Below are 56,524 nucleotides of genomic sequence, written 5' to 3'. Positions count from 1 at the left end.
GTCCGTGCGGGGCGTCAGGAAGTAGGTGTTGACGATGCCGACCTGATGCCACTTCGGATAACGCACGCCCGTCGCCGTAGCGAAACGGCCAAGCGTAAACGTATAGCCTGCCGAAATGTCCCACCGCGGATTCACCGCGTAGCGCACGTTGATTTCGACGTTGTCGAAGCGCACGTCTTCGCCGGGTAGTTTGATGGCGGTATCGGCCACGTTGTTGATCGACGTAGCCTTGTCGAGGCGCGTCTCACTGAATATGAGTCCGACGGCGGTCTGATTGACGTGATAAAGGCCGCCTGCGGCCCAGGTGCTCTGCCGCTGCGCATTGAACGGCGCGCCGGCCGGCTCGGCGCCATTCGTGTTGGCCGTCGCGAGATTCGATGCGTTATTGAACTGGAGGTAGCCAGCCCCGAGGTCCAGGTTGTTGGACTGATAGCCCGCGCCGAAACTGTATGCGCGGTTATCCGCAAAGCCGCCTGCCTCATTCGAAAAACCATATAGCGCGCCGAGCTTCACGCCGCCCAGCAGCACAGGGCTTGTGTATTTCACGGAGTTATTCGTGCGCGTGTAGTTGTCGAGGTTGTCGTTGTCGAAAACGTGGGCGAAGGCTGTTCCGCCGTATCGTGTTCCTCCTAGCGCAAACGGTTCGACAAACTGAACGACCTCGTCGAACTGACGACCGAAGGTGAGCGTGCCTGTCGACTGCGAAGCAAGTCCCATCCACGACTGAAAACCAAACAGTCGGCCCTGCTGCGCGGCCGAGCCGTTCATGACGCTGAACCCGTTAGTCAGCGTAAAGATCGCGCTGAGATCGTTGCTGATCTGTTCATTGCCGGAGAGCGCCCAGCGGCTGATGTTGATGTCCCCGTTCTTTGCCTGCCACGCGCTTTGATGACCATTGGCATTGCCTGCGTCGCTGACGTAGGCAATGCCCGCGTCCACCGATCCCGACAGATGCACCGAGCTTTGCGCATGCAACACCGGGCTGACAAAAGCAAGCAGAACGCTGGTCGCCCGGATGTCCATCCTGATCTTTCTTCTATTCATAGAATCATATTTGTATTTGCGAGTTGTCTCTGTGTATTCCGATATAACTTTCGGGAATTTATTAATATGATTATCCATTTTATGGATCTGCCTTCCTCTTTTAAAAGGCTCTTGCGGGCTGGCGTTTGAACTGGCTGCGGGTGTGGCTGCCGTCGTGGACTGGTATGAGAATTGAACCCGTCTCGGCTCGCGGCGCGACGGGTGATCGATATAATCGATGCAGGAACCGAAGCCGATAAAGTCGGCTTTCAGGAACAGACTGTTATGAATTGCTCAACATTGAGTTGAGTGCCGAACGCAGGACAGCGCCCGAGTCATTGGATGAATCGGCATGTCCAAATGCGTTTTTATTGGTTGATTTTTCTGTTCGGCGAGGTGCATGCGCGCGAATGAATCGACCCGAGGCGGAACTTCGCGAGATAAGGCGGGATCTCGATGACGTTTCCATCACGCAATCTGAATCCAGCTCTATGCGAGCGCGTCAATCTCCGTGAGGCATCCCGGCAGATCGTAAATGGGTTCGACCAGACCGGCGGCACCGGTAATCTCGCTCCGTTACGCGCCGAGCGTCGTCAGTCGGCGTAGTTTGGGAATCGGGATGCGATAGTCGAGCGCAACGGCGGTCCACGGGCCATTCGAGTGTCGCCAGCGAAACACGCCCTGTTCTGCCGTCCCTTCCGCGATCTCCGGCTCGCCCGCGACCGGCGTCGGCCCGATGGCCTTGAGGGAGACCCCGAACGCCTCCGTCCAGAAGTACTGCTGGAAGGCCAGTTCCGGCGCATCCGGTCTGAGCAGCGCGGCGGCGGCCACCTTTGCCTGATCGATGGCGCTCGTCCACAGCGGCACACGCGCGACGCGCCCCGCGTGCGGAAACGCGGCGACATCGCCCGCGGCCGCGATATTCGGACGAACGAGGCCGCGCGTGTCCACTACGAGCGCGCCGCCGGTGAGCAGTCCGCTCGTGGTCAGCCATTCGACATTCGGAACGTCGCCGATGGCCGAAACAATCACCTCCGCCTCGATGACTGTGCCGTCGCCGAGAGTTACGACGGACGACCCGTCACGTGTCACGACTTCCGCGCAGCCCGTCGTCATGATGGTGAGGCCCTGCGCGAGCGCCGCATGATGGAGCCGCGCGGCGAGCCACGCGCCGAGCTGGGAAGCGAGCGGCATGCCTTGCGAAACGAGTGTGGTCGCGCATCCCGCCGCCACCGCGCCGGATGCGATCTCCATGCCGAGCGGACCACCGCCCACGACCACGACCGAAGGTCTCGACGCGAGCCGCGCACGCAGCGCCAGCGCGTCGGCGAGCGTGCGAACGGTGTATCCCTCGCCGGGATCGCTAGGATTGCCGCGAACGAGGCGTCTGGCGCGCGTGCCGGTGGCGATCACCAGCGCGTCATACGGCACCGCGTCGCCATCCGCAAGCCGCACGCATTGCCTGGCCACATCGACACCGACGGCAGCCATGCCGCGCCGCTCGGTCGCGCCGTGGGTCGCCTCCGGCAGCAGGTGCGAGGTGAGGTCATCGCCGTCGCGCAACAAGGCCTTGGACAAGGCAGGGCGGCTGTAAGGCGCGACCGGTTCGTCCCCGATGATCGTGATGGAGCCGTCGAATCCTTCGGCGCGCAGCGTGTCGCACGCGGTCAAGCCCGCGATGCCGTTGCCCACCACCACGATGCGTCGCGGGGTATCCGAAAGCGTGTTCATCAGGGCGCCTCGTCCTCGATGAGCCTGAGCGCGGCCACCGGGCAGACACGCGCCGCGGCTTGCGCCGCCGCGAGGTTCGCCGCGCTGATCTCGTTCACGTCGATGGCGGCATAGCCCTCATCGTCGATATGAAGCAGTTGCGCGGCCACTTCTTCGCACAGGCCATGACCTTCGCAACGCGGGCGATCCAGTATCAGTTTGATCATGCGACCTCCAGCCCGATGACAGGAACGGTGTCGAAGGACACGGTGACATTGCTCGGCGCGCGGGCCACCTCGCCGATGCGGAACGACTTGATCTGCGTGGCCAGCGCCTCGATGATCGCCGCGCCCTCCATGCGCGCAAGACCCTGACCGGCGCAACCGTGCGGGCCATAGCCGAAGGAGAGATGGTCGATCGGGTTGCGCGTCACGTCGAAGATGTCCGGGTTCGCGTAATGACGCGGATCGCGGTTGCCGGCGCCCAGCATGACCGCAATGCGCGAGCCGCCCGGGATCGTCGCGCCGCCGACTTCCACGTCCTGCGCCGTCACGCGGCTCCAGACATGGACGGGCGAGTAGTAGCGCAGCACTTCGTTGAACGCCGACGGAACGAGCGAGAGATCGGCTCGCACCTTGGCGAACGCTTCGGGAAAACGCCCGAACAGCGCGACGGTGTTGCCGATCGCGGCAAGCGTCGTGTCGAGCCCGGCGCCGAGATACTGGTGGATGATGTGACGCGCGGCGCCGGCGGGAATCATCCCGTTGTTCTCCGCCTCGAAGACGCCCCAGCCGACCGAGCCAGGGGTGAGGGTGTCCTGGGTGATCTGCGAGCAGTAGCCGTAAAGCTCGCCCGCGATGGGGAAGTTCTCCACCGTGCGCTGGTTCATCGGCCCGATGACTTCCATCGCGGCCTGTCCCCAGCGCAGCATGTTCGCCCTGGCCTCGCCCTGAAAGCCGACGAGGTCGGCGACAACGCCGATCGGAAAGCGCCGGGCGATTTCGTCGATCGCGTCGAAGGACGGCTGCTTGACGAGGCGGGCCACCAGCGCCTGCGCATTCGCCTTGATCTGCTCGCCCAGTCCGCGCAGAGCCCGCGGCGTGAGGTTTTCGGAAAGCGCGGCGCGCAATTGGGTATGGGTCGGCGGGTCGGAGGCCAGCGACGTGCCCTGCAAGGCCTGGTTCACACCGTCGTTAAAGCCGACGCCCTGAGCGGACGAGAATCGCGCCGGGTCCGCAAGCGCGTCCTTGATGACATCGTAGCCAGTCAAGGCGTAGAGATTCGAGTGCGTGAGATAGACGACGTCGCCGAGTTCGCGCAATGCGCGGTATGTCGGGTAAGGATCGACGAGCACATCGGCGGCCCAAAGGTCGATACCGGATGAACGGGGTGTCACAGGCCAGCTCCTCGTGGTGGATGGATGGCCTGTATTCTTAGTTTCGCTTTACATCATGTAAACCCAATGGATACCATGACAGGGTAATCCCGAATCAGGTCGCGCCCAGCATCTTCCACCACAGTTCGGCCAGGACATCGAGCGCCGGTTCGGACGTCAGATCCAGCTCGCCGCGCATCCATGAGAGCGCGGTCTGCTCCAGCGCGACATAGGCCAGTTCACCGCGAAAATGTCGCGTGCCCGGCTCGTAGCGGTTGGCGGCATCAAGGCCTTCCCGGATGTCTGCCACCACTTCCTCGATCCAGCCGCGCATCAGTGCGCGCATTTCGGCATCGACCGCCGCGGCCTCGGTGACGGCCAGAAGATAAGGCTTGATCAACGGCCAGCGCGCGGCCTGCGCGCGCAGCCAGTCGTCCAGCATTTCGTGCGAGCCTTCGCGCACGGCCGCGACCAGCGAACTGGCGGTGGAACTGCGGCCTGGTTCGTCGCGCCGCTCAAGGATGGTGTCGAGCTCGTGAATCACCGCGCGCATCAATTCGCGGCGCGACTCGAAGTGAGAGTAGAACGTGACACGCGTGGTGTTCGCGGCGGCGGCAATGTCGTCGACGGTGGTCGCCACGTAGCCGCGCGAAACAAACAATTCGAGCGCGCTTGAAAGGATGCGCTGTCGAGTCGCTTCCTTCTGAATTTGCCGCTGGTTTTTGGGTTGTGTGGTCATGGCGGCCACGATAACACTATCATCGGCGCCGTCGGGCTTCTTCCGGAATTGTGCGCTTCAGCAGCGCGGCGTCCCGAGGGCGGTTAGCGCTGCGGCCTGCTACGGCGGCGACCATAGGGTCGTTCTCGGCTGCAACCCTGGCGAATGGCGCCCCCGCCGGGCAGTTGCAGGGGCGCCCTGCGATTCGCGCGATGTCGGCGAGATTGACCCTGCCCCCTGCGTGCTGCTGAGCACGGCTTCGAGCGCTCGCGCCTCCATCGACGAACGCTGGACTCGCGCGTGCTGCGTGTGTTGCGCGATTCCGGAGCCTCCGACGATCGTATCGCCCCGACGGCAACAGCACGCCGGTCATCCCTTGCGTAATGCTCAGGGAACCTGAATATTGTGGGCGGAAGATAAAGGCGAAGAACCCGATTGAAGCGAATCAGTTTGTCGCGCGGGACTGGTCATGTGCTGCGCTCAGCCAGAGCAGCGTCACCCTCATGGATCGTCGTCGGGCACGAGCTTGTAGGCAATCGCATAACGGATAAGATCGATATCGTTGCGAAGTTCCATCTTCCTGATGATGTTTGCGCGATGAGTGCTGACGGTTTTCTGACTGATATCCATGGTGTTCGCTATTTCGACTCCGGATTGCCCGCACGCAATGCGCTGAAAAATGCGCATTTCAGTCGCTGTTAGCCTCTCGTGGGGAAGTCCACGCGATGTTGCGGCATCGACTTGCGTTTCAATACGACCTGAAAGGTTGATATATACCCCACCGCCAGCAATTTTCCGCAGCGCCGCGATCAGTTCATGTGCCGGACTGTTCTTCGTCACGAAACCTGAAGCCCCCGCTGCGAGGCATTCGCGGGCAACACCAGGGTCTGAGTATTTCGTCACCACCAGGACTTTCGGAGATTGGACTGAGCGCCGAATTTCGCGGATCAGATGTTCGCCGCGCAAGCCGCTCATTGCTAGACCAAGAGTCAGTATGTCTGGAGAGGAGTGTGTGACCAGACGAAGCGTCCCGTCGCCGTCCGATGCCTCGCCGACAATGTCGAAACCGCCTGCCAATTCCAGCGCGCTTCGGATTCCTACGCGGATGATCGCGTGTTCGTCAGCTATGCCAACCCTGATCATGACGCGCTCCATGGTTCCGCGACTATGCGGGTAGATTCAGACTGTATCGCCAGAAGATGGGCGAGGCAACCAGGTCCGATACAGAGCGGATTCTGTATACTTTTTGGCTGGCGTGCATTTCGTGAAACAGTTGTTGCGCTATGCAATTGAAAGGCACAGACTCGGGCAAACCCTTCCAGTCGAAGGTGAATAGTATGGGGGGGATATGGGACTCGGAATGGATGTGGCCTGCGTCGGCTTTGAGAAAACGCGGGAAATCGAATCTGCGGCAGCGCAGGCCCTTTTAAAACTGCTCCACTTCGCTAATGAAGTCACGCATTGCAGTCTCACGATAACGCGCTCGGAGTCAATCTATCTCACGACGCTCGAGGTCTTCGCGAGCAAAAGGCAGCGGGTTTTTACCCAGAAGTACAGTGGCGATACTCTGCTGCCTTTGATCGAGCAGGTTTTCACTGAAACCGAAGCTCGGCTGTCCGCTTTTATTTTTCGCCAGGCAACAACCTGTTCATCGGCAGCGGACCTCGCCGGGGCACCTGAATACGCAAAACAAGGCAAGCAGCGCGACCACAAACAGGATTGACCGTGTCGCCACGGCGCATCTCTCAGCGGACAGGCCTCTCGTTTTTTATTCTGATTTTCCGCCGCGGCGCCACGCGTGACGCATGTCAAACTGCCGCGGCAATAGCGAGGATCGATTAAAGGCACTAAATGAAAAACGGCTCGTTCCTTTTGCAGGAAACGAGCCATTGGCAAACTGTTGACGCGATGACCGGATGGCGATTACCCGGTTATCCGTTGCAGCACCTTATCCTTCAGCACGAAACGGTGGAACAGTGCTGCGCCGACATGCACGCCGATCAGCACCAGCAGCGCCCAGGCGAGCGTGCCATGGATGTCTCCCATCGCATGTCCGGCGGTTGATCCGGTGGGCACGAGCGCTGGCAACGGTAGTGCGCCGAAGACCGTCTCTTTCCACCCTCGTGACGATGCGTTGGCCCAGCCAAGCAGCGGAACCGCAATCAGCGCGGCATAAAGCAGGAAGTGCGTGGAGCGAGAAACGGTGGCCAGCAGCGGCGGCAGTGTGCCCGGAGGTGGCCTGTGCGTGACGCGCCAGACGACCCGTACAGCCATGGCCGCAATGAGTGCCGTACCAATCGCAAGGTGCCACGCAATGAGTCCGACCGGTTGCGTATCGCGGTGCACGTCGGGCATCGTCCAGGCCACGACGAATTGAGCAGCAACCAGGACGACAATCGACCAGTGAAGAAGTCGGGCAACGAGTCCGTAGGTCTCGTCGCCGTTTTGCTTGATGGCAGACATCGTCACTCCTTGAAGAGTTTGGAACGTGTGTAGCGTGTATCTTGCACGAGAAGCCTTATCCAACGCTTAAGAGACCGCTCGCTGCGCGAACCTCGCAGGGTTTCGTCGCAAGGACGCCTGTTTGCAAACGAGTCTGGATTCAGATCGGAGCCGTCGGCGTCCGGCCTGGTTTGACGCCAGTCAAGGGGTGCTAAGAACCGGTTAATACACTGTGTCAGGCACACCTTACAGTCGTCCGGAAATTCGTACCGCAATCTGCCTCGAGAGAACCTGGTGGTTTCGCCATGCGACGTCTATTGCGTTCCATCGACTTCGTCCTTCTGCTCATCACGGCCCTGGGTCTGATAGGCGGCCTCATGCTCACGGCATTCGGCCGAGGCGTGATCGCCCACGCGGTATGGACCGTCGGGGCAGCGCCGGTCCTGCTGGCGTTGTCGATTTCCATTTTCCAGGCGTTGCGGCGCCGCGAAGCAGGCATCGATATCCTCGCGCTGCTCGCCATAGGCTTTGCACTGGCACTCGGCGAATTCCTTACCGCCTCGGTGATCGCGCTCATGCTGGCGAGTGGACGCGCGCTCGAACACTATGCACACGAGCGGGCGCGACGAGAAATGACGGCGCTGCTCGCGCACGCGCCGCACTACGCCAATCGCTTCGAAGGCGGCGAGTGGCTTCGCGTGGAGTTGGACGCCGTTGTTCCGGGCGATCGGTTACTGGTGCGAAGCGGCGAGTTTGTACCGGTCGATGGCACGCTCGCTGGCCACGCGCAGCTGGACGAATCCGCACTCACGGGCGAGTCCGTGCTCCAGTCGCGCCCGCCCGGGGAGTCCGTGCCCAGCGGCGTAGTCAACGCGGGAGCGCCGTTCGAAATGGTGGCCGCAGCGGCCGCCAGCGATAGCACGTTTGCCGGGATCGTCCGCATGGTGCAGTCAGCGCAGCAAGGCCGCAGTCCCGCGGCGCGCCTCGCCGACCGCTATGCATTGCTTTTTATCCCCGTCGCCCTGTTGCTTGCCGGAGCGAGCTGGCTTGTCACCGGCAACGTCGAGCGTGCGCTGGCGGTTCTCGTCGTTGCAACCCCATGCCCGCTGATCCTCGCGGTGCCCGTGGCAGTCGTCTCAGGCATGTCGCGTTGCGCAAAGCGCGGCGTACTCGTCAAAAGCGGCGGCGCGCTGGAGCGTCTCGCTCAGGCAGGCATCCTGTTTTTCGACAAGACCGGCACGCTGACGGGCGGCCATGCTCGTCTGGTCGCGGTCGTCACGGATCCCGGGACAACGGCGGACAGCGTGTTGCGGTTTGCCGCTTCGCTTGCTCAAGCGTCGGGGCATGTGATTTCCCAGGGGGTAACCACGGCCGCACGCGAGCGCAAGCTCTCGCTTGCCGTGCCCGCCCGTGTTGTCGAACAGCCCGGCGCGGGACTGACGGGGGAGATCGACGGTCAGGTGGTGGCGATCGGCTCGTTTGCCTATGTATCGACGGTCGCGACGCCGGCGCCCTGGAGCAAGGCCTTCCTTCAGCGCGTTGCCAGCGAAGGCGCCTCGGCCGTGTTCGTGGGCGTCGACGGTGTCATGGCGGGCGCCATTCAGATGGCGGACCAGATCCGCCTGGAGACGCCACGAGCGCTGAGGTTGCTGCGTCAGGAAGGTATCCGGCGGCTCATCATGCTCACCGGCGACAGACGCGACGTGGCCGAAACCATCGGTGCAATGCTCGGCGTCACCGAAGTGTGCGCAGAGCAAACGCCCGCGGACAAGCTCGCCGCTATCCACGCCGCTCGAGCGCAAGGCACGGTCATCATGGTCGGCGACGGCATCAACGACGCCCCTGCGCTCGCGGCCGCCGACGTCGGGATCGCGATGGGCGCGCGCGGGGCCGCTGCGTCATCGGAGGCCGCAGACATCGTGCTGCTCGTAGACCGCCTGGATCGCCTCGTGGAGGCATTGAGAGTGGCTCGCCGTACCCGACGGATCGCGATGCAGAGCGTGGTGACCGGCATGGCGCTTTCGATTGCGGCCATGGTGGTGGCGGCCCTCGGCTATTTGCAGCCCCTGGCGGGCGCGATGGTTCAGGAGCTTATCGACGTGGGTGTCATCGCGAATGCACTGCGGGCGCTGCGGATACGCGCCACGGCGACGACCGGTAGTCTCGCGCGGGACGATGCGGACCGTCTGAAAGCCGGTCACGTCGAACTCGGGCCGGTGATCGAACAGATCCGGAAGCTGGCGGACGAGTTACCGCGACTGCCGCGAACGACGATTGCAAGCGCGCTCGAGAGCGTGAACGCGTCGCTGTCCCGAGAGCTGGTTCCGCACGAACAGCGCGACGATGCGCAGGTGTATCCGGATCTCGCGCGCCTGCTCGGTGGAGAAGATCCGATGGCGGCAATGAGCGGCACGCATCGGGAAATATTTCGCCTTGCCCGTCTGCTTGGACAGATGACGGCGGAGATACCGAGCGAGGGCCCCGACGCGGACAGCATTCAGGAATTCCAGCGACTACTGTACGGACTGGACGCGATTGTACGCTTGCACTGCACGCAGGAGGATGAACTGTTCCACGCGCTCGATGAGGGCGCCTAGAAACGCAACGGGTGTCCATACAAACAACCGGTCGGTTCTTCAAGCGTGCCGATGGATCACGCCCCGGCCACGTTCGGCCACGGAGCGACGGGGCGAGCGGAGGAGGCGCGCTGTTCGAGTTTGTGACAGGAACGGCAGCGCCAATTGATGCATATCAATTGCCGTTCGAGCGACATTTCTATTCTTGCTTCATCGATGCCACGTCGAGCACCGGGTCGTGGCGCAGTTCAAGCGAATGGAGCCCGTTCATGTTCACGCTTTTCCGCTTTTACGCCTTCCTCCTCTTTGCCGGACTGGTCGTTTTTTCCGGAAGCGTGGACGCAATGCCGGCGTCTGCACCCGTCCGGCACAACGGCATCAGCTACATCACAGGGGGCATTGGCCAAACCGAAGTCGAAGCGTTCAGAGCGCAGGCTCAACAGTACAACCTGCGCATGACCTTCACGACGAAGTCGGGTGCGTTCCTGTCCGATGTCGACGTGAGCATCTGGAATATGTCGCGTCATCGTGTTCTGCGAGTGCGCACGGAAGGGCCGTTCCTGTTTGTCCGCCTGCCGGCGGGCCGCTACCAGATCGAAATTCATCTTGGCCCGCAGAGTGCGACGAAGGCGGTGCAGGTTCCTGCGCGCGGAGGATCAGAGGCGATTTTTCGTCTTGACGATCCCGACACCTGCGGTGTGATTCTCCTGTGCAAACAGGCGCGATAGTCCGCGTAAAACCGCATGAGTCCGTCGGGCGGACATCTCAAGGACTTGACGCATGTCGCTGAGAATATGCATCGCCATCGATTCGTCAGAAGCTTCCCGCGAGGCGCTGAGATTCGTTCGCGACATCGCGCCGATTGGGAGCATCGTCCGCCTCGTTAGCGTGGTGCTGGGCGAAGCGTCGATTCTGCCGCCCGGAGACGCCACGATTCCGGTTCTGGATTCCTTGCAGGAAGAACGGGTTCGCGAGGCGAAGCGCGTGCTCGCGAACGCGACGGACTATCTCGCGCGCGCCGGCATTCGAGCGGAGACTCAGACGGTCGAACTGCCCGGACGCGACACCGATACCGGCCGCGCAATCGTGACGTCGGCGGCTTCGTGGCAGGCCGATCTGCTTGTCGTCGGCGCGCGGCAGCATCGGCAATGGTTGCGATGGCTTGAAGGAAGCGTCTCCGGGGCATTGACGCGTTTGCACCGGTGTCCGCTATTGATCGTCCCCCTTTCCGGGGCACAAGCCGAACACGATCGGCCGACACGCATCCTCTTTGCGGTTGATTCCGCTGAGGACGCACGACATTGCATGGCCTATGGACTGCGCCTCGCGACGCGAGCCTCGCATCTGCGCGCAGTGAACGTTGCTGCACCGGCTCCCGTTTGGCCAGTGGCGCACGATGCCCCGGACGTCGGGCGCGCAACGAAAGCGCTGGTCGCGGCAAAACAGTGTCTCCAGCGGGCTTCGGACAACGTGACGACGGCCACCATCGGCGCGGCGGAAACGAGCGACGACATCGCGCGCGTGCTGGTGCGGGAGGCGGTGGAATGGGCCGCTGATCTGCTGGTGATGGGGATGCACAGCAGCGGGGGGCTGACTCATCTGGTGGTCGGCAGTGTCGCCAAAGAGGTCGCGCGTCTCACGCGGACGCCACTGCTGCTGGTTGACGCTCCGGCTCCTTGAATCCCCGTGTTTGATTGATCCACTTTGGTCGTACCGCAAACGATGCGGCCGTGAAGGCCGGCGTTCATGGATTCGCGATGTCGCGTTTAGCGCGCATTGCGGGCAGGGTTTCGACGTTGTCGTCCGCCGCTTGCGCAGGTGTGTCGACGGCGGTTATGTCGAAGCGCCTTGCATTCGATAGAAGCGGCCCGTTTGCGTGGCACGTCTTCAGTACGTCGCGCAGCGGGGCGCGTTCCAATGAGGCGCTGCTGAAACTGCCGCAAGCATTTTCTGGACACCGCAGGCAAACGCCTGCACAAGGGAAGGGGGGCGCAGGTGATCGAGATCGTGACACTGACACTGAATCCTGCCGTCGATCTCTCGACGGCAGTGGAGCGGGTCGTCGACACGCACAAGCTGCGCTGCGACGCCGCGTGCCGCTACCCGGGCGGCGGCGGCATCAATGTCGCCCGCGTGATCCAGCGGCTCGACGGAAGGGAGGCGAACTGCCTCGCTCTCTATCTGGCGGGCGGCTCATCCGGGAGCCAGCTCGAACAGATGCTGACGGCGGAGCGCGTCAGCAGCCGGCGGCTGCGCATTGCGGGTGAAACGCGCGAGAACTTCTCCGTGAGCGAGCGCGCCACGGGCCGCGAGTTTCGCTTCGTTCTGCCCGGCCCGCAGATCAACGCCGATGAGTGGGCGGCCCTGTTCGCGGTGCTCGATGCGTTAATGCCCGCGCCGCGCTATCTCGTGCTGAGCGGGAGTCTGCCGCCCGGATTGCCGGCCAGGGCCTATGCCGATCTGACCCGCTATGCCCATCTGCGTGGCACGCGCGTGGTGCTCGATACATCGGGGCCGGCGCTCGCGCTCGCACTCGAAGCGGGTGTCTACCTCGTGAAGCCCAGCCTCGGCGAACTGGCCGCACTGGCAGGAAAGCCCCTTGCCGACGAAACCGATTGGCTGTCGGCCGCCCGTCGTCTGGTCGAGGAGCAGCGCGCGCAGATCGTTGCGTTGACCTTGGGGGAACGCGGCGCGCTGCTTGTCTCGTCCGAAGAAACCCTTCGCGTGCAAGCGCTGCCTTTGGCCGTATTGAGTGCAACCGGCGCCGGTGACAGTTTTCTGGCCGGCCTGCTGGTGGCGCTGCGTCGCGGCGACAGCTTGCGGGATGCCGCGCGTCTCGCTCAGGCTGCGGCCTCTGCCACGCTGCTCAAGAGCGGCACGGCGCTGTGCGACGCGGATGAAGTGAAGCGGCTGCACGCCGCCATCCGGGATGCGGCCTGACGCCTTGCCGCGCCTGTTCAGACGGCGCCTGACCGGCGAAGCCACAGCGGCACGACCACGGTCGCCGATTTGAGCAGCGCGCAACGCCGTGGAGCCTTTGTCCTTCCACGCCGGACGACGACAGGCGTCCGTCACGGCGAAATCGCGGGAGCTCGACGCCACCCCCGAGAGCAGGCTGTCGCCGGCGGCTCCGTCCGTATCGCTGATTGCTTCCACAAAACTGATGTTGACCCGATGGCGGGCCGGCAAGATGCCGGCTCGCCTGCCTACGGTGCGGACTCTCGCCAGGTTCATCAAACGCCCGTCCAGATGCGCACGGCCACGCGCCCCGTTCGGCCCCGTTTGTCTCTTGACGCAAGTCAATGCCGCGGCGCGGCCCAACCCGATGATGAAAAGCACGCAAGACCACACGGGCGTGACATCCCGGTTCAGGAGCCGACATGTATGACAGGATTCTGGTGGCGTTCGACGGCAGCGAGACGTCGAGACACGCGCTCGCCGAGGCGCTGCGCGTCGCTCGCCTGACAGGCGCTCAACTCTACGTCGCGCATGTGATCGACATTCTGGCGCCCTTCGGCATGGGGCTGACCTACGTGCCGGCGGACCTGATCGCCGCCTACCGCGAAGGCGCGCGCAGGGTGCTTGAAGTGGCGCGCGCCGAAGCAAAGGGCGCGGGCGTGAGATGCGAGACGGAGCTGCTGGAACTGCAAAGCGTCACCGACAGCGTGGCGGACTGCCTGAACCGCTGCGCCACGCGCGTGGGCGCGCAACTCGTCGTGCTCGGCACGCATGGCCGTCGCGGCGTGCGACGCGCCGTTCTCGGCAGTATCGCCGAGGAATGTGTGCGCGTGACCGACTGCCCGGTGCTGCTCGTGCGCGGTGCCTTGTGAGCGCCGGCGCCTCTTCCGCCGTGGTCTGGCTCGCGGAAGTCACGCGCGCCGATCTCGGGTGCGTCGGCGGCAAGAACGCGTCGCTCGGCGAACTGATTGCGCGGCTCACGCCACAGGGCATTAAGGTGCCGCCCGGTTTCGCGACCACGGCGCAGGCGTATCGTGACTTTGTCGCGGCAAACCGGCTCGATGAAGTGATCGCCGCCGCGCTCGACGATCTGGAGACGGGGCGCCGCACGCTCGCGGAAACGGGTACACGCATCCGCGCGGCGGTCTTGCGAGGAGAATGGCCGGCGGCGATCGCGGACGCTATCGCCGCTGCCTATGCGGAGTTGAGCCGCCAGAGCGGCCAGGACGTGCTGAGCGTTGCCGTGCGCTCCAGCGCAACCGCCGAGGATCTGCCCGAGGCGAGCTTCGCGGGGCAGTTCGAGACCTTCCTGAACGTGTCTGGCGCCGCCGCCGTGCTCGACGCATGCCGGCGCTGCTACGCCTCGCTCTACACCGACCGGGCGATCAGCTACCGTCAGGCCAGGGGTTTCAACACGCTCAAGGTCGCGGTGTCGGTGGGCGTGCAGCAGATGGTGCGCGCCGACCTCGGCGGCGCGGGCGTCATGTTCTCGATCGATACCGAGACCGGCTTCGATCGCGTCGTCCTGATCGATGCGGCCTGGGGCCTCGGTGAGAACGTGGTGCAGGGCGCGGTGGATCCGGACGAATACGAGGTATTCAAGCCGCTGCTGAAAGACCCTGCGTTGGCGCCCATCGTCGGCAAGAAGTGCGGTGCCAAGGCGATCAAGATGATCTGCACACGCAGCCGCATGCAGCCGACCAAGAGCGTGCGGACCTCGCTGGCCGAGCGCCGCGCCTGGGTGCTCAACGACGATGAAATCCTGAAGCTGGCGCGCTGGGCCTGTCTGATCGAGACGCACTATGGCTGTGCGATGGACATGGAGTGGGCGCGGGACGGCGCGACGGGCGAGCTCTTCATTGTGCAGGCGCGTCCGGAAACCGTGCAGTCGCGCCGCGATGCCGCAAGCATCAGGACCTGGCATCTCGACAGGAGCGGGCCGAAGCTGCTTTCGGGCGTCAGCGTCGGCGAGGCGATAGGCGCGGGCGAAGTCTGCGTGATCGAGCAGCCTCGCGACATGGCGCGCTTCGTGGACGGCGCGGTGCTGGTCGCGCAGACCACCGACCCCGACTGGGTGCCGATCATGCGGCGCGCGTCGGCGATTGTCACCGACCATGGCGGACGCACCTCGCACGCGGCGATCGTGAGCCGCGAACTGGGCTTGCCGGCGATCGTCGGGAGCGGCAATGCCACGCGCGTGCTGCGCAACCGCCAGAAGGTCACCGTGAGTTGCGCACAGGGCGAGGAAGGTGAGGTCTATGAGGGCATCGCCGACTTTCACGCGGACGAGATCGACTTCTCGAGCTTGCCGCCCACGCGTACCGGCATCATGCTCAACTTCGCGAATCCGATGGCGGCGTTTCGCTGGTGGCGCCTGCCCGCCGATGGGGTGGGACTCGCGCGCATGGAGTTCGTGATCGGCAACCAGATTCGCGTTCATCCCATGGCGCTGGTTCACTATGACCAGTTGAAGGACGAACAGGCAAAGCGCACGATTCGCAACCTCAGCGCGGGCTACGCGGACAAGACGGCCTATTTCGTGGACCACCTTTCGCGGGCGCTTGGGCGCATCGCGGCCGCGCAGTTTCCGCGTCCCGTGATCGTGCGCATGAGCGACTTCAAGACCAACGAGTACGCGAACCATCGGCAACCAGATTCGCGTTCATCCCATGGCGCTGGTTCACTATGACCAGTTGAAGGACGAACAGGCAAAGCGCACGATTCGCAACCTCAGCGCGGGCTACGCGGACAAGACGGCCTATTTCGTGGACCACCTTTCGCGGGCGCTTGGGCGCATCGCGGCCGCGCAGTTTCCGCGTCCCGTGATCGTGCGCATGAGCGACTTCAAGACCAACGAGTACGCGAACCTCGTGGGCGGCGCCCAGTTCGAGCCGCGCGAAGCCAATCCGATGCTTGGTTTTCGCGGCGCCTCGCGCTATTACTCGCCGCTGTACCGTGAAGGATTCGCACTCGAATGTCGTGCGATCCGGCGCCTGCGCGAAACCATGGGCTTCACCAACGTCATCGTGATGATCCCGTTCTGCCGCACGCCCGAGGAGGCCGACCGTGTGCTGGAGGTCATGAAGGGGAACGGGCTGGAGCGCGGGCGCGATGGCCTGGAGATTTATGTGATGTGCGAGATTCCGTCCAACGTGGTGCTCGCCCGGGAGTTCGCGAAGCGCTTCGACGGCTTCTCGATCGGCAGCAACGATCTCACGCAGCTCACGCTCGGCGTGGACCGCGACTCGGCGCAACTGGCGGGCCTTTTCGACGAGCAGAACGACGCGCTCAAGTGGATGGTGCGCACCGTGATCGAAGAAGCCCATCGATGCGGGGCGAAGGTCGGGTTGTGCGGCGAGGCGCCCGCGCATCATCCCGAGTTTGCCGCGTTCCTGGTCGAATGCGGGATCGATTCGATTTCGGTGAGCCCCGACAGCTTCGTGGCGATCAAGCGTGCCGTCGCGGCCCGCGAGGCGGCGCACGATGCGGACCTTGCCGTGCCGGCAGCCGAGGTGTCGCGCCGCGCCCACGGGGTCGAAATCACGCCTTAGCCGTCTTTTCAATTGGGGCGGCTCATGCACGGCCCGGTTGCCCCCGATACTCGCTGAAAAGAGCGGCGGCGCAGGGGTGGCAATCGCCTCACGCCGCTTTCATGCACCCCGGACAGGGCCGACCCTTCAGCGCGGCACCCACCAGGTATCCGATGTACCCGTCCGGACATAGAGGCGCTTGACGGCGGCCCAGGCGATCCGGCGCGCCGCTTCTTCCTGGCGCGGGTCCGATGCGTGGGCGGCCCACGCATGGTTGAAGGCGGCACGAAAAATATCCTGTGCGTGCGACGGCAAATGATTGCGGACGCTCGCGGGCAAATCGTCGTTCGTTGCGTAAGGCATGGCGAAGGTGCGCATCGCGCGGGAAGTCAATCGGGGCAATCAGAAGACTGGCGCGCGCCGCGAGGGCGGCCTCTGATGCAGATCAAGCAAGGCAGCGCACGCGGGATCGCCATCGTGGCTATTTCGGATGCTGATCTCGGCTGATGCAGGTCAATTTTGCGGAGGACCCGTTCGCTAGATTGAACAAGGATGGGATTCGACGAACGGATCAGGGCTTGGTGCGTCGTGAATCCGGCACGCTTTGATTGATCAGGAGAATGACATGAGCCCTATTGCTCCAGACACGCCGCTTCAACCCGTTTTCCTGTCGGACATGGGCGCGCGCATGGTGCAGATCGGTTTCGATCAACTCGCGTCCGCGCTGGCGTTCCAGGCGAAGTGCCTCGATCGCGACCGCACTGCCGCGCAGCACCTGTGCGAGGTATGGATGCAGGCGCGCACCCACGATACGGGGGCCGTCGCGCAGGCGTGGCAAACGATGACGCGCGAGTATCTTGCGGCGTGCGTGGCCTTGTGGGGGCAAGGGATGGTGGCCGCCGCGGAAACCCAGGCGTCTTATGGCGCGATGCTTCGCGACACGGTCCTCGGCGCCCGGAAGGTGTGGTTGACGGGTGCGCCGGGCCTGGCGACAACGCCGGCCGGAACCGGCGCGCAGTCGGCGGACTGGATGGCATATCTCGCGTCGTTGACAGCCACGTACCCGGACGGCGAGGCGCGCCCCGCCACGTCGCTGCACCACGCGAGATCGGCAGGGGCGTGATCGCCGAACGCCTGCCCCTGCGCAACGAGGGGAGAGCTCAGTATGGAGAAGAAGTTCGATTACGGCAGCATCGCTTTCTTTGTCGGGCTGCTGTTGATGGTGGCGCTGCAATTGTTCTGGTCCACGCCTTCCGTGCCCCAGATGGCGTACAGCGACTTCGTGCGCCTGCTCGGCGCGCATCAGGTCGACAATCTCGTGATCAGCCCGACGCGCATCACGGGCGAACTGCGCTCGGAACACGCCAGGGCGACCCTGCCTGCGTCGGAGGCCGCGAGCTTTGGAGACGGGCCGGCGCCTTATCCTTTTGCGACGGTCCGTGTCGCCGACGACGCGCTGTCGGGCCGCCTCGGCGCCGCCGGCGTGCGCTATAGCGGCGCAGTCGACAGCAACTGGGGCGGCGCGCTGCTCGGCTGGCTCGCGCCGCTCGTGCTCTTCGTGATCGTGTGGCAGGTCATGTCGCGGCGGGGCGGCGGTGCGCGCGATTTCATGGGCATCGGCAGAAGCGGCGCGCAGGTCTATGTCCAGCGCGACACGGGCGCGACCTTCAACGACATCGCGGGCATCGACGAAGCGAAAAAAGAGCTGCAACAGATCGTGTCGTTCCTGTGCCATCCGGAGCGCTATCGCCGGCTCGGCGGCAAGATACCGAAAGGCATCCTGATCGTCGGCGCGCCCGGCACCGGCAAGACGCTGCTCGCCAAGGCGCTCGCGGGCGAGGCGGGCGTGCCGTTCTTTTCCATCAGCGGTTCGTCGTTCGTGGAAATGTTCGTCGGCGTCGGGGCGGCGCGGGTACGCGACCTGTTCGAACAGGCGCAGCGGCAGGCGCCGTGCATCGTGTTCATCGACGAACTCGATGCGCTCGGCAAGGTGCGCGGGGCAAACCTCATGTCGGGCAACGACGAACGCGAACAGACGCTCAACCAGTTGCTCGTCGAAATGGACGGCTTCGAGGCCAATGCCGGTGTCATCCTGCTGGCGGCGACCAACCGGCCCGAAACACTCGACCCCGCGCTGCTGCGCCCGGGGCGTTTCGATCGCCATATCGCCATTGACCGTCCGGACCTGACCGGACGCCGACAGATCCTGGCTGTGCATACGCGCAAGGTGCCGCTGGCACCGGATGTCGATCTGGATGAGCTGGCGGCGCGCACGCCCGGCTGCGTGGGCGCCGACCTCGCCAACATCGTGAACGAGGCCGCGCTGCACGCCGCCGAAGCCGACCGCGCGACGGTCGCCATGGCGGACTTCGACGAGGCCATCGATCGCGCGCTCGCGGGTTCCGAACGCAAGAGCCGCGTCATGAACGCGCAGGAAAAGCAGACGATCGCATGGCACGAGGCGGGACACGCGCTCGTGGCGCAAAGCCGCGCCCATTGCGATCCGGTCAAGAAGGTGTCGATCATTCCGCGCGGGGTGGCCGCGCTCGGCTATACGCAGCAGGTGCCGACCGAGGACCGCTACGTGCTCAGGCGCAGCGAACTGCTCGACCGGCTCGACGCCCTGCTGGGCGGGCGGGTTGCGGAGGAGCTGGTGTTCGGCGACGTGTCCACCGGCGCGCAAAACGATCTGGAGCGCGCGACCGCCATGGCGTGGCACATGGTGGCGCGCTACGGCATGAGCGAGCGCATCGGCCTCGCGAATTGCGCCGACCAGCCCGGTACGGCACATGCGCTCGGCGCCACGGACGGCCCGCGCTGCGGCGAGCATACGGCGCAGCGCGTCGACGACGAAGTACGCAGGCTTCTGAACGAGGCGCACGAACGGGTGGTGCAGACGCTCGCCGAACGGCGCGAGGCGCTCGACCGGATTGCGTTGCGTCTGCTCGAACGGGAAATGCTGGATCACGACGAACTGCTCGCGCTGATCGCCAACGAGCCCGAGCCGGCCGGCAGCGCGCGGCAGGGCGCGCCCGAAAGTGCGCCGGAAAGTGCGAGGTCCAAAGAAGTGGGCAACGTCGAACGCGCGGCATGAGGTGGCGCGCGAGTGCCGTTCAGGCGTTGCGTTTACGGCTCCGGATCGAGATAGTCGTGCGCGGCGCGCACGCGTTCCGATGTCCGCAACGCCTCCAGTGCCCGCTGTTCGGTGCGGCGAACCTGCTCACGCGAGATACCAGTGCGGCACGCGATTTCATCGTAGGTTTGGGGCTCGACGCCAATCCCGAAGCGCCGGCGCACGATATCCGCCTGCACGGCAGACATGTCGTCGAGCCGTGCCTGCACGAATTCGCCCATGCGCGCGCTGGCGAGCGTATCCAGCGGCGTGGCGGTCGCAGGGTCGGGAATCAGGTCGATCAGTTCCGTTTCGCCGTCGGGCAACACGATGTCGAGCGACGACGACTCGGCGCGCACGCCGCCAAGGTCTGAGCGTTGCAGGCGTTTGTCGGTCTTCATGTCGTTCACGCAATACACCGTGAGGCTAATGGCGAGGCGTACTGACTTCCTCGTGACGGCAGCCGCCGGTTCACAAACACAAATTCGCCGCGGGCTGCCTGATGCCGTGAATCATTGTGCGTTCGCGCGCGGTTGAATAAGGGAACACCGCAGTGTGTGCCACTCGCCGCATCGGTCGATCGGATCGCGCGGCAACATCTGGGGCCAGTGAACAAGCGCGTGCGAGGCTGCACGCAAAATGACCGCTGCGGCGCATGCCCGGTGCGGCTGTCGCAGCCATGTGATTCGGATTGGGCGGCCGATTGATTTGAGTCAAGCCGACAGCCGCGGTAGCGGACACGATGGTTTCATCCGCATGGAATTGCAATTGCCATCGCGCGATGAGCGTGTACTTTCTCGCCGGACATGCAGCCGGCGACAGGATGAACTGGCGCGGTTTCGCATCGGCGAAGGCATCGTCGATATACGGTCTGCCGTATGGTCCGCAGGGACGACGGCGGGTGTGCTTCGGCTAACGCGAAATTGACACGGCACGGAGGCGCGTATGAACTGGCTGGCAGAGTACTTTTCACGCAGGACGCCCGTACTCGATGTCGCGATGTGGATCTATCCCCCGCCCGCACTCGGCCCGGAAGGGCCGGTCGTTCAGGCGCCGCATTGCCTGCCGTACCCCGGTGTCGAGCTGGCCTTCACCGCAGGCGAAGAAGTCAGGCGCGGCACACGCAGCGACGAGATACCGGCGCGCTATGCGTGGTGCGCTGAAGTCCATCAACCCGACATGTCGCGGGTGAGGGAAATGGCAAGGGGCGTGGAAAATCACGGATTCTTCCGGTCGATCGAAATTTATCCGCCTTCGCGTTACAACAACGATTGCCTCATTCGGGTCAACGATGCCTTCGCGTTCGTGCCCGTTTTCTCCGCTGATGGCGCGCCGTGCTTTTCCGGCAGTTGCATGGCGCAGCCCGGCGAGCCGTCCTCGTCGTCCAGCGTGCGTTTGCCGTGGCTTTTCCGCGGCTATATCAGCATCTAGGCGAGCAATGGGTCGACCTCAAGCTCGATGTGAAAGCGGGGCCGGCGGACGATCTCGCATGTGCGCCGGGTCACAGGTGTGATCGACGAGGTTCGGAGGCGCGGCGAGATCCGGCCGAGGCAGTCGAGAACGGCGGCGTGTGGTCCGCGCGAAAAGCGTGGCGCTCGCTGTGTGCATCATCATGGATATTCTGTACACCGAATGAGGTAAAGCTGTCATGTATCGCATCTTTCGTAAGCTGGAACGGTGGGCATTCGGCATCGTGACGGCGTCGGCTGTGGCATGTGCGGGTTTCATCGTGGTCGAGCGGTGCGGCGCGTCCTTCGCGAGTGCCGCCCATGCAGCGCTCGGCAGCGTGTTCGCCTGCGAGCCGGTCAGCCAGCCGGCCGAATGCGACGCCTTGCTGGCCGAGTGGAGAGAAGTCAAATGAATGCTTTTTCACTGTGTACCCGCGAGGTGGCCACCTGCGGTCCGCAAACGTCCATTGTCGAAGCGGCGGCCCGCATGCGCGCCCTTCATGCGGGCGATCTGGTGGTGGTGAGCGAGGAGACGGGCGCGCGCCAGCCGGTTGGCGTGCTCACTGATCGCGACATCGTGCTGGCGGTGGTGAGTCCGGATGCCTCGCCGACGACGCTCTATGCCGGCGACGTGATGTCGGCGCCCGCCGTGCTCGCCCACGGCACCGACGACTTATGGATGCTCGCGCGGCGCATGCATCTGCACGGCGTACGCCGTCTGCCCGTGGTGGGCGCGGACGGCTCGCTGGTCGGCATCGTTACGCTGGACGACCTGCTGCATGCGGCCGCGAACCTGCTCGATGAATTGCGCCTCATCGCCGCTCGCCAGCAGCATTTCGAAGCGAAGCGCCGCGGTGACAGGGCTTAGCCCGCGCATCGGCAAGATTCCATGGATTCGGTCATGAATACCCCAATGCGCATCCTCGTCGTCTTTTACTCGCGCAGCGAGACCACCGCCGAGTTGGGCGGGCGGCTCGCCGCCGAGCTTGAAGGCGATTACGAACGGTTGCATGAGGTCGAATTCCGGCGGCGTGCCGGGCCTTTCGGCTTCCTGCGCTCGATTGTCGATGTGGTTCGCCAGCGCACGGCGCATCTTCAGCCGATGGCCCACGTGCTTGCGAACTACGACGTCGTGCTGATCGGCACGCCGGTGTGGGCCGCTCGCGCTTCCACGCCCGTGGCGACCTGGCTGGCCGAACACTGGCACGAAGTGTGCGCCACCGCATTCTTTTGCACCATGGGCTCACGCGGCAGCGAACAAACGTTCGCGCAGTTGCAGCAGCTCGCGCACCGCGCACCGCTCGCGACTTGTGCGATTTCCGCGCGCGACATGAAAGAGGATATAGCGGTGGAGAAGGTGGCCCGCTTCGTCCTTGCTATCAAGGACGCGCTCTCGGCGCGCGAGGACGAGGCGGCGGCCCGCTAAACGGGGCGTCGACGCAGTCAGCTCGTTTGTGAGCCGTCGTTTCCCGCGTCATCGTGGTCCGTACAGGTTCGCGCCTGTCGTTGGCCGAAAGTGCTGCGTTTAGCGCTCGCCTGCGCTTCGGCCCCTGTGGCCGCCATCGTCGACATCGGTCACCCCTGGTCGCCCTGTTGCGTGGCTGATCAAACCGTCAAGGTCGTGACGGCACGCGCTTCGCTCGCGACCGCGATGCGTTGTCAGACTCGCGACGAGCAAGGCCGCAGGGTCGAGGCCGGCAAGCCGTACCGTCTCCACGCCGGACTAGCGCAGCGCCGGGCGCGTCGTCTTCCGGGCGCGCTGGGACAAGCGCCAGGCGGCCTCGGCATTCGCGAAGGTCGCCTGTAACACGGGGTGCACATCGGCAAGCCAGCGCTCGCCTGTAAACAGCCCGTAGTGATCGCAGCCTTCCACGTCGAAGCGACGATGTGCATCCGGCGCAATGGCAGGGCACATCGCATGCGCCGCGTGCGTTTGCCCGGCTCCGGTGACGGCATCGCGCGTGCCTTCGACGGTCAGCAGCACCACGTCCCGCAACGCCGACGGCTCGACGAGCGTGCCGTCGGCACCGTTTGCTCCGGATGCGACGCGCCACGTGCCGTTCGCGAGCATCGCACGCTGGAACACGATGTCCACGGTGTCGAGGATGTACTCGGCGGCCATGTCGATCAGCGCGGTGTATTCGCTCAATGCGCGCCGTGCATCGGCGAGTGCGCGGACGTCGCCCCGCGAACTCGCATCGGCGTAAAGCTCGATCAGCAAAACGTACCGATGCGGATAGAGGATTGCGATCTCGGCTTGTTGCAGATAGGCCGGAAAAACCCGTCGGCCGCGTCCCGCAAACTGCGCAGGCACCACATCGATCAGATGACGCTCGCACCAGTCCAACGAATGCGATGTGGCGGCGAGACCGAGCGTGCCCGGGTTGAGGCGCGCATCGAGCGGGCCGCCGATCAGCGTGATGCTGGCGGGTGGGGACAAGGCACGCTGCGCGCGCAGCGACAGCGCCCCGAGTGCGGGAAACGTCGACTGGCAGACTGCAAGGACGTGCAACGGCCGCGTGTCGTTCGCGAACTGGCCGATAAAGTCGTCCAGCATCGCCACGTATTCGTCGAGGCCGAAGCGTCCCGCTGCGAGCGGCACGTCCCGAGCGTTTTTCCAGTCCGTGATGTAGACATCGCCATCGGCGAGCAGCGTCTCGACCGTCTCGCGCATCATGACGGCTGCATGGCCGGCCAGCGGCGCGCATAGCAGCAGCGCGCGCCGGGGCCCGGCGTCTGCGCCGCGGCATGCGAAGTAGCGCAGGTCGCAGAACGGCGTGCGCGCGACGATGCCGCATTCAACCGCGGTGCGGCGACCTTCGAGCGTGACGGTGTCGATGACGAAGGGCGGTGGCGTGTCGGTGAAGCCGGGCAGGGAATCGTAGAGGCCGGCATAGCAGGAGGAGACCGCGTGAGCGAGCGCGGGCGCCGGCCACCCATCGCACACATGCTCGGCATATTCCGACGCCGCGCGCCACGCACGCAGCCATCGGCGCTGCTGTTCGATCAGGGCATACCACATGATCGAGCCCGATGGTCCGGCCTGCCGCGTGTGTTCCGATGCGGCGCGAGCGCTTCCAGCGCTAATTCGCCGCCGATGGGTGGGACTGCTTTCAGGTCGGCGATCTCGCGGAGCAACCCGGCGATATCGGTACTGGGGATAAGCATGGTCTCGGCTCGTCGGGTAACCGGGCGGTGCAGGGTTGCAGCGCAATGTCGTGCGGCGGCATGACCGCCTCCTCACTCGATCACAGCATGGACGGCCGTGTCGCAGGCGCGTTGATGCAGGTCAGTTCTCCCGTAGGGCCGGAGTCAGGGCGCGCGATTGATCAACTTCAACTTGAAGGAGCCGGCGAAAGACGGCGACAGGTGGATCGGAGGAAATCCGTGAGAGGGATTCAGCGTTGCAGACATTGAGCGGGACTGCCGGCTTGCGCTGCACGACGTTTTGCAGGCAGCGGTGCTCAGAAGGCTTCGCTGCTATCCGGATGAGCACGGCTTTGCCGGAGGCAGCCCTTTCTCCTTGCCACGAGCAATTGATCGAAGTCAATCGGCCGGCTAACGCGGCGATGATGATGAACACGAGCGCGGTGCAAACCGCATACGTCTGCCGTGCCTGGAGATGCAGATGGAAATGCAGGATGTGCAGATTCCTGTCGATCATGTGGCGCTGGGCGGGTTACTGGAAATACCCACCCACGCCCGCGGCGTCGTGGTATTCGCGCACGGCAGCGGCAGCAGTCGATTCAGCCCGCGCAACCGGCAGGTGGCGGCTGACTTGCATGGCGCGGGCTTCGCCACGTTGCTGTTCGATCTGCTCAGCGCCGAGGAGCAATTGCACGACGGCGATGGCACCTATCGCTTCAATATCTCGCTGCTCGCGCGGCGGCTCGCCGCGACCCTCGTCTGGTTGCGGGAATCGCCCGACTTCGCATCCTTGCCACTTGGTCTTTTCGGCGCCAGCACGGGCGCGGCCGCCGCGCTCGTTGCGGCCGCGCAGACCGGCTGGGTAAAGGCCATCGTCTGTCGAGGCGGCCGCCCGGATCTCGCGGGAACGGCACTGGCCTCGGTTAAGGCGCCCACGCTGCTGATCGTGGGCGGCCTCGACGAGGACGTCCTGCGCCTGAACCGCAAGGCCGCCAAGCAAATGACCGGCGAGCACCGAATCGAGATCGTGCCCGGCGCGACGCATCTGTTCGAGGAGCCGGGCGCGCTTGAGGAAGTCACCTGCCTCGCAAACGAATGGTTCGAGCGCTGGCTCGGTGCGTGCGAGCCGAATTGAACGCGCCGTTCGTTTGCCATCCAATTTTCCCGACGTGAGTGAACCGATATGAACCCGATTCGCAACGAAAGCGCGGCGACTGGAATGCGTCGCGACAAGCGACTGCAACCGCACACGAACGACAGCTATCGCGCCCCCGCCCGCGTGATGAGCGGCACGGGCTGCCGCGAATGTGGCGCTATCTACGAAAATGGCCGGTGGATTTGGAGCGCCAGCGCGGAAGTGACCCGACAACTCCTGTGTCCCGCCTGTCGAAGGATTCAGGATCACGCGCCGGCGGGAGAGTTGTGGCTCAAGTCTTGCGACTATCTGAACGCGCACCTCGATCAGGTCGTCGCGCTGCTCTCCCGCGAGGCGCGCAACGAAGCAGGCCTGCATGCGCTCGAACGCATCATGGACATACAGGTCCAGTCCGATGGCGTGCGCGTTTCGACGACGGGCCCGCATGTGCTCCGCAAGCTCGCCGCAGCGATGCTGCGGGCGCACCACGGCAGACTCTCGATCGAGTATCGCGATGGCGAACGGCTGTTGCGTGCCCGATGGAGCCACGAAAGCCGGCCCTGAAGAGGACGCCAGATCATGAGCGAGGTATTCCGCGATCGTGCCGATGCCGGCAGACAGCTTGCAACGGCGCTCCAGCGCTACGCAGGCCGCGATGATGTCGTGGTGCTGGCGCTGCCACGAGGTGGCGTGCCGGTTGGTTACGAAGTAGCGAGGGCCTTGCGATGTCCCTTGGACGTGCTGATCGTGCGCAAGCTCGGGGCGCCCTATAACCCTGAGCTGGCGATGGGCGCCGTGGCGAGCGGCGACGCGCTCTACGTCAACGACGCAGTGATGCGCGCGCTTGGCGTGAGCGAAGCGCGGTTCGCCGAGACCCTTGCGCGCGAGCGCATCGAGCTGCAGCGCCGTGAGTCGGCTTACCGGGGACAAAGGCCGCCTGTGGCGGTGCTCGGGAAGACGGTTATTGTCGTGGATGACGGAATCGCAACGGGCGCGACCATGCATGTGGCCCTCAAGGCGCTGCGCGCGAGTCGGCCGCGAGCGCTCATCATCGCGGTCCCGGTCTGTCCGGTCGGTGCCGAAGCGCGCTTCACCGAGGAGGCGGACGATTTTGTCTGCGTGATGCAGCCGTACCATTTCATGGGCATCGGGCAGTTTTACGCGGACTTTTCCCAGACCGGCGATGACGAAGTTCGCGCTTGTCTGGACGCCGCGCAGGAGTGGCAGCTTTCGGCTGCATGCGGCGATGCCGCCGGCGCGCGGCCCTTGCCTCCCGACGGCAGGCCGGACTGAGCGGACGGCCGTGGCAGCAAGGAGGGCAGGGACGGTATGCGCTCGGAAATCACGCGGATAAGGCAAAGGCGTAGGCGCTATCGAACCGATCACGATTGCCGCCCCATCACAAGACATGGGCCGCGGCCTCGCGGGTTGCTGCTTGATCTCGTTGCGTCAGCTTAGCTTTCGAACGGCGCGGCGAGCAGCAGATCGCAGACATCGGGGATTTCAATGCCCGGCGCGAGGCGACGTCCAATGTCGGCCAAACCCGTTCCAATCGCAGTATGGGGTTTCCGTCTCGCCACTTCGGCGAGTGCTTGCGTGAACGCCTGTTTGAAGCCGAGCCGGGGATAAAGCGCGAGGGTGTCGTCGATCAACTGCGGAGATATCTCGTCCATCCTGAGTCCCATCACGTCGACGTGGGCGCCGAAGTGCACGAGCGCGACTTCCGGCTCCCGGCGATCGGCGATATCCGCGGATGAGTGAAGCGCGATCGCATCCCAGACAACATCGACTTTCGCCTTCTGATAGTCATGCGCATGCAGGAACCTGCTCGCCGCGTCGGCGCCATCGACCTCAAAGCGTTTATCTGCCGCGTGATGCGCCGACAACCCGAGATCGTGAAGCAGCGATGCGAGATAAACGAGCTCACGATCGTATTTCATCTGCCGCTTTTTTCCGATGAACTCCGCGAACCACCACGTCCGGTGAACGTGATTCAAAAGCGGCTTCGTGTGGGCTGATTCGGCGAGCGCGGCTGCTCGACGTGCAAGCTCGGAATCAGGAGCCGTTATGCCTCCGACGGTGACAGGGTGTTTCATACAGGATCCTTGAATGTTCGGTACGACGAAGATAGGGCGTACCGAACCCGTCAGCAATGACAAACACACCTCGTTTCCGGCCGATGGCTCGTCGTCGGCATGCCGGCGTGAGGCTTCTCGTGTGTGTTATGCCTTTGGCGGTCCGAAGCGTCGGCGGTAGTCTTGCGGAGCCACACCGTACACTTTCGTGAAGGCCCGGCGCATACGCTCGTCGTCGCCAAAACCCGTCCTGCGCGCGATGACCTGGATGGGCTCGTGCGCAGACTCGAGTAGACGTCTGGCCGCTTCGATGCGCAGTCGCTCTACCGCCCTCGCCGGGCTTTCCCCGGTTTCGCGAAGATAGACGCGAGCAAAGTTGCGCGGGCTCATCCGTGCGGCGTCGGCGAGTGCGGGAATGGACAGGTCCGCGTCCAGATGGGTACGAATCCAGTCATGGAGGTCTTCGAACCGGCCGCGCGCGTCGCGCATCTGCTGGCGCAGTTCGATGCTGAACTGCGCCTGGCCACCGGGTCGCTTGAGAAAGAGAACCATGCCGCGTGCAACATTGAGCGCCGCGAGATGGCCCAGATCGTCCTCGATCATGGCCAGCGCCATGTCGATCCCGGCGGAGACGCCGGCGGACGTCCAGATATGGCCGGACGTGACGAAAATCGAGTCGGGCTTCACGTTGATGGCCGGATGTTGTTGCTCCAACCGGTTGCAGGCCGCCCAGTGAGTCGTCACATCCCGATGATCGAGGACGCCGAGTTGCGCGAGGACGAACGCGCCCGTGCACACCGAACCGAGCCGACGCGGTCGTTCCAGATAGTTCGCCAGCGTTGCACGCAGCGATGCCGTCGCGGCGGCGGGCATGATCAGGTCGGCGCCGGCGATGAGCAACGTGTCGACAGAGTCCATCATCGTGTCATCGATGCACTCCGTTTCAAGCTTCACACGCGTGTCCGTCCGCACCGAACCGCCTGACTCGGAGGCCAGCACGACCTGATACGCGGAGCGACCGTCGTCAAAACAGGCATCGCTGAAAGCTTGCAATGGACCTGATATGTCCAGGAGCTTGGCGCCTTCATAGGCGACGATGACAACCTTGCGCGGCGCTCGACCATCCGGATTGTCGGTTCTGGACATTTGCTGACGTATCAAAGTACGGGGATCGCCGATCGAACCGGACCCAGCCTTATGCGGGCCATGACAAGACCTGGCTATGGCGACCGGTCGTGGACCAGCGCACACGCTACCGGAATCCGGCGTAGCGGCGCAAGGCCAACCATACCTCATTTTCTGCCAATGTCCGGGCGCGCCGCCAGGTCTTACGCGAGGTCGGCGGTGCGAGAGCAGGCGGATATCGCGGCCGGTTCGGAGTGAGCGGGAAAAGAAAACGAGGTCTTGCCCAGAACGAATTAGCGTTCTGGCAGAAAACGAGGTGTCAATGTCTGCGGCACATCGATCAATGATCCTATAGTGATTCAGCTAATCGCATCAGTCCATGAATGTGGAAAATGGAGCAAGGAAAATGAGCCAATACAGCGAATTCGAATTCAGGAAGCAGCCGTGGTTTGACGCGGCGTGGTTCGATCGGTCAAATTTTCAGGGGTTCAGTCGCTTCATTCCGATGAAGACGATCGTGGTCCACTGCTTTGATCCGAGGGCATCTGAAATACCGCAGGCTGTCGCGGACTATTTCGGTGATGAGGTTTATCCCGGTGAGAACATTCTCGACGAAGCGGGCAACCGCATCGGTAACACGCGTACGTTGTTTGCGGTGTCTAACGCGGGTGGGCGCGCGCTTTCGGCTTTGCAGTCGGTCGCCACGATGGACTATCTTTTCAAGGTTCAAAATGTCGTTGTGGTGCATCACTCGTTTTGCGGCGCTACGGCTTTCGAACCTGAAGACCTCGTTGATGAGTTTCATCATCATCACCATGCCGATATTTCAACGCTGTTCGATCACGATAGCCTCGCCATTTCGAACTTCGAAGATTCGATCAAACACGATGTCCGCTTACTTCGCGACAGCGCAGCCGTTCCGGCGAACGTCAAGCTTTACGGTTTCTTTTACGAGATCAATTCGGGCAAATTGACGGAGGTGGTGCGCGACATTCCGGCCTGAAGCCGGCTTCGGGGCCGCGCATGTGGGATCGCCGCCGGCCGCGTCTTCCTGAATTGCAATGTATCGGCCTGTGTAGATATTTAATTAAAACGACGGAGCATTCGTAGACATCGCCGATGTTCAAACAGCAGGCAGCACTTCAGCCGGTGTGGCTTCAGATACCGTTTCAACATCTCGAAACGTAGCTGGGCTCGTTAAAAAAAAAAGCCGCCACTTCTGCCAGAAGCGGCGGCTAGCACACACGCCGGCGCTGAGGCGCCGATGATTGCGGAATGTCTAAACGCAATCACAGTTCAATTTAGCAACCCGAAAAGCTTTCGTCCATATTTAGAAACGTTTGAGTACCGTTTATTTGTGTAATGCGGATGCCACCTCATGCGCATTGCATCGCATGGGCGCGGGCCGAACTGAGTGCTTTTTCCTGCTGAGACGCCGCCCACCGGTGGAGCATCGGCTTTAGAACATGTAGAGACCGGAACGATCCCCCTGGTTAAACCTTGCGCTGAGTCGCCAACAGAATTGAGATGTTCAAAGTGAATAATAATTTCACACCAACATTGAGATTGTAATCGGCATAAAAGGATTTTTTGGGGTTTCAGAATAACCGCCGATTGCGTGGTGAGCTTCACAGCGATGGTCAACTTTGTTTGTCGCAAATCGTCAAGCCAAGGTTGTCTGCACCAAACCAGCATGGGTTTGCGTCTCACCAACACCCGACATTCCGCCACACCAGGGTTTTTGACAGGTTTGCAACAACTGGTGCAACAAAGTACAGTGTTGCAACAAATGTATTCGTAAGCCTGTTGCCGGCCGCTCGTCTGCGCGGCCAAAAAGGAGTGTCGCAATGAAACGTACGAAGCTGACCGGCTGGATCGTGATCGGCATGCTATTGGGGATTGCCGTGGGTTACGGCTGTCATCGCGCGATCGACGACGCGCAGAGCCTGAAGTCGGTCGCAGACGGCTTCGCGCTCGTCACCGACCTGTTCCTGCGGCTCATCAAAATGATCGTCGCGCCGCTGGTGTTCGCCACGCTCGTGGTGGGCGTCGCGAAGATGGGCGACGCGAAGGCGGTCGGTCGCGTAGGCGTGCGCACGCTCGCGTGGTTTCTTGGCGCAACCTTTGTTTCATTGCTGCTGGGGGCGCTGGTCGCGAACTGGCTGCAACCGGGCGCGGGGCTGAATCTGCCGCTGCCCGATTCGCATGCCGCCACCGGCATTCAGGCGGGCGCGATTTCGATCCGCGAGTTCGTCACGCATCTGGTGCCCAAGAGCGTGGTGCAGGCCATGGCCGAAAACGAAATCCTGCAGATCGTGGTGTTTGCGGCGTTCTTCAGCCTCGGCATCATCGCGATCGGCGAGCAGGCGAAAAGCATCGTCAAACTGCTCGAACAGATTTCGGCGGTCATGTTCAAGGTGACGGGCTACGTCATGGCGTTTGCGCCGGTCGCCGTGTTCGCCGCGCTCGCACACGTGGTGGCCATTCAGGGTCTGGGCGTGCTGCTCAGCTACGGGCGTTTCATGGGCGTGTTCATTGGCGCGCTGGTGCTGCTGTGGTGCGCGATCGTCGCGGCGGGCGGTCTCGTGATCGGTGGCCGTGTGTTCGGACTCGTGCGCTCGGTGCGTCTGCCGATGCTGCTGGCGTTCAGCACGGCGAGCAGCGAATCGGCGTATCCGAAGCTGCTCGAACAACTCGAACGCAGCGGCGTGCCGCGCCGCATTTCGAGCTTCGTGCTGCCGCTCGGCTATTCGTTCAATCTCGACGGCTCGATGATCTATTGCACCTTCGCCACGCTCTTTATCGCGCAGGCGTATGGCATTCACCTGTCGTTCATGGATCAGGCGGCAATGCTCGCGATCCTGATGCTCACGAGCAAGGGCATGGCGGCCGTGCCGAAAGCGTCGCTCGTCGTGATTGCGGCGACGCTCGGGCAATTCAATATTCCCGAAGCGGGTCTGCTGCTCATCATGGGCGTGGACACGTTCCTCGATATGGGGCGCACGGCGACCAACGTGCTCGGCAACAGCGTGGCTGCCGCCGTGGTGACGAAGTGGGAAGGCCAGCTTGGCCCGGTGTTGAGCGAGGACGAGTACGAAGCGCTCGCGACTGCGCGAGAGGAAGCGCATGCCGGCGCGGGTCTGGTCGAAGGCGTGACGACGTAATCCGTATCGTACGTAATCCGAATTAATCGTCGATCAAGATCATCCGGATAAAAACGGCGGCCCGCATCACGCGGCGCCGCCGTTTTTTATTACCTTGCCGTTTAGCGGCTGATGTCTTCGAGCGAACGTCCGCGCGTCGCCGGTCCGAGCAGCACCATCACGATCCCCACCAGCATCGACACGCCGATAAACATCGCCACGCCCGGCACGCCGTAGTGGTGCAGCAGAATGCCGATCGCCAGCCCGGCGAACGCGGCGGCGATGCGGCTCCACGAGTAGACGAAACCCACGGCGCGCGCCCGCACGCGCGTCGGGTACAGCTCGGCCTGGTAGCCGTGATACGCGTACGACATGATGTTCGCGGCGAGCGTGAACAGCACGCCCAGCACGATCAGCAGCCACGGCTGCGAAGCCTGCGCGAACAGCGCGATCACCACGGCCATGATCAGCAGGCCGCCGACGATCTGGGTCTTGCGTTCGAGCTTGTCCGCGAACCAGAAGCCGATGAGCGGCCCGAACGGATTCGCGATGGCGATCACGAACGCATACGCGAGGCTCTGCGTGACGTGAATGCCGCGCTCGATCAGCAGCGTTGGCACCCAGGCGGCGAAGCCGTAGAAGCCGATCACCTGCGCCATGTTGAAGATCGAAAGAATGACCGTGCGGCGCAGATACGGCGGCTTCAGCACTTCGGTGAGCGAGCCGGCACCGGCAATTTCCGGCGCGGCGCGCTCGGGCGCGGGCAGCGGCGTGCGGGTTTCGGCTTGCACGCGGCGCTCGATATCGGCGACGATGCGCTCCGCGTCGGCTTCGCGGCCGTTGCGCGCGAGCCAGCGCGGGCTTTCGGGAATGCGTCGGCGCACGAACCACACGACGATCGCGCCCAGCGAGCCGATCAGGATCACGACGCGCCAGTAGTCGAGGCCGAGCGGCTGTGTGTCCTTGAGCGCATAGGCGAGAAACGCGACCACCGGCACCGCGCAGAACGTGATGACCTGATTGAGCGCGTAGGCGCGGCCGCGTTCGCCGCGCGGAATCAGCTCGGAGATGTACGTGTCGATCGTCACGAGTTCGATACCGATACCGATGCCCGCGATGAATCGCCAGATGTTCAGCGCGAGGCCGGTGGTCTGGAACGCCATGATCGCCGTGCAGACGATGTACCAGATCAGCGACCAGGTGAAGATCATGCGTCGGCCGAAGCGGTCCGCGACCTGGCCGAACACGAGTGCGCCGACCCAGAGACCCGCGAAGGTCGAGAATACGAAGGTGCCGAAGCCCGCCACTTTCAACGGCCCCAGCGCCGAAAAGAAGCCGAGCGACTCGGGCGTGAAGAGTCCGGCGTGGACCATGCCGGGCGCCACGTAGCCGGTGAAGAACAGGTCGTAGAACTCGAACACGCCGCCGAGCGACAGCAGGATCACCATGGTCCAGACGGTGCGTGACGGCGGCAGCCGGTCGAGGCGGGCCGCGATCTCCGCCGATGTTGGAGTCGACATCGAATTCCTTTTATGAGTTTCAGGTGCGAGCAGTGAGACCTGGCGCGGGCGAGCACGCGCGCGCAGGAGTTATGCCGCAGCTTAATTGAGGCGGCGCTTCACGGCACCTGGTTGAAACCCAGCTTGAAGGCGGGCGGCGGGGATCGTCGGTCGCGCGGGGACGTAAAGAGAAGCGCAAGCAGCGGCGTTTCGAGCGTCGATTGCCCGATGCCGCTGTTGGGCCATTGCGCGGCAAACGCGCTTGATCGGGGAGATCGCGCCTGCGCGGCGCGATGCCTGTCGTGAGGTCTGTCGTGAGGTCTGGCGCGATGCCTGGCGTTGCGCCTATCGACCGCCCGCCGCCACGGCTTTCACCGTTGCGCGCGCCGGCGGCGCTTCCTCGATGCCGCGGAAGATCAGCGCGGAGATCAGCGTGATCGCGCCCACGGAAGCGAAGCTCACGCGAAAGCCCAGCGCCACCGAGTCCCAATGCGCGGCGACGAGGCTCACGAGCGCGCCGCCGATGGTCACGCCGAGGCCCATCGCGAGCATCTGCACCATCGAAAAGAGGCTGTTGCCGCTGCCCGCGTCTTCGTGCGAGAGACCCTTGAGCGTGATGCTGTTCATCGCCGCGAACTGCATCGAATTGGCCGCGCCGAAGATCGCCAGCACGACGAGCGAGACGATGACCGGCGTGCCGCGCGAAATCAGTGCGAACGCGACGATCGAGCCGCCGACGATCAGCGTGTTGACGAGCAGGAAGGTGTCGTAGCCGTAGCGGCGGATCAGCGGCGCGATCCAGCGTTTGGCGACCGTGCCCGCGAGCGCGGCCGGCAGCATCATGAGGCCGGAATGCAGCGGCGTGTAGCCGAGTTCGAGCTGCATGAGCAGCGGCACGAGAAACGGCACCGCGCTGGAACCGACGCGGCAGACGAGATTGCCGATCAGACCCACGCTGAAGTTGGGCTCGCCGAACAGCGCAAGCTTGAAAAGCGGATCGCGGCGGCGGCGCGCATAGGGCACGTAGGCGAGCGCGGAGGCGAGGCCGAGCGCGAAGAGTCCCGCCGACCAGGCTGCGCGATGCGTCTGCACCGGCGCGTCGAAGGCGAGCGAAAACGCAATCATGCACAGCGAGACCAGCGCGCAGCCGATCACGTCGAACGGCGGCGCGGCGGTGCCCGAACTGCGCGGCAGATAGCGCCACACCATGAACAGACCGGCGGCGCCGATCGGCACGTTGATCAGAAAGATCCAGTGCCAGGTGATGGCCTGCACGAACCAGCCGCCGAGCGTCGGGCCGACGATCGGTCCGACCTGCCCGGCGACCGAAATCAGCGCGAGCGCGGAGACGTATTGCTCGCCCGTCACGGCGCGCAGCACGGCGAGGCGGCCGATCGGCATCAGCATCGAACCACCGACGCCTTGCAGTACGCGCGCAATGACGAGTTCGCCGAGCGTATGCGCGCTCGCGCAGCACAGCGAGCCGAGCACGAAGATGAGGATGGCGGTGAAGTAGACGCGGCGCGTGCCGAAGCGGTCGGCGAGCCAGCCCGAAGCGGGTGTGAGCATGGCCATGGTGAGCGTGTAGGCGACGATCACCGGCTGCATCATGAGCGGTTTGACGCCGAGGCTGTGCGCCATGGAAGGCAGGGCGGTGTTGACGATCGTCGTGTCCAGCGCCTGCATGAAAAAGCCTGCGGCGACGATCCACAGCAGCGCCGTCTGGCTTGAATCCTTGTTCATGGGAACGTCTTGGCGGGGCGCGAACGGTGGGGAAACACGGGCGCGCAGCGCGGAAATCTGCAATGACGTCATGATATTGTCATCGCGGGCAATCGGGAACCCCACTCAGGACATTGACTGTTATCGGTGTTGCCGATAACAATGCGGCATGCTCAATCCCACCTGGCTCAAATCCTTCGCGACTGTCGCGGCCTGCCACAGCTTCACTGCTGCGGCGCGGCAACTCGGCCTGACGCAGTCGAGCGTGAGCGACCATATTCGCCGGCTCGAACAGGAAATCGGCCGCCGCCTGTTCGTGCGCGATACCCATACGCTCGCGATCACGCCCGACGGCGAGGCCATGCTCGCGCACGCGGGCGCGATCCTCCAGGCGATCAACCGCGCCGAATCGCAATTCCGCGCGCCGCGCCTGAAGGGCCGCGTGCGGCTCGGTTCCTCCGACGACATCGCGCTCGGCCCGCTGCCCACCGTGCTCACAGCGTTTCGCAATGCGCATCCGGACGTCGAGCTGGAAATCATCATCGGCATGACGGGGCGGCTTTACGAGCTGCTCGACGCGGGCGCGATCGACCTGATGGTGGGCAAGCGGCGGCTCGGCGACAAGCGCGGCGTGGCGCTCTTCACCGGGCGGCTCGAATGGCTCGCGCGCACCGGCACGATGGTCGATCTCACGCAGCCGCTGCCGCTCAATCTCGTGGCCGAGCCGAGCGTCACGCGCGCCGTGGTGCTCGACGCGCTCGCGCAAACCGACTTTCGCTGGCAGATCGTGTGCACGAGCAGCAGTCACTCGGGCTGCGTGGCGGCGGCGCGCGGCGGTCTGGGCATCACGGTGCGGCCGCAGTACCTGGCGGCGCGCGGTCTCGCGCCGCCGCTCAATGTCGCGAGCCTGCCGGTGTTGCCGGACGTCGAATTCATCGCGCTCGCGGCGAAGCGCCTGAGCCGTCCCGCGCAAACGCTGATGCAATTGCTGCACGACAGCGATCTGCGTGGCTCGTGGATCGGCGAATGAGGCGCGCCCGTTTCCGCACGATCGGGCGCGCGCCGCACGCGCGTCTGGTGTAAGATCCGCCGCCTGGCATCAGGTATTAGCGGCAGGTGAATGATATGGATCGAAAAACAGCGGAGCGTCTGCTCGTCGACGCGGACAGGATTGCCGAATTCGTTCTCGAATGTTTCGATCTGACGCTCGACGCGCCGCAAGGGCGCGAGCTTTACGACCGCGCGTTCAGCCTCTACCTGAAGCGCGAAGCGGGCGACGTGCCGCTCGCCGATCTCTACGACGCGCTCAAGGGCCACGGCGAGTTGCCGGAAGCGCCCGCGGCTTGAACGTGCATCGCGCGCGGGCTCGCGGCCCGCGCATCGCGTTGCAAACGTCCGTTTTCCAGACTTAGCCCACTCAGCCCGATTCAGCCTGACTCCCCCGCGCGCGCCGCATAGGCACGCACGGGCGCATCGGCATCGTCCCCGGCCAGCGCTTCGAGCGACAGCCCTTTCGTTTCGATGCCCATGATCGCCACGGCCAGCGCGGCGACGACGAACGACAGCGCGCCGAGCGTGAACACGCCGCTTTGTCCGAAGACCGGCAGCACGACGCCCACGGCGTACGGGCCGATCAGCGAGCCGACGCGCCCGATCGCCGAGGCGAATCCCGATCCCGTCGCGCGCGCGCCCGTGCCGTACAACTCCGGCGTGTAGGTGTAGAGCACGGCCCACATCCCGAACATGAAGAACTGCATCGCGAGCCCCGAGCCGATCAGCAGCGCGGCGCTTTGCAGATGCAGCGCCGTTTGTCCGTAGACCCACGCCATCGCGCCCGCGCCGACGAGCGAGGCCACGCAGGTCGGCTTGCGGCCGATGCGTTCGACGAGCCACGCCGCGCACAGGAAGCCGGGGATGCCGCCGAGCGAAATCAGCACGGTATAGAGCACGGACTTCGTGACAGTCGCGCCCGCTTGCTGCATCAGCGCGCCGAGCCAGGACGTGAGGCCGTAAAAACCGAGCAGCGCGAAGAACCACAGCGCCCAGACCATGATCGTGCGGCGCCGGTACGCGGCGCTCCAGATTTCGCGGAACGCGCCGTGCGGCCGGTTCAGCGCCGATCCTGCCGGGGACGTTTGACGCGCAGGCGCGGGCAGCGTGGCGACGCCGAGCGTGCGCATGACCTGGGCTTCGATCTTCGTGGTGACGGCATCCGCTTCGGCGCTGCGGCCGCGATGTTCGAGCCAGCGCGGCGACTCCGGCACGATGCGGCGCACAATCAGCACGAACAGCGCGGGAATCGCGAGCAGCGCGAACACCGTGCGCCAGCCGAAATGCGGCAGCACGAAATACGAGGCGACGCCCGCGGCGATGAAGCCGAGCGGCCAGAAGCCGTCCATCAGCGCGACGAGGCGGCCGCGTTTCGCGGCGGGCACGAACTCGGAAAGCAGCGTTTGCGCGACGGGGAACTCCATGCCCATGCCGACGCCGAGCAGCACGCGCCAGAGGATCAGCGCATCGACGCTGTGTGCTGTAGAGCACAGATACGAGGCCGCGCCCCAGAGCACCATGCTCCACTGGAAGACCGGCCGTCGGCCGAATCGGTCCGACAACAGGCCCGCGAGCGCGGCGCCCAGCACCATGCCGAAAAAGCTCGCGCTCGCCACGAGTCCCGCCGTCGCGCTCGACAGGCCGAACTCGGTCTTGATCGAGCCGAGCACGAAAGTCATCGTGCCGAGATCCACGGAATCGAAGAAGAACGCCACCGCGATGATCAGGAAGATCGTGCGGTGATACGGCGAATACGGCAGACGTTCGAGCCGCGCGGCGGCGTTGGCCGATGTCGCGCGTGCCGGTGCATGGGGCGAATGGCGTGTCATGTCGTTCCTGTCGTCTGGAAGCGCGACCCGGTGCGCGGGTGCGGCGCGCGCCGGTCGATGACCGGGCGATCCAGTAGACGCCGCCATTAATGTCAGACATAGAACAGAACCGGCGTGGGAATGGAATGCGGGCGTCGCGCCGCAGCGAGCCATTGCGGTGCATTCATGTCCGCGCGGACTAAATCTTGGCGTAAAAGGCCAGCCGTCAGCCCGTAGACTGATCACCGGAAAAACCGCCGCACATCGCGCTTTCGCGCAGACCGAAGCCGAAGCGCACAGCAAAGTTCAGATCAAAAGACCCAAGCCGAGGCTGAAAGCCGAGCTTGAAGACAGCACGGAGACAACGCGTTGCAATACGGGTGGCAGCGCGGAATGAGAACGGGTGAACGATGACGACCATAAGAGACCGCTTGGTGTTCGGGGAACAGCCGCAGATTGCCCCGCTATCTCTGCCGCAGCCGCAGCAATCGCAGCCGTCGCCACAACCGCAGCCGTTCGCCAGGCTATCGAGGCAGGCGCGCGCGCGCGAAGTTGCGTCGGCCGCGTCGGCCGCGTCGTCGTCGGCCGATGTGGAGTCGAAGTTCGCGCGCGCGCATTCGATTTTTCACGAACGCTGGTGGCTCGACATCGCGACGCAAGGCAACTGGGCGCTCGCGACCGTCAAGCAGGACGACGCGGTGCTCGGCGAAATGCCGTACGCGCTGATCCGCCGGCGCGTGTGGCGCATTTCGCATCTGCCGCCGCTCACGCGCACGCTCGGTCCGGTGATTGCGCCGGTCACGGGCAGCGCGGCGCGTCAGCGTCGTCATCAGCTCGATGTGACGGCGCGGCTGATCGAGCAATTGCCTGTGTGTGACAGCTTTTTCCAGGTGCTCGATCCGCGCGTGGACGACGCGATCGCGTTCGCGCTGCGCGGCTATACGGTGTCGGCGCGCTACACCTTCCGTCTCGATGCGCAATGCACGCAGGACGAGGCATGGTCGCGGCTCGACAGCAAGACGCGCAACGTGATTCGCGGCGCGGCGCGCGAGCTGACCGTCGCGCCCATCGCGACGCCGGGCGAATTCCTCGGCTTTTACGAGGACAATCTGCGCGCGCGCTCGCGCAGCAACGCCTATGGCAGCGCGGTCATGCGCCAGCTCGTCAACACGTTCGTCGAACGCAAGTCGGGCACGCTGCTGGGCGCGTATGGGCCGGGCGCGAAGCTCGTCGCGGCCATCGGTCTCGTGTGGGATCAGCAGGCGATGTATTTTCTGCTTTCGTCGCGCATGCCCGAGGCGCATTGCGGCTCGATCAGTCTGCTGATCTGGAGCGGCATCCAGCGCGCGATCGAAAGCGGACTCATCTTCGATTTCGACGGTTTTTCGAGCCCGTCAACATTCAGCTTTCTCAATGGTTTTGGCGCGACGCTCACGCAGCGGCTCGGCGTCGAACGGCATGGCACCGCGTATCTGCTGGCGCGCACGCTCAAGCGGCGGCTCGCGCCGGGTTCCGTCTTCGCCCCGAATCTATAAGGACGTTGGGAATGCGGCGCGTTCGATCCGGGCGCGCCGTGAATGCAGACGATTGAATCAAACCAGTTCGTGCTGCGCGTGCGGCGTGGCGCGACGCGTGGTGGCCTGCGCGAGTTCGAGCGCGCTGGAAGCGAACAGCAAGGGCGACCAGCGCCGGATCGCATCGCGCGCGCCATTGGCGAAGCGCTCGCGCAACGTGCCGTCGCTGCCGAGCTGGCCGATCCGCTGCGCGAGCGTGCGCACGTCGCGCGGCTCGACGACGAAACCGTTCACGCCGTCGTGCACGATCTCGCCCGCTACCCCGCAGGTGCGGGTGACGATGGCCGGGCAGCCCGCCGCGAATGCTTCGTTCACGCACAATCCCCACTGGTCGAATTCGCTCGCGAGCACGATGAAGTCCGCGAGCGCGTAGAGGTTCGGCATTTCGTGATTCGGCAGCGAACTGAGGATCGACACGTCGGCGTCGAGTCCGTGCGCGGCGATGCGCGCGCGCAGTGCCGCATCGAGCGGCCCCTGACCCACGAGCACGAGGCCGATGCCGCGCTCGCGCAGCCCCGTTTGCGCATAGGCGTCGATCAGCACGTCGACGTTCTTGCGCGCCACGAAGCGGCTCACGCACAGCAGGAAACGCGGCGGCAGGCGATAGCGTTCGCGCACGCTGCGGGCGTTATCGCGCGCGCGTTGTGCGAGGCGCGCGAAATAGTCGATGTCGACGACGTCGAAGCCGATGCGCGAACGCGTCATCGGGATGCCGAGCGAGAGCGCGTAGCGGCGGTGCCGTTCGCCCGCGACGAGCGCGCCGTCGAAGCGGCTCACGATCATCCGCTTGAGGCGTTCCTTGGCGGCGCTGCGCACGCCGTCGTCGGCTTTCGAATCGGACATGTAGATGAGCTTGAAGCGCCGCGTGAGATGGCGCAGCGCGCACAGCAGCGCCGAATACTGCGTGTTGTAGCCGAGCGTGATGACCACGTCGGGCGCGAACGCGCGCAACCGCGCGACGAGGCGCGAGCAGTCGCGCAGGCCGAGCCCGTCGCTGTCCGAGCCGTCTTCGACGAGCGTGATGGCGTGCGGTGGCCGGTTCGCGAAGAACGCCGCGCGGCGCTCCTGCGGGAAGCCGTAGACGCCCGAGCGCGCGAAGACTTCGAGCAGCGACACGTCGTGCCCGCTGCGGGTCGCGGCGTCGACGAGGGCTTCGTAGCGAGGCACGTGGTAGTCGCCCAGGTTGCCGACGACGAAGAGAATGCGCATGGACAATGACCGCTCACGATTGAGTTGGCAGGGACGTCCGCCGCGCCACGCGCCTGCGTTCCGCGATCAGCGGTCCGAGGCTGTCGCGCCTGTAACGTCATCGTAACCGCGCGTGCGGCGCCGCAGCGCCGCGCCACGCCGTACTGGCTGTCAGCGGCGAGGGTTTGTCCGAATCGATCGGGCGAGGGCGGTGCGCCGCCTCGCGCGGCGCGTTTTGTCAGGCAAGCGCCGGGGCAGGCTGGCGCCCCGGCGTTACGTTGCAAGACGACGAGCCGGCGACGATGGTGTGACCCCGCCGTGCCGGCTTGCCGCATGCGCTTGCCGCGACGGCGGCCGCAGCGCGATCGATCGCGCTTACTTCGGCGAGACGTCGATATCGCCGAAATATTTGCGGGCGAGCGTGTTGACCGTGCCGTCCGCTTCGAGCTTCGCGATCGCCGTGTTCAGACGCTCGCGCAGCGCCGCGTCGCCCTTGCGGATGCCGAACGCCACGCCGTTGCCGAGGATCTTGTCGTCGCGCACGGGTTCGCCCACGAACGCGAAGCCCTTGCCGTCCGGCTGCGAGAGAAAGCCTTTCTGACCGGCGGGCGCGAGCAGCAGCGTGCCGTCGAGCCGGCCGGACACGAGATCGGCGTAGATCTGGTTCTGGTCCTGGTACGGCACCACGTTCACGCCCGCCGGTTCCCAATGCGTCTTCGCATAGGTTTCCTGAATCGAAGCCTGCAGCACGCCCACGCGCTTGCCTTTGAGCGACGCCGCCGTGGCCACGAGGCCGCTGTCCGTGCGCGCGATCAGGCGGCTCGGCACGCGATAGATCACGGTCGTGAAGTCGATCGCTTCACGGCGTTGCGCGGTGGCGTTCATCGCCGAATTGATCGCGTCGAACTTGCGGCCCTGGAGTGCGGGAATCAGCCCGTCGAATGAAGTTTCGACCCACGCGCAATGCAGCTGCGCACGCGCGCAGACGGCATTGCCGATGTCGATGTCGAAGCCTTGCAGGCGTCCGTTGGCGTCCTTCGATTCGAACGGCGGATACTGCGCCTCCACGCCGAAGCGCAGCGAACCGGAGTCGGCGAATGCGGGCAGCGCGGGCAGCGCGGCGAATGCGCACGCGAGCGCGAGCAGCGTGGTGAGGGGCTTCATCGTGATCTCCTGGCCGGGTCTTGAGTGATTCAAATCGTGCAAAGGCGGCGCGCGCCTTCGAGCAATGTTTCGTCATCCTTCGCAAAACTCAGGCGAATGACGCCGTGATCGGTGCCGTCGGTGTAGAACGCGGACAGCGGAATAGTCGCCACGCGGGCGTCGCGAATCAGGCGCAGCACGAAGTCGCCGTCGCGCTCGTCGGAGAAGGCGCGAAAGCGCGCGAGCATGAAGAAGCTGCCTTCGCTCGGCAACAATTCGAAGCGTGAACCGGCGAGCGCGTGCGCGAGCAGATCGCGTTTGCGCTGGTAGAACGCGCCGAGGTCGAGATACGAGGACGCATCGGCGAGCGCCGCGCTGAACGCGTGCTGCATGGGCGTGTCGGCGGCGAAGGTCATGAACTGATGCACCTTGCGGATCTCGTCCATCAGCGCGGCCGGTGCGAGGCAATAGCCCACGCGCCAGCCCGTGACGTGATACGACTTGCCGAACGACGAGACGATCACGCTGCGTTCGGCCAGCTCCGTGTAGCGCGCCATGCTGCAATGGCGCGCGCCGTCGAACACCACGTGCTCGTAGACTTCGTCGGAGAGAATCACGATGTCGGTGTTGCGCGTAAGGGCCTTGAGGCGCGCGATGTCCTTCGCGCCGAGCACCGTCGCCGTGGGATTGTGCGGGGTGTTCACGATGATCATGCGTGTGCGCGGCGTGATCGCGGCGGCGACTTCGTCCCAGTTCACGCGGAAATGCGGCTGCGCGAGTTGGATGGCGACGGGCGTCGCGCCTTGCAGGCGCACGATAGGTGCGTAGCTGTCGAATGACGGCTCGAAGTAGATCACCTCGTCGCCCGCGTGCACGAGCGCGCTGATCGCCGAATAGAGCCCTTCGCTCGCGCTCGCCACGACCGTCACTTCGCTCGCGGGGTCGTAGTGCGCGTCGTAGAGCGCCGCGTACTTGGCCGCGAGCGCTTCGCGCAGCGCGAGCACGCCCGCCATCGGCGCGTACTGGTTGTGGCCCGCGCGCATGGCGGCGGTCACGTCGTCGATCAACTGCGGATTGGGCGCGAAGTTCGGCGCGCCTTGCGAGAGATTCAGGGCGTCGTGTTCGGCGGCAAGCTGGCCGATGACGGTGAAGATCGTGGTGCCCACATTGGGCAGCTTCGAGCGGGAGGAGGCGGCGCTGTGCATCGTCCGGAAATGGGAGAAAAACGGCTATTTGGCCTAAAAGCCCGCGCGGGGGCAATCGAATTTTTCTCATGTGCGCCATGCGTTCGGCTCATGGGCCGCCTGCGCCGGGTTCGCGCGGATGCTGGCGGTCTGGTTCGGCCTCTGCTTCGGCTTCTTCGGCCTCAGGCAGACGGCGCCGCGGCGCGCGCGCGGTCGCGTTCCATCCACGCGCTGAATAGCTGGATCTTCGGCTGCTGCGCGGCGAAGTCGGGATAGACGAAGTAGTAGCGCGAACCTGTCGCCACCGCGAAGTCGAGCGGCAGCGCGAGCCGCTGCGCGGCCACGTCCTCGCTCACCAGCGTGCGGTCGCCGATGGCCACGCCGAAGCCCTGCATCGCCGCGCTGGTGGCGAGATCGAGCGATTCGAAGGTGGGGCCGCGATGGGCGTCGACGTGCGCCGCGCCCGCGCGGGCGAGCCACAGCTTCCAGTCGGCGTGATCGCGTGTGGGATGCAGCAGCGTGAGGTGCGCGAGGTCGTCGGCGTGCGCGATCGGATGGCTGCGCAGGAATTCCGGCGTGCACACGGGCGTGAGGTATTCGTCGAACAGCGGCACCGCGTGCACGTCCGCGCCCGGCGACGGACCGTAGATGATGGCCGCGTCGAAGGGCTCGGCCTGGAAGTCGACTTCGTGCTGCCAGGTCGTGGTGATCTGCACCTGGAGTTCAGGGTGCTCAGTCTGGAAGCGCGTGATGCGCGGCAGCATCCAGCGCATCACGCAGGTCGGCATCTTGAGCGCGAGTTCGCCGCGCTGCCGCGTGAGCCGCATCGACGCCTCCTCGATGCGCCCGAAACCCTCGCGCACGGCGGGCAGCAACTGCTCGCCCTCGGCGGTGAGCGTGAGGCCCTTCGGCGAGCGGCGAAACAGTGGCAGCCGGTAATACTCCTCGAGCGCGAGAATCTGGCGGCTGACGGCGCCCTGCGTGAGACACAGATGTTCGGCGGCGCGCGTGAAACTGCCGTAACGGGCGACCGTTTCGAAGATCTGCAGCGCGTTGAGCGGCGGCAGGCGCCTCATGACGCGCTGTCCTTCGTGACCAGCACGAGCGGCGTCTCGACCCGGTCGGGCAGGTCGTCCTGGCGACGCTGCTCGATCAGCGCCTGCAAGACGACGTCGATGCCGTAGACGGCCTGTTTGTCCGCGAACTGGTCGACGGTGGCGAGCACGCGGCCGTCGGCGAGCATCGGCTTGATGGCGGCGCTGGCGTTGTAGCCGGTGATCAGCACGCGGCCGCGCAGATGCGCCATGTTGACGGCGTCCACCGCGCCGCGCGCCATGTTGTCGTTCGCGCACAGCAGCGCGCGCAGGCCGGGCTGCGTGGCGAGCATCGCGGTGGCCGCGGCGCGGCCCTTGGCGTAGTCCCAGTCGCCGGGCTGAGCGTCGACAATCCTCACCGAAGCGGCCCGCATCGCCTCGCGAAAACCCACCTCGCGCTGCTGCGCGTTGCGATCGGACGCCACGCCGCCGATGATGGCGGCGCGCTCGCCCGCATGCAGCCGCCGCGCGAGATAGTCGCCGACGAGCCGCGCGCCGCGCCGGTTGTCGGGGCCGACGAAGGGCACGTGGAGCCGGGCTTCGCGCAGTGCGTCCGCGTCGAGCGGATTGTCGATCGTCACGGCCAGCACGCCCTGGCGTACGCACGTTGCGACGGCGGGCACGAGGCGGCGCGAATCGGCGGGCGCGAGCACGATGGCGCTGACCGATTTCGCGGCGAGCGATTCGACGTAGGCAGCCTGCTGCGAGACGTCGGTCTCGCCTTCGGTGCTGCGCACGATCAGCTTGAACGGATAGGGCGAATGTGCCTGGAAGGCGGTGGCCGCCGCGATCATGGCGGCGGTGAACGGATCGTTGCCGGCTTTGAGGACGAGCGCGACGGTGATGTCGCGACCCGCGCCGCGCGCGAAGGGCGAAGCCGCGCCGCAGGCCGCCAGGGCACTGGCGATCAGGAAACGGCGGCGCGTGAGCTCGTGCATGGCGGGTTCGGCCGGATGCCGAAAAGCGGGTTCGGATGGCCCGGAGTTTACGCGATTGGCGCGCGCCTGGCGAGGCGGGGAAGCGAGCGGTGGTGGCGCCTGGCGCTTTTGTTAAGTGGGCGTGGTGGTTTCGCGTGGTGTGCTTGTAGCGGCACAGTTCGACGATCCCGAGCAGCGAGAAGATCGCGAACGCGATGCCAGCCACCATAGCGAAGAGGCTTTTTGCCTGCACTAGCAGGAACATCGGATACGGCGTGACCTTCGAGAGAATCGCTGCGCAGGTGAGGAAGTGCGTTTCGCCGAAGCGTTGTGCGAGCAGCACTTACAACGCAAACATACCGCTGCGTTCAGAGGCGTGGCGCGTCGAGCCGGAAGCGCTCAATACTGCTCGCGCATGATGAAAGACACCCTGAGCGTCTTGAGCAGTCGAAGAAGCAAAAAAATCGGCTGTTTCGGGCCGGTTCATTTATTCGAACGACGTTCTGGGATCCGAATAAAGCGCGATGCCAGCCGAATTTGTCGGATGTCAAATTGCGTTCCGTTCGTGATGCAAATCGACTAAATCAACCCCCATTTTAAAGCTTGTCTGATGGTCTGCTCGCTTGCGCAGTCCGACGATTGCCGGTTAGCGGCGGATGGTCCGCCGCGACTGTGCCGGTCGTGTATCTGCACAGTATCCGTAGCTGCAATCGAACGGAGGCACGCACATGAGGCGTTTTCTGTTAAGGCTAGGCGACAAATCTACGGCAGGCGGCGTTGTCCTTGAGGGAGCGGAAAACTGCTCGCACCACGGTATACCGATTGCGTTTATCGGCGCAAAGGTCTGGTGCGAAGGCTGTGAATCGAGCGGTTACATCGAGTCGGTAGGACCGCACCATCCGGCAACGATGCTCGGCAAGCAACAGGCGCTGGAAGGCGATATCTGCATCTGCAAGTGTTCACCGCCGCCTGTATTCAGCGCATCGCAAACAAGCGCCTCTCACAGCTGGGAAGACGAATGGGGGGACATGGGGTATGCCGCGAGCCTGGTGGCGTCACAGGGCGAACGGCGCGCCACACACCACGAACGATTCAGGCTATGCGATCGCGCAGGAAAGCCGATGCGCGATACGTACTACACGCTGCGGTTATCAACGGGCGAGATTGAACACGGCACCACTGACGAGCATGGCCGCACCGCGCGCTACGCGACGGATAGCGCGCAACCGATCCGGTTTTATATTGGGCACAGAGAGGAAATATAAATGCCTGACGCACTTGGAAGTTCAGTAACCAACGCGGACCCGAATTCATGCGTTACCGTGCAATCAGACAGACTATGCAAGCCTTGGACACTTTCAAACGATGGTTTAGCATTCGTGGCAGTATGCGAGAGTGGGGTTCTGAATGGCACCTATCAGGGAATGCCCGTCGTTGATGGGATGATCTTAAAAGTCTACATCGACAGCAAGGGGTTTCCTACAGTTGGATTCGGTCATAAGGTTTTGCCAGAAGATCACCTACATGTAGGCGATACGATTTCGGTCGAGCGGGCGCGCGAACTCTCGAAGAAAAATCAACGTGAAGCGACCTCGGCAGTCAATCGAAAAATTCACGTCCCGCTAATGCAATATGAATTCGACGCTTTAGCTAGCATCGCGTTCAATGCCGGTGGCGGTAACGGATTCAATGGTATAGCGGATAAGGTCAATGAAGGCGTATATACAGGCGTTCCCAATTTCATACGAACATACCGAGCGCATGGGATCGAGTGGCGTCGGGCGCTTGAGGCACGCCTGTTCCGCTATGGAAACTACGATGCGCGTCACGGGCCGGGGGTCGCAATTGAATAAAATTATTATTTTCGTTCTGTTGATGTTTTTGGTAGTTATGCAAAACGTACAGGCCGATGAGAATGTAAATTACTCCAATTGCCTGCAATACGTAGGTGGCGGCGGTTTGGGTGACGTTGATTGCTATGGTGGACACACAAAATCACTCGAATCGGAAAATCAAAAATTGATTGCGTCGATCAAATCATCGTCCGGAATAAAGGCAGACACGAAAGCGAGGCTGGATAGATACATAAGAGCCGAAGACGTGGCCATGAAAGGCTGCGCGCTTGCTCCACGGTTGGCTCTGGATTGGGCTATTGTTGACGTGAACAAAAATCACGTTGATATGTATGACGCTATGGAGTCCAGTTGTCGATATCAAATTCGAAAACAGGAGAATGAATTTTTGCGAAATCTTTTGTCTATCAAAACAGGCTGACATTGACGATTGATTCCGCTAATTCAATGCCCCGCTTCCAGGTGTAGGCATACATGCGCAGCACGTGCCACTCTGAGGATGATTCAGACAACTGGCGCGTGTTGCCGTTGCAGCAATTCTACTTATCAGAGCATGGCCGGGTTTGCCCACGCTCCTTCTGGTGCTTGATGGCTTTCGCCATAACGTTCGAAGACGAAGATTCAATGATTGTGCGCAGCGGGGCCGCGCGACTACGCCATGTCCCGCTGAAATTCGATCTGCCCGTCAACGATCGCAGTCTCACGTTCCATTTCAATTAACCCGTGAGTGCTCGCGTATCGATTCGATCACGGCGCGGTGCACTTCGCCAAGCAATGCGTGCGAACGCACAGCTTCACTTCGATTCATCGGAAGGGCTCCAGAAAGCAAGGGCGGCACCATAGTGTTCGCCCTTGCGGCCCTTCACGTCAATTTCAACGTTCTTATATTTTTCATTAATGGCGCGAATAATCATCGCGCCCCGCGCCGCGATTTCAGCGCACGGTGAAGCTGTAGTGGCCCGTGGTGCGATGGCCGTCGGCGGCCACGGCGATCCACCTGACCGCGTATTGCCCAGCGCCGAGCGGATTCACCGCCACCGACATGCGTTTCTTGTTGCTCGCGTCGACCGCGGCCTTATCGTGAATCACCGACTTGCCCGCGGCGTCGGTAACGTCGATCGAGCTGAATGCGGGTTCGAGTTCGTCGTCGAAATCGATCGTGACGGTGGATTGGCCCGCGGCGACGCTCGCGCCGGCGGCGGGCGTTTGATGCGTCGGATAAGCGTGCGCCCAGGCGAGTTGCGCGCCTGCGAGGGCGGCGGTGGCGGCGAGCGCGCGAAGCGAACGGATAGCGTTGAAAGTCATGATGAAGTCCTCGATAAAACTCGATGCTGCGGGTTATTGAAAGAGCGGCTTGCCGATGCTGTGCGGCGCCACGTCGTCGAAGAAAATATGCGTTTGCACGAGGATGCCCACGTGCGAGCCGCTCGCGCGGTTGATCGGAATCTGTGCCTCGATGCCGAGCTGGCCGTAGCGGTTCATCCAGATGAAACCGGGATTCACGGTGCCGGTCGTCTGTCCCTGGCTGCGCGAGAGCGGCACTTCCACGAGCGGAATCAGGTTCGAGAGCGGTTGCGGCAGGCCGAGGTCGTGTACGTGCTGCTGCAGATACGGCAGGCTGTACTGGAACGTGAAGCCGTAATTGAAGGCGTTCGGCTGGCCGCCGCCCGTCGTGAGCGCCGGGCCCGCTTCGCCGGTGATGGCGATCGGGCGCAGCCACGCGAGCGCGTCGGGCAGGTCGCCCATGCCTTTGCCTGCGTAGATCGTCGGCGAAATGGTGGAGAAGTTGTCGGCGATGGCGCGGCTGCCGGTGCCGCCGATGTCGGCGTCCACGCCCACCGAGGTCATGAATTCGTGCGCGTCGTTCACGTAGAGCAGATATTTCAGGCCGACGCCGAAGTTGTCGAAGCCGTGCGCGGTCGGGTTGTTCTGCATGACGTAGCCGCCGTCGACGGAGAACGCGAGGCGCGGCGTGATGAGCTTGTCGTATTCGAAGTCGAAGGTGTTGACGCTCTGGTCGCCCGCGTCGCCGGGCACGCGCTGGTGGCCGAATTGCAGGTCGGCTTCGTCGCCGACGCCGGGATCGTCGACGGACAGGGTCGCGGGAAACACACGATCGCCTGCGATTGCGTGTGCGTGGGCCAGGTGCGGTGCGAGCGCGAGGCAAGCGAGCGCGAGCGTCAGCGCATACGCGCCGCGGCGTCGTGCGGGCGCGTCGAACGCGCTCCGGCACGGCAAGGTTGGGAACATGAAGCGTCCTGTAACGAAGAGGGTCGCGCGCCGTGTGGATGGCGCGCGCGAACGCGCGGCGGCACGCTAAACGCGGGGCCGCGCAAACGGTCAGGCTTCGTTCAGGCGAGTGGCGGGGCGCGCGCGAGCGCGAAGGTGAGCGGCTCGATGCGCCGCTGGCTGTCGAAGCGCGCGGCCACGCGCGCGTGCACGAGGCGCGTGGCGAGCGGCAGCGCGATCGGCACGCCCGGCACCACGGGCAGATGCGCGAGCAGGTTGCAGTAGCCGCAGTCCTGCATGTCGCCGGGGCTGGCGTGCGGGTTGGCCTGGTTGTCGCCGTGCGCGGCCATCGTCGCGCCGCGCATCGACGGCATGTTGCAGTGCATGGCCGCCATGCCGGCCGGCGCGGCGGTCGTGGCGGCGAGCAGATGCGAAATCACGGGCGCGAACGTCGTCAGCAGGATCGCGAGCGTTCCTAATAGACTGACGAACTGGAGGCGGAGCCGGCGCACGGTGATCAGCGAACGAGACGGGAAAAAACGAGGCGTTCATTATGCCATGCGTGCGGCGGCGGGCTGTCTGGCGCGGGCAAGGTGCGACACTGCGTAAATAGGCAATATATTTCCTTATTTATGCATGAGTATTCGATATTTGTAGCGATTTTAATTCCATAAGGCCGCGCAAATACGTCAAGATATTGACGTAAAACGCCCGTCACCCTAGAGTACGCACGATACCCCACAACAACATCGAGACATCCGCCATGTCGATTTTCGACCGGCTTTTGACCCCGCTTGCGGTCGGCCAGACCGTGCTGCCCAACCGCATGGTGATGGGCGCGATGCATACGCGGCTCGAAACGCTCGACCGTCCGCACGCGCGCCTCGCGGCGTTCTACGCGGCGCGCGCGGCAGGGGAAATCGGCCTGATCCTGAGCGGCGGTTTTTCGCCGAACGCCGAGGGCGTGATGGAAGCGGGCGGCCCGCTGTTCGACCGCGCCGAACAGCTCGACGAGCATCGCGCCGTCACGCGCGCCGTGCACGCGGCGGGCGGCAAGATCGTGTTGCAGATCCTGCACGCGGGCCGTTACGCGAAGGTGCCCGAGTGCGTCGCGCCGTCGGCGATCAAGGCGCGCATCAACGCGTGGACGCCGCGCGCGCTCAGCCTCGACGACATCGGCCGCACCATCGCCGATTTCGCCCACACGGCCGCGCTCGCCGTCGAGGCGGGTTACGACGGCGTCGAAATCATGGGCTCGGAAGGTTATCTGATCAACGAGTTCGCGGCGGCCGCCACCAATCATCGCGACGACGCCTACGGCGGCAGCTTCGACGCGCGCATCCGTTTCGCGCTCGACGTCGTGCGCGCGGTGCGCGAGCGGCTGGGCGCGGCGCCCATGCTGATCTACCGGATTTCGTCGATCGATCTCGTCGAAGGCGGCTTGAGCGGCGCGGAGATCGCCACCTTTGCGCAGCGCGTGGAAGCGGCCGGCGCGGATCTCATCAACACGGGCGTGGGTTGGCACGAATCGGCCGTGCCGACGATCGCGGCTTCGGTGCCGCGGGCGGCCTGGCGCGAGGCGATCCGCAACGTGAAGCGCGCGGTGAGCATTCCGGTGATGGCGTCGAATCGCATCAATATGCCCGAGGTGGCCGAGGAACTGATTGCGTCGGGCGTGGCCGATTGCGTTTCGATGGCGCGTCCGCTGCTCGCCGATCCCGAGTTCGCGAAGAAAACGCGCCTGGGTCTCGCCGATGAAATCAACACCTGTATCGGCTGCAATCAGGCGTGTCTCGACCGCATCTTTACCGAGCGCACGGCCACGTGTCTCGTCAATCCGCGCGCGGGGCGCGAGATCGAGTTTCCGGAGGGCCGGGCGCGCGCGGTGAAACGCGTGGCGGTCGTCGGCGGCGGCCCGGCGGGCATGGCGTTCGCAGTGAATGCGGCGGAGCGCGGCCACGCGGTCACGCTCTACGAGGCCGCGCCGCGTCTGGGCGGCCAGCTCAACATGGCGAAAGTCGTGCCCGGCAAGGTGGAGTTCAACGAAACGCTGCGCTATTTCACGGCGCGGCTCGCGAAGCTCGGCGTGGACGTGCGGCTCGGCGAAGCGGTCAGCGCGGCGGCGCTGGCGGACGCCGGGTACGACGAGATCGTGCTGGCCACCGGCGTCACGCCGCGCGTGCCCGATATCGCGGGCGTCGATCACCCGAAGGTGGTGTCGTACGTCGACGTGTTGACCGGCAAGGTGGACGTGGGCGCGCGCGTGGCGATCATCGGCGCGGGCGGGATGGGTTTCGACGTCGCCGAATATCTGCTCGGCGATGGGCGCGAATCGCTCGATCCCGAGGCGTTCTTTCGCGCGTGGGGCGTGGATGTTGCGAACGCCAATGCGGGTTCGGGCGGTTTGACGAAGGAGATGGGCGCAACGAACCCCGCCAAACCGCGCCGCACCGTACACCTGTTGCAGCGCAAGGCCGAACCGCCGGGCAAGGGCCTCGGCAAATCGACGGGCTGGATTCTCAAGGCGCGCCTGCGCCGCGCGCATCTGATGACGATCTCGGGCGCAACCTACGACGCCATCGACGATCAGGGGCTGCATTATCGCGTCGATGGCGTGGCGCAGACGCTGGCCGTCGATCACGTGGTGCTGTGCGCGGGCCAGAACGCGAACCGCGTGCTGTTCGACGAACTGGCGGCGCGCGGCTTCCACGCGAAGCTGATTGGCGGCGCCGACGTGGCCGCCGAACTCGACGCGCTGCGGGCCATCGATCAGGCCACGCGGCTCGCCGTCGAACTCTGACCCAGCGCCGTACGCAAACCCGCTGCCGCGCCGGAGCAAGCCTTTTCACCGCGCGCACCGCTCAGGACTGGAACTTGCGCCCTTCGTCAGCGAGCGAAGGGTCACATCATCCACGAATGCAGGAGGAAGCGTGTCTGGCGCACGGAATGCGAGTTTCATCCGGGGGAACAGCGAGATGTCGGGGCGCGTGCGTGACTTCGACTGGGACGCGACGCCGTTTGGCGCGCTCGCGGACTGGCCGCCGCCGCTGCGCGCGGCGCTCAGTCTGTGCCTCGGCGCGCACGCGCCCGCCGCCATCTGGTGGGGCGACGACGCGCGCGTGCTCTACAACGACGCCTATATCCCGTTCCTCGGCGCGGGCAAGCATCCCGGCGTGCTCGGCCTGCCGGGCGCCGCGGGCTGGCCCGACGCCTGGCCGCAACTCGGCGCGCGCATCGAAGGCGTGATGCACAGCGGCAACACCGCCTTGAGCGAAGACGAGCAGGTCTTCTTCGCGCGCCATCTCGCGCAGGAGGAGGTCTATGCGAGCTGCGCCTACGAACCCCTTTACGCCGACGACGGCTCGGTGGCCGGCGTGTTCTGCCTGTGCAGCGAAACCACGCCGCGCATGCAGGGCGAACGCCGGCTCAAGACCTTGCGCGGCCTGAGCACCTGCGCGACGGACGAAGGCGCGGTCGCGGCGGCCTGCGAGTGTGCGGCCGACGTGCTGGCGGCGAACGGCTACGACGTGCCGTTTTCGGCGATCTACGCCGCGCCGACGGGGCGCACCGAACTCGAACTCGTCGCGAGCAGCCGGCTCGGCGCGCCGCTCGTGGCGCGCCTGCATACGCTCGCGGACGCGCAGGCGCAGGCGTGGCCGCTGCGGGAAGTGCTCGCGCAAGGCGAGTCGCGCGAATTCATGCTGACGTCGCTCGACTGGAGCGGCGACGCGCAGGGCGGCTGGCCCGAAGCGCCGCTTTCCGCGCTGGCGATTCCGTTGCGCCGTGCGGGCGTGCAGGATATCTGCGGGATTGCGGTGCTGGGCGTGAGTCCGCGTTGCGTGCTCGACGAGAGCTATCGCGCGTTTTTCGATCTCGTCGCGGCGAGCGTGGAAGCGGTGGTCGCGAGCGCGCTCGGACGCGAGGCACTGCAAGCCGCGAATCGCCAGAAGACCGAATTTCTGGCGATGCTCGCGCACGAGTTGCGCAATCCGCTTGCGCCGATACGCCATGTCGCTGACCGGCTGGGTTCCGAGGGACTCACCGGGCCGCAGGCGGCACGCTGCATCGAAATCCTGCGTCGCCAGGCGGCGGTGCTGAGCCGTCTTGTCGACGATCTGCTCGACATGTCGCGCATCACGCTTGGCCGCGTGCAGTTGAACAAGCGCGGCGTGCTGTTGCAGGAGATCATCGCGCAGTCGCTGGAGAGCGTCGATGCGCTGATCCGCGAGCGGCAGCATCGGCTCACGGTGACGAGCGAGGGCGCGGCGCGCGTGGACGGCGATCCGCAGCGGCTCGTGCAATGTCTCGTCAACGTGCTGACGAATGCCGCGAAATACACCGGCAAAGGCGGCGAATTGCGCATCGAATCGTTCGAGCGCGAGGGCTTCGGCGTGCTGCGCGTGCGCGATACGGGGCAGGGCATTGCGCCGGAACTGGTCGAACATATCTTTGACCTGTTCGTGCAAAGCGAGCGCACGCTCGATCGCGCGCAAGGCGGCTTGGGGCTCGGGCTTTCGCTCGTCAAGAAAGTGATCGAGATGCATGGCGGCCATGCGTACGCGACGAGCGACGGCGTCGGGCGCGGCACCACGGTCACGCTCGAAGTGCCGCTGGCCGATTGCGATGCGACAACGCTCGAAGCGGAGGCGGATGCGCCGCTGGAGCAAAGCGGCCCGCTGCGCGTGCTGGTCGTCGACGATAACGCCGATGCCGCCGACTCGCTCGTCATGCTGCTCGAAGCGGAAGGTCACGCGGCCACGGCGGTGTACGACTCCGATGCCGTGCTCGCGTCGGCGCGCCAGTTCGCGCCGGACGCGATCGTGCTCGACATCGGCTTGCCGAAAGTGGACGGTTATCACATGGCGCAGCGTCTGCGCGCGACGCCGGATCTTGCGCACGTCGTGCTGATCGCGGTGACGGGTTACGGCCAGCCGGAAGATCGCGCGCGCGCGTTCGAAGCCGGTTTCGACGATCATCTCGTCAAGCCGGCGACGCTCGATGCACTGCGTCGCGCGCTCGCCAAAGCAGGGCGATGATGCTCGCGGCGCGTGAGTGAAAACGCGCCGCTGCGTATTGCGCCTGATGATCGGATCAATGCTTCGCTTTCTTCGGAATCTTCGCGCCCGATTTACGCGCCTGATTCAAGGCAATAGCAACCGCCTGCTTTTGCGGTTTGCCCTCCTTCATTTCCGTCTTGATGTTCTTCGAGATTGCCTCGCGAGATTTGCCTCTGTTGAGCGGCATGACGACCTCCTTCGCAGATAGCGGCTATGTTGAGGAGTGAAGCACTCATGCACGCATGCGGCGTGCCGCGCGCACGTTTCGAGACGTTTCGAGACATGTGCTCGGACGACTTGAAGCGCACAGCGGGCATCGTGTTTGCTCAATGCAGATTCCCCATGCTCCCCATGCCCGACGAGGCGACAGGAGGCCATCATGCCGCGCGCAATCTGGAAAGGCGCTATCAGTTTCGGACTGGTTTACGTGCCCGTCGAACTGTATCCGGCCACGCAAAGCGAACGCACCGGTTTCAGTCTGCTCGACCGCCGCAGTTTCGATCCGGTCGGTCATCAGAACATCAATAAACGCACGGGCAAGCCCATCGCACGCGACGACATCGTGCGCGGTTACGAATACGAAAAGGGCGCATACGTGGTGATTTCCGATGAGGAAATCGAAGCGGCCAGTCCCGAAGCGACGCAGACCGTGGATATTCTCGCGTTCGTCGAAGCCGCCCAGGTTTCGTTCCTGTACCTGGACACGCCGTATTGGCTCGCGCCCGACAAGCGCGCGGGCAAGACCTATGCGCTGCTGCGCGATGCGCTGGCGGCGAGCGGCAAGATCGGCATTGCGAACGTGGTGATGCACAGCCGTCAGCATCTGGCGGCGCTGGTCGCCACCGGTCCGGCGCTGGCGTTGCAGACCTTGCGCTGGTCGACCGAAGTGCGCGAGGACGAAGCGATTCCCGCGCTGCCGAAATCCGCGAAGGAAGCGGGCGTCAGCGCGCACGAGATGCAGATGGCGCGCAAGCTCATCGACGACATGACGACCGAGTGGCAGCCGGAGTCGTATCACGACACCTATCGCGATGAAATTCTCGCGCTCGTCGAGCGCAAGGTGCGTGAGGGCAAGGCGCACGAAGTGGAGCAGGTGCATGCGCCCGCGCACGAGCGTCGCAGCGCCGACATCGTCGATCTTTCCGATCTGCTCAAACGCAGTCTCGGCAAACGCAACGGCGCGGCGAGCAACGATTCGCCGCCGCGCAAGAGCACGCCCCGGCGCGGTAAGCGCGCGGCGTGACGATGGTGCGACGAATGCTGCGCCAATGAAACGGGACGGTCGCGATGAAGCGCAATCTATCGGGCAATCTGCGGGCTTACGAAGCAAAACGACGCTTCAATGAAACGCCTGAGCCCGCGCCGACACGCGGGCGTGCGCGTCGCAACGGCAGCGCGTCGTTCGTGATTCAGCGCCACGACGCGCGGCGGCTGCACTACGATTTCCGGCTCGAACTCGACGGCGCACTCAAGTCGTGGGCGGTGCCGAAAGGCCCGAGTCTCGATCCGTCGGTGAAGCGGCTCGCCGTGCATGTCGAAGATCATCCGCTCGAATATGGCGCGTTCGAAGGCACGATTCCGGCAGGTCATTATGGCGCCGGCACCGTCGAGATCTGGGATCACGGCAGTTGGCAACCCGAAGGCGGCATGCGCGCCGCGCGCGAGGGATACGCGCGTGGCCATCTGAAATTCACGCTCAATGGCGACAAGCTGCACGGCGGCTGGGCGCTGGTGCGTAGCCCGATGGGCGACAGCAAGCAGGAGCGCTGGCTCCTCATCAAGCAACGCGACGATGCGGTGAGCGAGGACGCTTTCAAGGTCACGGACGGGCGCGGCGAGAGAAACGGCCATGCGAACCAGCGTGAAAAGACTCCGGCAAAAACGAAAGCGCGCGATGCGGTGAAAATGAAAAACACGTTGGCCGATTCGGGCGCCGCGAAAAAACGGGCTTCGAAAGCCGCTGAAAAACCGTTGGATCAAACCGCGCTCAGCAAGCTGCCCGGCGCGGTTCGCGCGGCAATACCGCACACGCTCGCGCCTCAACTCGCCACGCCCGCCGACACATCGCCGAAAGGCGAAGATTGGCTCTACGAGCTGAAATTCGATGGTTATCGCGTGCTCGCCCGCGTCGACCGGCGTGAGAAAGGCGGGCGCGCTGTACGCATTTTCACGCGTAGCGGTCTCGACTGGAGCGCGAAGTTTCCGCGTCAGATGGAAGCGCTTGCCGCGCTCGATATCGATTCCGCGTGGCTCGACGGCGAAGCCGTCGTCCTCGACGATCAAGGCGTACCGGATTTTCAGGCGCTGCAAAACGCCTTCGAAGAAGGGCATGAGGACGCCATCGTTTTCTGGCTGTTCGATCTGCCCTGGCTCGACGGTTTCGATTTGCGCAAGGTGCCGCTAGAAACGCGCCGCGCGCAGCTTGCCGCCTTGCTCGAACGCGGCGATCAGGATGTGCTGCGTTTTTCCGCTGCATTCGACGGCGATCCCGACGACTTACTGCAAGCCGCGTGCGCTGCAAATCTCGAAGGGCTCGTCGCGAAGCGACGCGAAAGCGCCTATACGTCCACGCGCAGCGCGTCGTGGCTCAAGCTGCGTTGTGCGCGTCGGCAGGAGTTTGTGATTGGCGGCTACACGGAACCGGCGGGCAGCCGCACGGGCTTCGGCGCCTTGATTATCGGCGTGTATG

General features: G+C 64.3%; 52 protein-coding genes and 2 pseudogenes (2 of these 54 running past the window's edge). 29 read left to right on the top strand and 25 right to left on the bottom strand.

Translation table 11 applies throughout. The annotated features are described in order from the left end of the window. The 6 genes from SB764_RS08810 to SB764_RS08785 all read right to left on the bottom strand — a co-directional run. Nucleotides 1-1,023: the 5' portion of a porin gene (locus SB764_RS08810; protein ID WP_410863259.1), read on the bottom strand. Its footprint begins 138 nt before the window's first position; the window shows 1,023 of its 1,161 coding nt (coding positions 1-1,023); its start codon is at nucleotides 1,021-1,023; the stop codon falls past the left edge of the window. A 576-nt stretch (nucleotides 1,024-1,599) separates the two neighbouring features. Further along, nucleotides 1,600-2,721 (bottom strand): NAD(P)/FAD-dependent oxidoreductase, encoded by a 1,122-nt coding sequence (locus SB764_RS08805; RefSeq protein WP_321902525.1) that lies wholly within the window; start codon nucleotides 2,719-2,721, stop codon nucleotides 1,600-1,602. A 32-nt stretch (nucleotides 2,722-2,753) separates the two neighbouring features. Continuing rightward, nucleotides 2,754-2,960, bottom strand: coding sequence for a ferredoxin (locus SB764_RS08800; protein ID WP_074986150.1), 207 nt, complete (start codon nucleotides 2,958-2,960; stop codon nucleotides 2,754-2,756). Then, on the bottom strand, nucleotides 2,957-4,087 hold the full coding sequence (locus SB764_RS08795) for a cytochrome P450 (RefSeq protein ID WP_410863257.1): 1,131 nt from the start codon (nucleotides 4,085-4,087) through the stop codon (nucleotides 2,957-2,959). The genes SB764_RS08800 and SB764_RS08795 overlap by 4 nt, the downstream gene beginning before the upstream one ends. 136 nt (nucleotides 4,088-4,223) lie before the next feature. Further along, nucleotides 4,224-4,847 (bottom strand): TetR/AcrR family transcriptional regulator, encoded by a 624-nt coding sequence (locus SB764_RS08790; protein ID WP_065060524.1) that lies wholly within the window; start codon nucleotides 4,845-4,847, stop codon nucleotides 4,224-4,226. A 480-nt stretch (nucleotides 4,848-5,327) separates the two neighbouring features. After that, entirely contained in the window at nucleotides 5,328-5,969 is a 642-nt protein-coding gene (locus SB764_RS08785; RefSeq protein WP_410863255.1) for a response regulator, read from the bottom strand. A gap of 205 nt (nucleotides 5,970-6,174) precedes the next feature. Between SB764_RS08785 and SB764_RS08780 the strand changes: the two genes are divergently transcribed. Next, nucleotides 6,175-6,549 (top strand): hypothetical protein, encoded by a 375-nt coding sequence (locus SB764_RS08780; protein WP_410863253.1) that lies wholly within the window; start codon nucleotides 6,175-6,177, stop codon nucleotides 6,547-6,549. 200 nt (nucleotides 6,550-6,749) lie between these two features. Here SB764_RS08780 and SB764_RS08775 read toward each other — a convergent pair whose 3' ends face one another. Next, entirely contained in the window at nucleotides 6,750-7,289 is a 540-nt protein-coding gene (locus tag SB764_RS08775; RefSeq protein ID WP_321870653.1) for a cytochrome b, read from the bottom strand. A 284-nt stretch (nucleotides 7,290-7,573) separates the two neighbouring features. On the opposite strand from SB764_RS08775, the gene SB764_RS08770 reads away from it, so the two are divergent. From SB764_RS08770 to SB764_RS08740, 7 genes and pseudogenes are all read left to right on the top strand, one after another. Next, nucleotides 7,574-9,865, top strand: coding sequence for a heavy metal translocating P-type ATPase (locus SB764_RS08770; RefSeq protein ID WP_410863251.1), 2,292 nt, complete (start codon nucleotides 7,574-7,576; stop codon nucleotides 9,863-9,865). Nucleotides 9,866-10,113: 248 nt separating this feature from the next. Continuing rightward, nucleotides 10,114-10,572, top strand: coding sequence for a carboxypeptidase regulatory-like domain-containing protein (locus SB764_RS08765; RefSeq protein ID WP_156773757.1), 459 nt, complete (start codon nucleotides 10,114-10,116; stop codon nucleotides 10,570-10,572). A 52-nt stretch (nucleotides 10,573-10,624) separates the two neighbouring features. Continuing rightward, nucleotides 10,625-11,524, top strand: a complete 900-nt coding sequence (locus SB764_RS08760; protein WP_176081560.1) for a universal stress protein — start codon at nucleotides 10,625-10,627, stop codon at nucleotides 11,522-11,524. Nucleotides 11,525-11,839: 315 nt separating this feature from the next. Beyond that, complete coding sequence (locus SB764_RS08755) at nucleotides 11,840-12,784, top strand: 1-phosphofructokinase family hexose kinase (protein ID WP_183716773.1); 945 nt, start codon at nucleotides 11,840-11,842, stop codon at nucleotides 12,782-12,784. 440 nt (nucleotides 12,785-13,224) lie between these two features. After that, entirely contained in the window at nucleotides 13,225-13,674 is a 450-nt protein-coding gene (locus tag SB764_RS08750; RefSeq protein ID WP_110328671.1) for a universal stress protein, read from the top strand. Continuing rightward, a pseudogene (ppsA, locus tag SB764_RS08745) lies at nucleotides 13,623-15,431 on the top strand (phosphoenolpyruvate synthase); the annotation flags it as partial. The gene SB764_RS08750 and the pseudogene ppsA, both read left to right, overlap by 52 nt. 25 nt (nucleotides 15,432-15,456) lie before the next feature. Next, a pseudogene (locus tag SB764_RS08740) lies at nucleotides 15,457-16,353 on the top strand (putative PEP-binding protein); the annotation flags it as partial. A gap of 126 nt (nucleotides 16,354-16,479) precedes the next feature. On the opposite strand, the gene SB764_RS08735 reads toward SB764_RS08740, so the two are convergent. Further along, nucleotides 16,480-16,710, bottom strand: a complete 231-nt coding sequence (locus SB764_RS08735) for a ChaB family protein (RefSeq protein ID WP_234774610.1) — start codon at nucleotides 16,708-16,710, stop codon at nucleotides 16,480-16,482. Between the two features lie 247 nt (nucleotides 16,711-16,957). Here SB764_RS08735 and SB764_RS08730 point away from each other — a divergent pair, with 247 nt between their 5' ends. Beyond that, nucleotides 16,958-17,455 carry a hypothetical protein gene (locus SB764_RS08730; RefSeq protein ID WP_074986173.1) on the top strand — a complete coding sequence of 166 codons (498 nt, stop codon included), beginning with the start codon at nucleotides 16,958-16,960 and terminating at the stop codon, nucleotides 17,453-17,455. Between the two features lie 42 nt (nucleotides 17,456-17,497). Next, nucleotides 17,498-19,426, top strand: coding sequence for an ATP-dependent zinc metalloprotease FtsH (ftsH, locus tag SB764_RS08725; protein ID WP_321905480.1), 1,929 nt, complete (start codon nucleotides 17,498-17,500; stop codon nucleotides 19,424-19,426). Between the two features lie 32 nt (nucleotides 19,427-19,458). On the opposite strand, the gene SB764_RS08720 is transcribed toward ftsH, so the two are convergent. After that, on the bottom strand, nucleotides 19,459-19,845 hold the full coding sequence (locus tag SB764_RS08720) for a sigma factor-like helix-turn-helix DNA-binding protein (protein WP_231957579.1): 387 nt from the start codon (nucleotides 19,843-19,845) through the stop codon (nucleotides 19,459-19,461). 544 nt (nucleotides 19,846-20,389) lie between these two features. Here SB764_RS08720 and SB764_RS08715 point away from each other — a divergent pair. The 4 genes from SB764_RS08715 to SB764_RS08700 all read left to right on the top strand — a co-directional run bounded on the left by SB764_RS08715 (nucleotide 20,390) and on the right by SB764_RS08700 (nucleotide 22,318). Then, complete coding sequence (locus tag SB764_RS08715; RefSeq protein ID WP_183039592.1) at nucleotides 20,390-20,875, top strand: hypothetical protein; 486 nt, start codon at nucleotides 20,390-20,392, stop codon at nucleotides 20,873-20,875. A 217-nt stretch (nucleotides 20,876-21,092) separates the two neighbouring features. After that, nucleotides 21,093-21,305: a hypothetical protein gene (locus SB764_RS08710; protein ID WP_065060536.1), complete on the top strand. Its 213-nt coding sequence runs from the start codon at nucleotides 21,093-21,095 to the stop codon at nucleotides 21,303-21,305. Further along, nucleotides 21,302-21,760, top strand: coding sequence for a CBS domain-containing protein (locus SB764_RS08705; protein WP_110328664.1), 459 nt, complete (start codon nucleotides 21,302-21,304; stop codon nucleotides 21,758-21,760). The genes SB764_RS08710 and SB764_RS08705 overlap by 4 nt, the downstream gene beginning before the upstream one ends. Nucleotides 21,761-21,793: 33 nt before the next feature. Then, nucleotides 21,794-22,318: a flavodoxin family protein gene (locus tag SB764_RS08700; protein WP_410863247.1), complete on the top strand. Its 525-nt coding sequence runs from the start codon at nucleotides 21,794-21,796 to the stop codon at nucleotides 22,316-22,318. Between the two features lie 297 nt (nucleotides 22,319-22,615). On the opposite strand, the gene SB764_RS08695 is transcribed toward SB764_RS08700, so the two are convergent. After that, nucleotides 22,616-23,914, bottom strand: a complete 1,299-nt coding sequence (locus SB764_RS08695; RefSeq protein ID WP_410863245.1) for a polyhydroxyalkanoate depolymerase — start codon at nucleotides 23,912-23,914, stop codon at nucleotides 22,616-22,618. A 267-nt stretch (nucleotides 23,915-24,181) separates the two neighbouring features. After that, nucleotides 24,182-24,556, bottom strand: coding sequence for a hypothetical protein (locus SB764_RS08690; RefSeq protein WP_124263173.1), 375 nt, complete (start codon nucleotides 24,554-24,556; stop codon nucleotides 24,182-24,184). Between SB764_RS08690 and SB764_RS08685 the strand changes: the two genes are divergently transcribed. Genes SB764_RS08685 through SB764_RS08675 form a run of 3 tightly spaced genes read left to right on the top strand, consistent with a single transcriptional unit; the run spans nucleotide 24,521 to nucleotide 26,467 of the window. Beyond that, the gene (locus tag SB764_RS08685) at nucleotides 24,521-25,174 is read left to right on the top strand and encodes a dienelactone hydrolase family protein (protein WP_410863485.1); all 654 of its coding nucleotides are present in this window, start codon (nucleotides 24,521-24,523) and stop codon (nucleotides 25,172-25,174) included. The two genes, SB764_RS08690 and SB764_RS08685, sit on opposite strands and share 36 nt — an antisense overlap. A gap of 48 nt (nucleotides 25,175-25,222) precedes the next feature. After that, nucleotides 25,223-25,738, top strand: a complete 516-nt coding sequence (locus tag SB764_RS08680) for a BCAM0308 family protein (RefSeq protein ID WP_110328663.1) — start codon at nucleotides 25,223-25,225, stop codon at nucleotides 25,736-25,738. Nucleotides 25,739-25,753: 15 nt separating this feature from the next. After that, entirely contained in the window at nucleotides 25,754-26,467 is a 714-nt protein-coding gene (locus SB764_RS08675) for a phosphoribosyltransferase (protein ID WP_074986186.1), read from the top strand. Between the two features lie 161 nt (nucleotides 26,468-26,628). On the opposite strand, the gene SB764_RS08670 is transcribed toward SB764_RS08675, so the two are convergent. After that, entirely contained in the window at nucleotides 26,629-27,270 is a 642-nt protein-coding gene (locus SB764_RS08670) for an HD domain-containing protein (RefSeq protein ID WP_410863243.1), read from the bottom strand. Nucleotides 27,271-27,396: 126 nt separating this feature from the next. Then, a complete protein-coding gene (locus tag SB764_RS08665; RefSeq protein ID WP_110328660.1) occupies nucleotides 27,397-28,395 on the bottom strand; it encodes a GlxA family transcriptional regulator in 999 nt (332 codons plus the stop codon). Between the two features lie 385 nt (nucleotides 28,396-28,780). On the opposite strand from SB764_RS08665, the gene SB764_RS08660 reads away from it, so the two are divergent. Continuing rightward, on the top strand, nucleotides 28,781-29,377 hold the full coding sequence (locus tag SB764_RS08660; RefSeq protein ID WP_065060543.1) for a carbonic anhydrase: 597 nt from the start codon (nucleotides 28,781-28,783) through the stop codon (nucleotides 29,375-29,377). Nucleotides 29,378-30,221: 844 nt separating this feature from the next. After that, nucleotides 30,222-31,538 carry a dicarboxylate/amino acid:cation symporter gene (locus tag SB764_RS08655; RefSeq protein WP_410863240.1) on the top strand — a complete coding sequence of 439 codons (1,317 nt, stop codon included), beginning with the start codon at nucleotides 30,222-30,224 and terminating at the stop codon, nucleotides 31,536-31,538. A 101-nt stretch (nucleotides 31,539-31,639) separates the two neighbouring features. Here SB764_RS08655 and SB764_RS08650 read toward each other — a convergent pair whose 3' ends face one another. Beyond that, nucleotides 31,640-33,037, bottom strand: coding sequence for an MFS transporter (locus SB764_RS08650; RefSeq protein ID WP_074986192.1), 1,398 nt, complete (start codon nucleotides 33,035-33,037; stop codon nucleotides 31,640-31,642). Between the two features lie 324 nt (nucleotides 33,038-33,361). Next, nucleotides 33,362-34,759, bottom strand: coding sequence for a DHA2 family efflux MFS transporter permease subunit (locus SB764_RS08645; protein WP_408583128.1), 1,398 nt, complete (start codon nucleotides 34,757-34,759; stop codon nucleotides 33,362-33,364). Between the two features lie 148 nt (nucleotides 34,760-34,907). Between SB764_RS08645 and SB764_RS08640 the strand changes: the two genes are divergently transcribed. Further along, on the top strand, nucleotides 34,908-35,768 hold the full coding sequence (locus SB764_RS08640) for a LysR family transcriptional regulator (protein ID WP_074986196.1): 861 nt from the start codon (nucleotides 34,908-34,910) through the stop codon (nucleotides 35,766-35,768). A gap of 95 nt (nucleotides 35,769-35,863) precedes the next feature. Next, nucleotides 35,864-36,085: a hypothetical protein gene (locus SB764_RS08635; protein WP_065060550.1), complete on the top strand. Its 222-nt coding sequence runs from the start codon at nucleotides 35,864-35,866 to the stop codon at nucleotides 36,083-36,085. An 80-nt stretch (nucleotides 36,086-36,165) separates the two neighbouring features. Here the strand turns inward: SB764_RS08635 and SB764_RS08630 are convergent, their stop codons facing one another. Then, nucleotides 36,166-37,617, bottom strand: coding sequence for an MFS transporter (locus tag SB764_RS08630; RefSeq protein ID WP_410863237.1), 1,452 nt, complete (start codon nucleotides 37,615-37,617; stop codon nucleotides 36,166-36,168). A gap of 389 nt (nucleotides 37,618-38,006) precedes the next feature. Here SB764_RS08630 and SB764_RS08625 point away from each other — a divergent pair, with 389 nt between their 5' ends. After that, nucleotides 38,007-39,131: a GNAT family N-acetyltransferase gene (locus SB764_RS08625; protein WP_410863235.1), complete on the top strand. Its 1,125-nt coding sequence runs from the start codon at nucleotides 38,007-38,009 to the stop codon at nucleotides 39,129-39,131. A gap of 57 nt (nucleotides 39,132-39,188) precedes the next feature. On the opposite strand, the gene SB764_RS08620 is transcribed toward SB764_RS08625, so the two are convergent. The 5 genes from SB764_RS08620 to SB764_RS08600 all read right to left on the bottom strand — a co-directional run bounded on the left by SB764_RS08620 (nucleotide 39,189) and on the right by SB764_RS08600 (nucleotide 44,717). Beyond that, nucleotides 39,189-40,379: a glycosyltransferase family 4 protein gene (locus SB764_RS08620; protein ID WP_065060552.1), complete on the bottom strand. Its 1,191-nt coding sequence runs from the start codon at nucleotides 40,377-40,379 to the stop codon at nucleotides 39,189-39,191. A gap of 354 nt (nucleotides 40,380-40,733) precedes the next feature. Further along, nucleotides 40,734-41,522, bottom strand: a complete 789-nt coding sequence (locus tag SB764_RS08615; RefSeq protein WP_065060553.1) for an ABC transporter substrate-binding protein — start codon at nucleotides 41,520-41,522, stop codon at nucleotides 40,734-40,736. A gap of 29 nt (nucleotides 41,523-41,551) precedes the next feature. Next, a complete protein-coding gene (locus SB764_RS08610) occupies nucleotides 41,552-42,706 on the bottom strand; it encodes a methionine aminotransferase (RefSeq protein WP_410863233.1) in 1,155 nt (384 codons plus the stop codon). Between the two features lie 161 nt (nucleotides 42,707-42,867). Further along, a complete protein-coding gene (locus SB764_RS08605; RefSeq protein WP_321892837.1) occupies nucleotides 42,868-43,761 on the bottom strand; it encodes a LysR substrate-binding domain-containing protein in 894 nt (297 codons plus the stop codon). After that, entirely contained in the window at nucleotides 43,758-44,717 is a 960-nt protein-coding gene (locus SB764_RS08600) for a substrate-binding domain-containing protein (protein WP_074986203.1), read from the bottom strand. Before SB764_RS08600 ends, SB764_RS08605 begins: the two co-directional genes overlap by 4 nt. A 707-nt stretch (nucleotides 44,718-45,424) precedes the next feature. Here SB764_RS08600 and SB764_RS08595 point away from each other — a divergent pair. Genes SB764_RS08595 through SB764_RS08585 form a run of 3 tightly spaced genes read left to right on the top strand, consistent with a single transcriptional unit; the run spans nucleotide 45,425 to nucleotide 46,970 of the window. Next, a complete protein-coding gene (locus SB764_RS08595) occupies nucleotides 45,425-45,961 on the top strand; it encodes a PAAR domain-containing protein (RefSeq protein WP_321870640.1) in 537 nt (178 codons plus the stop codon). Beyond that, nucleotides 45,962-46,549 (top strand): glycoside hydrolase family protein, encoded by a 588-nt coding sequence (locus tag SB764_RS08590; protein WP_110328652.1) that lies wholly within the window; start codon nucleotides 45,962-45,964, stop codon nucleotides 46,547-46,549. It abuts the gene before it with no gap. Continuing rightward, a complete protein-coding gene (locus SB764_RS08585; RefSeq protein ID WP_146230054.1) occupies nucleotides 46,515-46,970 on the top strand; it encodes a hypothetical protein in 456 nt (151 codons plus the stop codon). Before SB764_RS08590 ends, SB764_RS08585 begins: the two co-directional genes overlap by 35 nt. A 512-nt stretch (nucleotides 46,971-47,482) precedes the next feature. On the opposite strand, the gene SB764_RS08580 is transcribed toward SB764_RS08585, so the two are convergent. The 3 genes from SB764_RS08580 to SB764_RS08570 all read right to left on the bottom strand — a co-directional run bounded on the left by SB764_RS08580 (nucleotide 47,483) and on the right by SB764_RS08570 (nucleotide 49,290). Continuing rightward, nucleotides 47,483-47,854, bottom strand: coding sequence for a copper resistance protein CopC (locus SB764_RS08580; protein WP_183039598.1), 372 nt, complete (start codon nucleotides 47,852-47,854; stop codon nucleotides 47,483-47,485). A gap of 33 nt (nucleotides 47,855-47,887) precedes the next feature. Further along, the gene (locus SB764_RS08575) at nucleotides 47,888-48,799 is read right to left on the bottom strand and encodes a hypothetical protein (protein WP_231957575.1); all 912 of its coding nucleotides are present in this window, start codon (nucleotides 48,797-48,799) and stop codon (nucleotides 47,888-47,890) included. A gap of 101 nt (nucleotides 48,800-48,900) precedes the next feature. Next, nucleotides 48,901-49,290, bottom strand: coding sequence for a DUF2946 domain-containing protein (locus SB764_RS08570; RefSeq protein WP_176081578.1), 390 nt, complete (start codon nucleotides 49,288-49,290; stop codon nucleotides 48,901-48,903). Nucleotides 49,291-49,541: 251 nt separating this feature from the next. Here SB764_RS08570 and SB764_RS08565 point away from each other — a divergent pair, with 251 nt between their 5' ends. Then, nucleotides 49,542-51,578: an FAD-dependent oxidoreductase gene (locus SB764_RS08565; protein WP_410863228.1), complete on the top strand. Its 2,037-nt coding sequence runs from the start codon at nucleotides 49,542-49,544 to the stop codon at nucleotides 51,576-51,578. Nucleotides 51,579-51,708: 130 nt separating this feature from the next. Beyond that, on the top strand, nucleotides 51,709-53,814 hold the full coding sequence (locus SB764_RS08560; protein ID WP_124263176.1) for an ATP-binding protein: 2,106 nt from the start codon (nucleotides 51,709-51,711) through the stop codon (nucleotides 53,812-53,814). 55 nt (nucleotides 53,815-53,869) lie between these two features. Here SB764_RS08560 and SB764_RS08555 read toward each other — a convergent pair whose 3' ends face one another. After that, on the bottom strand, nucleotides 53,870-54,022 hold the full coding sequence (locus SB764_RS08555) for a DUF6496 domain-containing protein (RefSeq protein ID WP_321870636.1): 153 nt from the start codon (nucleotides 54,020-54,022) through the stop codon (nucleotides 53,870-53,872). A 192-nt stretch (nucleotides 54,023-54,214) separates the two neighbouring features. On the opposite strand from SB764_RS08555, the gene SB764_RS08550 reads away from it, so the two are divergent. Together SB764_RS08550 and ligD are read left to right on the top strand one after the other, a co-directional pair. Beyond that, nucleotides 54,215-55,078, top strand: a complete 864-nt coding sequence (locus SB764_RS08550) for a Ku protein (RefSeq protein ID WP_065060563.1) — start codon at nucleotides 54,215-54,217, stop codon at nucleotides 55,076-55,078. A gap of 44 nt (nucleotides 55,079-55,122) precedes the next feature. Next, nucleotides 55,123-56,524: the 5' portion of a DNA ligase D gene (ligD, locus tag SB764_RS08545; protein WP_410863226.1), read on the top strand. It continues 1,241 nt past the right edge of the window; 1,402 of the gene's 2,643 nt are visible here — the first part of the coding sequence; it begins with the start codon at nucleotides 55,123-55,125; its stop codon lies off the right edge, out of view.

The organism is Paraburkholderia sp. SIMBA_027 (genome assembly GCF_046535315.1).
In the GTDB taxonomy this organism is placed as follows: Bacteria; Pseudomonadota; Gammaproteobacteria; order Burkholderiales; family Burkholderiaceae; genus Paraburkholderia; species Paraburkholderia tropica.
This window is presented reverse-complemented; position numbering and strand designations above follow the sequence as displayed.

Bases quoted from the DNA above. Each gene is read 5' to 3' on its own strand.
- SB764_RS08800 (WP_074986150.1), bottom strand. From the start codon at position 2,960: ATGATCAAACTGATACTGGATCGCCCGCGTTGCGAAGGTCATGGCCTG.
- SB764_RS08790 (WP_065060524.1), bottom strand. From the start codon at position 4,847: ATGACCACACAACCCAAAAACCAGCGGCAAATTCAGAAGGAAGCGACT.
- SB764_RS08785 (WP_410863255.1), bottom strand. From the start codon at position 5,969: ATGATCAGGGTTGGCATAGCTGACGAACACGCGATCATCCGCGTAGGA.
- SB764_RS08780 (WP_410863253.1), top strand. From the start codon at position 6,175: ATGGGACTCGGAATGGATGTGGCCTGCGTCGGCTTTGAGAAAACGCGG.
- SB764_RS08775 (WP_321870653.1), bottom strand. From the start codon at position 7,289: ATGTCTGCCATCAAGCAAAACGGCGACGAGACCTACGGACTCGTTGCC.
- SB764_RS08770 (WP_410863251.1), top strand. From the start codon at position 7,574: ATGCGACGTCTATTGCGTTCCATCGACTTCGTCCTTCTGCTCATCACG.
- SB764_RS08765 (WP_156773757.1), top strand. From the start codon at position 10,114: ATGTTCACGCTTTTCCGCTTTTACGCCTTCCTCCTCTTTGCCGGACTG.
- SB764_RS08760 (WP_176081560.1), top strand. From the start codon at position 10,625: ATGTCGCTGAGAATATGCATCGCCATCGATTCGTCAGAAGCTTCCCGC.
- SB764_RS08750 (WP_110328671.1), top strand. From the start codon at position 13,225: ATGTATGACAGGATTCTGGTGGCGTTCGACGGCAGCGAGACGTCGAGA.
- SB764_RS08735 (WP_234774610.1), bottom strand. From the start codon at position 16,710: ATGCGCACCTTCGCCATGCCTTACGCAACGAACGACGATTTGCCCGCG.
- SB764_RS08730 (WP_074986173.1), top strand. From the start codon at position 16,958: ATGAGCCCTATTGCTCCAGACACGCCGCTTCAACCCGTTTTCCTGTCG.
- ftsH (WP_321905480.1), top strand. From the start codon at position 17,498: ATGGAGAAGAAGTTCGATTACGGCAGCATCGCTTTCTTTGTCGGGCTG.
- SB764_RS08720 (WP_231957579.1), bottom strand. From the start codon at position 19,845: ATGAAGACCGACAAACGCCTGCAACGCTCAGACCTTGGCGGCGTGCGC.
- SB764_RS08715 (WP_183039592.1), top strand. From the start codon at position 20,390: ATGAACTGGCTGGCAGAGTACTTTTCACGCAGGACGCCCGTACTCGAT.
- SB764_RS08710 (WP_065060536.1), top strand. From the start codon at position 21,093: ATGTATCGCATCTTTCGTAAGCTGGAACGGTGGGCATTCGGCATCGTG.
- SB764_RS08705 (WP_110328664.1), top strand. From the start codon at position 21,302: ATGAATGCTTTTTCACTGTGTACCCGCGAGGTGGCCACCTGCGGTCCG.
- SB764_RS08700 (WP_410863247.1), top strand. From the start codon at position 21,794: ATGAATACCCCAATGCGCATCCTCGTCGTCTTTTACTCGCGCAGCGAG.
- SB764_RS08695 (WP_410863245.1), bottom strand. From the start codon at position 23,914: ATGTGGTATGCCCTGATCGAACAGCAGCGCCGATGGCTGCGTGCGTGG.
- SB764_RS08685 (WP_410863485.1), top strand. From the start codon at position 24,521: ATGGAAATGCAGGATGTGCAGATTCCTGTCGATCATGTGGCGCTGGGC.
- SB764_RS08690 (WP_124263173.1), bottom strand. From the start codon at position 24,556: ATGATCGACAGGAATCTGCACATCCTGCATTTCCATCTGCATCTCCAG.
- SB764_RS08680 (WP_110328663.1), top strand. From the start codon at position 25,223: ATGAACCCGATTCGCAACGAAAGCGCGGCGACTGGAATGCGTCGCGAC.
- SB764_RS08675 (WP_074986186.1), top strand. From the start codon at position 25,754: ATGAGCGAGGTATTCCGCGATCGTGCCGATGCCGGCAGACAGCTTGCA.
- SB764_RS08670 (WP_410863243.1), bottom strand. From the start codon at position 27,270: ATGAAACACCCTGTCACCGTCGGAGGCATAACGGCTCCTGATTCCGAG.
- SB764_RS08665 (WP_110328660.1), bottom strand. From the start codon at position 28,395: ATGTCCAGAACCGACAATCCGGATGGTCGAGCGCCGCGCAAGGTTGTC.
- SB764_RS08660 (WP_065060543.1), top strand. From the start codon at position 28,781: ATGAGCCAATACAGCGAATTCGAATTCAGGAAGCAGCCGTGGTTTGAC.
- SB764_RS08655 (WP_410863240.1), top strand. From the start codon at position 30,222: ATGAAACGTACGAAGCTGACCGGCTGGATCGTGATCGGCATGCTATTG.
- SB764_RS08650 (WP_074986192.1), bottom strand. From the start codon at position 33,037: ATGTCGACTCCAACATCGGCGGAGATCGCGGCCCGCCTCGACCGGCTG.
- SB764_RS08645 (WP_408583128.1), bottom strand. From the start codon at position 34,759: ATGAACAAGGATTCAAGCCAGACGGCGCTGCTGTGGATCGTCGCCGCA.
- SB764_RS08640 (WP_074986196.1), top strand. From the start codon at position 34,908: ATGCTCAATCCCACCTGGCTCAAATCCTTCGCGACTGTCGCGGCCTGC.
- SB764_RS08635 (WP_065060550.1), top strand. From the start codon at position 35,864: ATGGATCGAAAAACAGCGGAGCGTCTGCTCGTCGACGCGGACAGGATT.
- SB764_RS08630 (WP_410863237.1), bottom strand. From the start codon at position 37,617: ATGACACGCCATTCGCCCCATGCACCGGCACGCGCGACATCGGCCAAC.
- SB764_RS08625 (WP_410863235.1), top strand. From the start codon at position 38,007: ATGACGACCATAAGAGACCGCTTGGTGTTCGGGGAACAGCCGCAGATT.
- SB764_RS08620 (WP_065060552.1), bottom strand. From the start codon at position 40,379: ATGCGCATTCTCTTCGTCGTCGGCAACCTGGGCGACTACCACGTGCCT.
- SB764_RS08615 (WP_065060553.1), bottom strand. From the start codon at position 41,522: ATGAAGCCCCTCACCACGCTGCTCGCGCTCGCGTGCGCATTCGCCGCG.
- SB764_RS08610 (WP_410863233.1), bottom strand. From the start codon at position 42,706: ATGCACAGCGCCGCCTCCTCCCGCTCGAAGCTGCCCAATGTGGGCACC.
- SB764_RS08605 (WP_321892837.1), bottom strand. From the start codon at position 43,761: ATGAGGCGCCTGCCGCCGCTCAACGCGCTGCAGATCTTCGAAACGGTC.
- SB764_RS08600 (WP_074986203.1), bottom strand. From the start codon at position 44,717: ATGCACGAGCTCACGCGCCGCCGTTTCCTGATCGCCAGTGCCCTGGCG.
- SB764_RS08595 (WP_321870640.1), top strand. From the start codon at position 45,425: ATGAGGCGTTTTCTGTTAAGGCTAGGCGACAAATCTACGGCAGGCGGC.
- SB764_RS08590 (WP_110328652.1), top strand. From the start codon at position 45,962: ATGCCTGACGCACTTGGAAGTTCAGTAACCAACGCGGACCCGAATTCA.
- SB764_RS08585 (WP_146230054.1), top strand. From the start codon at position 46,515: ATGCGCGTCACGGGCCGGGGGTCGCAATTGAATAAAATTATTATTTTC.
- SB764_RS08580 (WP_183039598.1), bottom strand. From the start codon at position 47,854: ATGACTTTCAACGCTATCCGTTCGCTTCGCGCGCTCGCCGCCACCGCC.
- SB764_RS08575 (WP_231957575.1), bottom strand. From the start codon at position 48,799: ATGTTCCCAACCTTGCCGTGCCGGAGCGCGTTCGACGCGCCCGCACGA.
- SB764_RS08565 (WP_410863228.1), top strand. From the start codon at position 49,542: ATGTCGATTTTCGACCGGCTTTTGACCCCGCTTGCGGTCGGCCAGACC.
- SB764_RS08555 (WP_321870636.1), bottom strand. From the start codon at position 54,022: ATGCCGCTCAACAGAGGCAAATCTCGCGAGGCAATCTCGAAGAACATC.
- SB764_RS08550 (WP_065060563.1), top strand. From the start codon at position 54,215: ATGCCGCGCGCAATCTGGAAAGGCGCTATCAGTTTCGGACTGGTTTAC.